This is a genomic window from Microcoleus sp. PH2017_34_RAT_O_A, from assembly GCF_020737885.1.
GTDB lineage: Bacteria > Cyanobacteriota > Cyanobacteriia > Cyanobacteriales > Microcoleaceae > Microcoleus.
Genome location: NZ_JAEQDD010000060.1, coordinates 1 through 57,671 on the forward strand (window position 1 = coordinate 1; position 57,671 = coordinate 57,671).

Annotated in this window: 37 protein-coding genes and 1 pseudogene (1 of these 38 running past the window's edge); 10 read left to right on the forward strand and 28 right to left on the reverse strand. The window is 44.4% G+C overall.

Annotated elements, in window-relative coordinates:
- Positions 1-422 precede the first annotated feature (422 nt).
- Positions 423-1,910 carry a serine/threonine-protein kinase gene (locus JGK11_RS19960; RefSeq protein WP_293179797.1) on the reverse strand — a complete coding sequence of 496 codons (1,488 nt, stop codon included), beginning with the start codon at positions 1,908-1,910 and terminating at the stop codon, positions 423-425.
- A 337-nt stretch (positions 1,911-2,247) separates the two neighbouring features.
- On the opposite strand from JGK11_RS19960, the gene JGK11_RS19965 reads away from it, so the two are divergent.
- Entirely contained in the window at positions 2,248-4,641 is a 2,394-nt protein-coding gene (locus JGK11_RS19965; protein ID WP_293193055.1) for an ATP-binding cassette domain-containing protein, read from the forward strand.
- Positions 4,642-4,752: 111 nt separating this feature from the next.
- Here JGK11_RS19965 and JGK11_RS19970 read toward each other — a convergent pair whose 3' ends face one another.
- From JGK11_RS19970 to JGK11_RS20020, 11 genes are all read right to left on the reverse strand, one after another.
- Positions 4,753-6,633 (reverse strand): SUMF1/EgtB/PvdO family nonheme iron enzyme, encoded by a 1,881-nt coding sequence (locus JGK11_RS19970; protein ID WP_293179791.1) that lies wholly within the window; start codon positions 6,631-6,633, stop codon positions 4,753-4,755.
- A 4-nt stretch (positions 6,634-6,637) separates the two neighbouring features.
- Positions 6,638-7,120, reverse strand: a complete 483-nt coding sequence (locus JGK11_RS19975; protein ID WP_293207661.1) for a hypothetical protein — start codon at positions 7,118-7,120, stop codon at positions 6,638-6,640.
- A gap of 365 nt (positions 7,121-7,485) precedes the next feature.
- Positions 7,486-9,543: a ribonucleoside-triphosphate reductase, adenosylcobalamin-dependent gene (nrdJ, locus tag JGK11_RS19980; protein WP_293212579.1), complete on the reverse strand. Its 2,058-nt coding sequence runs from the start codon at positions 9,541-9,543 to the stop codon at positions 7,486-7,488.
- Between the two features lie 244 nt (positions 9,544-9,787).
- Positions 9,788-11,032, reverse strand: a complete 1,245-nt coding sequence (gene nrdJ / locus JGK11_RS19985; RefSeq protein WP_293179785.1) for a ribonucleoside-triphosphate reductase, adenosylcobalamin-dependent — start codon at positions 11,030-11,032, stop codon at positions 9,788-9,790.
- Between the two features lie 208 nt (positions 11,033-11,240).
- Entirely contained in the window at positions 11,241-11,528 is a 288-nt protein-coding gene (locus JGK11_RS19990) for a hypothetical protein (RefSeq protein WP_293179815.1), read from the reverse strand.
- Positions 11,529-11,760: 232 nt separating this feature from the next.
- Positions 11,761-13,950: a DUF4394 domain-containing protein gene (locus JGK11_RS19995; protein ID WP_293193051.1), complete on the reverse strand. Its 2,190-nt coding sequence runs from the start codon at positions 13,948-13,950 to the stop codon at positions 11,761-11,763.
- A 451-nt stretch (positions 13,951-14,401) separates the two neighbouring features.
- Complete coding sequence (locus JGK11_RS20000) at positions 14,402-16,177, reverse strand: leucine-rich repeat domain-containing protein (protein WP_293179779.1); 1,776 nt, start codon at positions 16,175-16,177, stop codon at positions 14,402-14,404.
- A 114-nt stretch (positions 16,178-16,291) separates the two neighbouring features.
- Positions 16,292-16,864 carry a hypothetical protein gene (locus JGK11_RS20005; RefSeq protein WP_293179776.1) on the reverse strand — a complete coding sequence of 191 codons (573 nt, stop codon included), beginning with the start codon at positions 16,862-16,864 and terminating at the stop codon, positions 16,292-16,294.
- Between the two features lie 7 nt (positions 16,865-16,871).
- Positions 16,872-17,306, reverse strand: a complete 435-nt coding sequence (locus JGK11_RS20010) for a hypothetical protein (protein ID WP_293179773.1) — start codon at positions 17,304-17,306, stop codon at positions 16,872-16,874.
- Positions 17,307-17,351: 45 nt separating this feature from the next.
- Positions 17,352-18,392 carry an ABC transporter permease gene (locus JGK11_RS20015; RefSeq protein ID WP_293147311.1) on the reverse strand — a complete coding sequence of 347 codons (1,041 nt, stop codon included), beginning with the start codon at positions 18,390-18,392 and terminating at the stop codon, positions 17,352-17,354.
- A 268-nt stretch (positions 18,393-18,660) separates the two neighbouring features.
- Complete coding sequence (locus JGK11_RS20020; protein ID WP_293212581.1) at positions 18,661-19,173, reverse strand: adenine phosphoribosyltransferase; 513 nt, start codon at positions 19,171-19,173, stop codon at positions 18,661-18,663.
- Between the two features lie 196 nt (positions 19,174-19,369).
- On the opposite strand from JGK11_RS20020, the gene JGK11_RS20025 reads away from it, so the two are divergent.
- Positions 19,370-20,536, forward strand: a complete 1,167-nt coding sequence (locus tag JGK11_RS20025) for a pyridoxal phosphate-dependent aminotransferase (protein ID WP_293179767.1) — start codon at positions 19,370-19,372, stop codon at positions 20,534-20,536.
- Positions 20,537-20,707: 171 nt separating this feature from the next.
- On the opposite strand, the gene JGK11_RS20030 is transcribed toward JGK11_RS20025, so the two are convergent.
- Both JGK11_RS20030 and JGK11_RS20035 read right to left on the reverse strand, forming a co-directional pair.
- The gene (locus JGK11_RS20030; RefSeq protein ID WP_293179764.1) at positions 20,708-21,481 is read right to left on the reverse strand and encodes an RNA polymerase sigma factor SigF; all 774 of its coding nucleotides are present in this window, start codon (positions 21,479-21,481) and stop codon (positions 20,708-20,710) included.
- A gap of 725 nt (positions 21,482-22,206) precedes the next feature.
- Positions 22,207-23,052: a photosystem II manganese-stabilizing polypeptide gene (locus tag JGK11_RS20035; RefSeq protein ID WP_293179762.1), complete on the reverse strand. Its 846-nt coding sequence runs from the start codon at positions 23,050-23,052 to the stop codon at positions 22,207-22,209.
- 399 nt (positions 23,053-23,451) lie between these two features.
- On the opposite strand from JGK11_RS20035, the gene JGK11_RS20040 reads away from it, so the two are divergent.
- Positions 23,452-23,814, forward strand: coding sequence for a hypothetical protein (locus JGK11_RS20040; protein ID WP_293179759.1), 363 nt, complete (start codon positions 23,452-23,454; stop codon positions 23,812-23,814).
- A 66-nt stretch (positions 23,815-23,880) separates the two neighbouring features.
- On the opposite strand, the gene JGK11_RS20045 is transcribed toward JGK11_RS20040, so the two are convergent.
- Complete coding sequence (locus JGK11_RS20045; protein WP_293212583.1) at positions 23,881-25,455, reverse strand: calcium-binding protein; 1,575 nt, start codon at positions 25,453-25,455, stop codon at positions 23,881-23,883.
- A 92-nt stretch (positions 25,456-25,547) separates the two neighbouring features.
- Between JGK11_RS20045 and JGK11_RS20050 the strand changes: the two genes are divergently transcribed.
- Entirely contained in the window at positions 25,548-25,727 is a 180-nt protein-coding gene (locus tag JGK11_RS20050; RefSeq protein ID WP_293212585.1) for a hypothetical protein, read from the forward strand.
- 7 nt (positions 25,728-25,734) lie between these two features.
- Here the strand turns inward: JGK11_RS20050 and JGK11_RS20055 are convergent, their stop codons facing one another.
- Both JGK11_RS20055 and JGK11_RS20060 read right to left on the reverse strand, forming a co-directional pair.
- The gene (locus tag JGK11_RS20055) at positions 25,735-27,096 is read right to left on the reverse strand and encodes a response regulator (RefSeq protein WP_293179750.1); all 1,362 of its coding nucleotides are present in this window, start codon (positions 27,094-27,096) and stop codon (positions 25,735-25,737) included.
- A 12-nt stretch (positions 27,097-27,108) separates the two neighbouring features.
- Positions 27,109-29,868, reverse strand: coding sequence for a hybrid sensor histidine kinase/response regulator (locus JGK11_RS20060; RefSeq protein WP_293179747.1), 2,760 nt, complete (start codon positions 29,866-29,868; stop codon positions 27,109-27,111).
- A gap of 412 nt (positions 29,869-30,280) precedes the next feature.
- Between JGK11_RS20060 and JGK11_RS20065 the strand changes: the two genes are divergently transcribed.
- On the forward strand, positions 30,281-30,499 hold the full coding sequence (locus JGK11_RS20065) for a hypothetical protein (protein WP_293179744.1): 219 nt from the start codon (positions 30,281-30,283) through the stop codon (positions 30,497-30,499).
- Positions 30,500-30,679: 180 nt separating this feature from the next.
- Here the strand turns inward: JGK11_RS20065 and JGK11_RS20070 are convergent, their stop codons facing one another.
- Both JGK11_RS20070 and JGK11_RS20075 read right to left on the reverse strand, forming a co-directional pair.
- Positions 30,680-36,124, reverse strand: coding sequence for an ATP-binding sensor histidine kinase (locus JGK11_RS20070; protein ID WP_293179741.1), 5,445 nt, complete (start codon positions 36,122-36,124; stop codon positions 30,680-30,682).
- A 165-nt stretch (positions 36,125-36,289) separates the two neighbouring features.
- Complete coding sequence (locus JGK11_RS20075) at positions 36,290-37,276, reverse strand: AEC family transporter (protein WP_293197240.1); 987 nt, start codon at positions 37,274-37,276, stop codon at positions 36,290-36,292.
- Positions 37,277-37,525: 249 nt separating this feature from the next.
- On the opposite strand from JGK11_RS20075, the gene JGK11_RS20080 reads away from it, so the two are divergent.
- Positions 37,526-40,057, forward strand: a complete 2,532-nt coding sequence (locus tag JGK11_RS20080) for a VWA domain-containing protein (protein WP_293212587.1) — start codon at positions 37,526-37,528, stop codon at positions 40,055-40,057.
- A gap of 271 nt (positions 40,058-40,328) precedes the next feature.
- Here JGK11_RS20080 and JGK11_RS20085 read toward each other — a convergent pair whose 3' ends face one another.
- From JGK11_RS20085 to JGK11_RS20115, 7 genes and pseudogenes are all read right to left on the reverse strand, one after another.
- Entirely contained in the window at positions 40,329-41,624 is a 1,296-nt protein-coding gene (locus tag JGK11_RS20085; RefSeq protein WP_293212589.1) for a ribonuclease D, read from the reverse strand.
- Between the two features lie 185 nt (positions 41,625-41,809).
- Positions 41,810-41,980, reverse strand: a pseudogene (locus JGK11_RS20090) (WD40 repeat domain-containing protein); the annotation flags it as partial.
- Complete coding sequence (locus tag JGK11_RS20095; RefSeq protein ID WP_366053909.1) at positions 41,941-43,074, reverse strand: WD40 repeat domain-containing protein; 1,134 nt, start codon at positions 43,072-43,074, stop codon at positions 41,941-41,943. The pseudogene JGK11_RS20090 and the gene JGK11_RS20095, both read right to left, overlap by 40 nt.
- A 210-nt stretch (positions 43,075-43,284) precedes the next feature.
- Positions 43,285-43,830, reverse strand: coding sequence for a hypothetical protein (locus JGK11_RS20100; RefSeq protein ID WP_293212591.1), 546 nt, complete (start codon positions 43,828-43,830; stop codon positions 43,285-43,287).
- Positions 43,831-43,841: 11 nt separating this feature from the next.
- Entirely contained in the window at positions 43,842-44,222 is a 381-nt protein-coding gene (locus JGK11_RS20105) for a hypothetical protein (protein WP_293212593.1), read from the reverse strand.
- 2 nt (positions 44,223-44,224) lie between these two features.
- A complete protein-coding gene (locus JGK11_RS20110; RefSeq protein ID WP_293212595.1) occupies positions 44,225-47,365 on the reverse strand; it encodes a hypothetical protein in 3,141 nt (1,046 codons plus the stop codon).
- A gap of 18 nt (positions 47,366-47,383) precedes the next feature.
- Positions 47,384-49,126, reverse strand: a complete 1,743-nt coding sequence (locus tag JGK11_RS20115; RefSeq protein WP_293212597.1) for a hypothetical protein — start codon at positions 49,124-49,126, stop codon at positions 47,384-47,386.
- A 641-nt stretch (positions 49,127-49,767) separates the two neighbouring features.
- Here JGK11_RS20115 and JGK11_RS20120 point away from each other — a divergent pair.
- Positions 49,768-50,628 (forward strand): Uma2 family endonuclease, encoded by an 861-nt coding sequence (locus tag JGK11_RS20120; protein ID WP_293212599.1) that lies wholly within the window; start codon positions 49,768-49,770, stop codon positions 50,626-50,628.
- 182 nt (positions 50,629-50,810) lie between these two features.
- On the opposite strand, the gene JGK11_RS20125 is transcribed toward JGK11_RS20120, so the two are convergent.
- Both JGK11_RS20125 and gyrA read right to left on the reverse strand, forming a co-directional pair.
- The gene (locus tag JGK11_RS20125; RefSeq protein ID WP_293212601.1) at positions 50,811-51,464 is read right to left on the reverse strand and encodes a Uma2 family endonuclease; all 654 of its coding nucleotides are present in this window, start codon (positions 51,462-51,464) and stop codon (positions 50,811-50,813) included.
- A 190-nt stretch (positions 51,465-51,654) separates the two neighbouring features.
- Positions 51,655-54,366: a DNA gyrase subunit A gene (gyrA, locus tag JGK11_RS20130; RefSeq protein WP_293179729.1), complete on the reverse strand. Its 2,712-nt coding sequence runs from the start codon at positions 54,364-54,366 to the stop codon at positions 51,655-51,657.
- A 403-nt stretch (positions 54,367-54,769) separates the two neighbouring features.
- Between gyrA and JGK11_RS20135 the strand changes: the two genes are divergently transcribed.
- From JGK11_RS20135 to JGK11_RS20145, 3 genes are all read left to right on the forward strand, one after another.
- Positions 54,770-55,693, forward strand: a complete 924-nt coding sequence (locus tag JGK11_RS20135; RefSeq protein WP_293179726.1) for a histone deacetylase — start codon at positions 54,770-54,772, stop codon at positions 55,691-55,693.
- A gap of 380 nt (positions 55,694-56,073) precedes the next feature.
- Positions 56,074-56,262, forward strand: a complete 189-nt coding sequence (locus JGK11_RS20140) for a hypothetical protein (RefSeq protein WP_015175516.1) — start codon at positions 56,074-56,076, stop codon at positions 56,260-56,262.
- A gap of 815 nt (positions 56,263-57,077) precedes the next feature.
- On the forward strand, positions 57,078-57,671 hold the 5' portion of the coding sequence (locus tag JGK11_RS20145; protein ID WP_293193188.1) for an ATP-binding cassette domain-containing protein. The gene runs 429 nt beyond the window's last position; only the first 594 of its 1,023 coding nucleotides appear in the window; it begins with the start codon at positions 57,078-57,080; its stop codon lies off the right edge, out of view.

Consider the following 57,671-nt stretch of genomic DNA (forward strand, 5'->3'; position numbering starts at 1 on the left):
TCGGATTCGACCTGTTCTGTCAGCCATGACGGAATTGCGATCGTTACATCTCCAGCATTGCACAGCTATGTTGAGAAATGTTCAGCGTAAAAGAATCAGTATTTCATATTAATTCTGGTTTTACCGGAATGATTAAACCGCAGAGGCCGCAGAGGACACAGAGGGAGAGGATAGAGAGATGAATCATTCTGATGAAGAGTGGATTTGATATGAAGGAGTGCAAAAAGTATTTTTTTTAACAGTGCGATCGTCTCCGGTCGCGATTGTTATACCATTTATCTGAAGTTGTACAATACTCTTCGACCCCCCCTAGCCCCCCCCTTGTTAAAGGGGGGAACAAGAATATTGTTATTTCGTTGAAAATTGGTATTAGACTCGCGATCCTAGAATCAGGACTAAAGTCCTTACTACAAACAACTGAATTAGTTAATCTCAAAGGAATTCATCATATTTTCAGCCGTTTTCAAATAGTCCGAATACTCTGATTTCTCCGCAGTGTAAGTAATCACGTAAGCTTTATTATTCATCAACGTCCAAGTTTGCATTTTTTTGGTATTGGTTTGTCCGTCTTTATCATCAAAAACAACTGTATAACCTCGATGATTAGCAATCGTTTTAGGATTTTCTTCTAAAATTTTAACATCAGTAAAATTTGTTTTAATTTGCTTGAGAGACGATTGATTGTATTCATCGAGAGACATCGGTTTTGGCAAATCTTCTATGCTGACAGTAATTTGTTCTTGATAAGCATCAGCGGTGTTCTTTTTGGGGGCTATGAATACAACCACATCGTTAATTACTGGATTTTGTAACTCTTGTTTTTCCCACTTTTCAGGGTATTTGATTTTAAACTGATGGGTCGAACTTTGATAACTTAATAAATTTTCAACTTGAGTTTTAGAGAAATGTTGGATTGCGAAGGCGGAAATGGCGATCGCCCCAGCAACTCCGAGTCCCATTAAAGCCGGCTTCCATCCCAAAGCAAATCTACGAGTTCTGCGATCGGGAGATGGCGATGGCGGGCGATCGCTCAGTTTACCAAGTCGCTGCAAAAGAACTTGAGTATCTTTTGGCCTGTCTTTCGGAAAATAAGCCATCAAATCATCAATCAAATCTGCTAGCGGCTTCGATGTTTGAGTCGCCACATTCCGCCAAATCAATTTACCCGATCGCGGATCTTCCTGCAAATTTCTCGGTTCTTGAGCCGTCAGCAAATACACAAAATTCCGGCCCAAAGCAAAAAAATCAGAACGTGGCTCAGCCTTGCCCTTTTTTTGTTCTTCGGGAGTGTAACCCATCGAAGAAATGCGAGTTACTTCTCCAGTTGCTCTCTGAATAGTTTCTGTAACTTCCCGCACCGCCCCAAAATCAATTAATACTAATTTTCCGTTCGACCGGCACATGACATTTTGCGGCTTAATATCTCGGTGAAAATAATTTTGATTGTGAACGAGATTCAATATTTCCGTCAGTTGTGTCAACCAGTCAATAGCTAGTTCCGAAGAAATAGGTTGGTAATTATGAGCTTCCAACCACTGCTGCAAATTTTTACCTTCAATTTTCTCCATCACCAGACAGTGCAAAGATTTATCAGTACCCTTAACTCTGAAAGTAAAATAGCCTTCAGATTCAACTGTCGGGAGTCCCGGATGCTTCAGCCGCTGCAAAACGTGAGCTTCTCTCTGAAAAAGTTCCACACCTAGAGTATCGTTGTTCATCAGAACTTTCAACACTTTCTGAGTACCGTCTCTGTCTCTGACTGCAAAAGTTTTACCAAATCCTCCTTGTCCCAAAACAGCAATTACCCGATAGCGTGCGTTGATTAGCAACTCAGATCCGCAAGTTTGGCAAAAATTGATAGTGTCAAGATTTTCTGGATGGCGGCAGTTGGGATTAATGCAGTAGCTCATGGTATGGAGGAATTAGCTTGGTAGAAATAGTATCTCGTGCCAAAGCAGCTTCCTGAAAGCTATCCGAATTGGGGATAGCTTGGAATTAGTGCGGTGCTTGTCAGCATTGATTATTAAACATGATATAACATTACTCATGTTTTGAATACTGAATGAGAGAATCTCATTTTTGTAAAAAGCATTTTTTTGTTGGAGTGCGAGCTGGGACGCTCGGGAGTCTTATATCACCTGTGCGATCGGGGACGATCGCACTAAAAAAGCTGGCACGCTGGATGCTGGGTACTAAATTCTCGCACAATCTAAAATCTAAAATCTAAAATCTAAAATCTAAAATCATATGACAGGTCAAACCCATAAGAAAACAAACTTAATCGCCAGCCCCTATTTAGAAATCGACTATCAAGGCGAAGTGGTACGCTTGGAACTGACCAAGACTGAACACGTACTGGGACGAAATCCCCAACAAGCTGACTTGCTGGTTCCCAAAGATTGGGAGAAGCTGTCGAGATGTCAAGCGATTTTGCGCCAAGAAGGGGACGACTATCGCATCTATGACGGCGACGGCCTCAAACCCAGCAGTAGCGGGTTATTTGTGCTTCCGACTGAAACTCCTGTAACTCCGACTCAAGGCTGCGTTTTGCGACACGGAATCGAGTTGCGGATTGGTACGGATTTGAGAAATCCGGTGCGGGTGAGTTATTTCAATCCCGGAAGTCCGGCGCTGGCCGTTTTGGGTTCGCGGGAGTCTGTGTCTCTGCGAAATCGATCGGTCGTCTTGGGGCGCGATCGCACTTCTACGCTAGAGTTAAATTCGCCGATCGTCTCCCGCAGCCATTGTGCGATCGACGCCAACAAACGCGGAGAATACATTCTCACAGACACCAGCGCTAACGGCGTATTTATTAACGGCCAACGCATCCAAAAAACAGCCGTTTTAACCGAAGGCGCCAAAATTCGCATCGGCCCTTTTCTGCTAATTTATCAAAATGAAGAATTAACAGTTATCGATCCGGGAAACGCGATCGGCTTAGAAGCAATTAACTTAAACCGACCTTTTGTCAACGATATTTCCCTAGTAATTGAACCCGGACAGTTAGTGGCGTTAGTCGGAGGAAGCGGCGCGGGGAAATCCACATTAATGCGAACCTTGCTGGGAATTGAAACCACAAATCGTGGCGCCGTTTACGTCAACGGCGACGAATTGCGGAAAAACTTTGAATGCTACAGTTCTTTAATCGGTTACGTGCCTCAGGATGATATAGTCCACGGCGAATTAACAGTTACAGAAGCCCTAACTTACGCAATTAAATTGCGCTTGCCGCCGGATGTCGATGTCGAGCAAGTTTTGACAAAAACTCTGACCGATATTGAGATGTTGGACAAGCGAAAAACCCTTGTAAAAGACCTTAGTGGCGGACAGAGAAAGCGGGTTAGCATCGGCGTCGAATTGCTTGCAGATCCGAAGTTGTTTTTCTTGGACGAACCAACTTCTGGACTAGATCCGGGGCTGGATAAAAAGATGATGGAACTGCTGCGGAATTTGGCAGATAAAGGTCGGACGGTGGTTTTGGTGACGCACGCTACGGCAAATGTCAATTTGTGCGATCGCCTAGTTTTTCTCGGCCGCAACGGCTACCTTTGCTACTTCGGCCCGCCCGCAGATGCTGCAAATTTCTTTGGAGTTCATCAAGCAGACTTTGCCAATATTTATAACGAGTTAGAAATCGGCGAAAAGGTCATCAAAGAATGGGCGAATACCTATCGGAATTCCGCCTATTACCAGCGGTACATAACCGCGCCCTTAAGTCCAAAAGCACCGCAAAAACAAGCACCTCCAGTCAAACTTCCCCAACCCGCCAAAGTTTCCCCAATCAAACAACTGTTTATCCTCGCCGATCGCTATTTCAAGCTAACTTTACGCGACCCAGTTAACGTTGGTTTAGGACTGTTAACTGCTGCTGTTTGCCCGATTTTGCTAGCCGGAATCAAAGATATAGAACCGCTAGTTACCGGAACAGCAGACGATCCAGCGCTGGCTTTTTTAGCTTTGCGAATTTTGTTTGTATTTACATCGGCAGCTATTTGGGTAGGTTTGTCCAGTTCTCTGCAAGAAATTGTCAAAGAATCAGCCGTTTACCAGCGAGAAAGATTGGTGAATTTAGGTTTACTGCCCTATGTCGGTTCCAAGTTTCTGGTGCTGGGAGGATTGGCCTTGTTGCAAACAGTGCTAATGACCGCAGTAATTTTAATTGGTTTTAAACAGCCGTCACCGGATATAATCGCTTGGCCGCTGGGTTTGGGAATTACAGTATTTTTAACGCTGTTGGCTAGCATGAGTTTGGGATTGATGGTATCGGCATTTGTGAAGAATGGCAGTCAGGCCAACAGTGCTTTGCCTTTGCTGTTAGTGCCGCAAATTATTTTTTCGGGAGTCTTGTTCAGTCTGGGAAGTTTGTTTAAAATCGAGAAAATCGGTCAGTATATCTCGTGGTTGACGGTAAGCCGCTGGTCTGTGGGTGCTTACGGTAGCTTGGTTAACGTGAACGCGATGGTGCCAAAGCCGATCGAATTACCCGATCGAACAATCCTACCGCAGTTATTCGAGAAAAGCGCCGTCTACGAACCAACTTGGCAAAACTTAGCCTTGAATTGGGGAATTTTAGGATTGCACGCCGCCGTTTATTTGACCGTAACTTTGCTGTTGCAGAAGCGGAAAGATATTTTCAAATAACGCAGAATATGGTTATATTTTCTTAGTCCCTCTCTGCTGGGACTTTCTTTGAGGTGAAGCGATTTCTAATCGCCAAGGGCAAAAGGGCAAAAGTGTAAAAAGCTAGAAAGTCTACGCAGCCACACACGCAACTCGAAAACCGCGGGCCCAGTAGACATCGTTCGGCGCACTGTGGTCACGAGTAGCCGATTGACAGTTAAAATCACTGTAAAACGAACCACCGCGCATCAGCCGATGATTGTTTGTTCCCGTTTCCCAAGAACTTCCGTCAGTCCGTGCAGCATCATAATTATCATGCCATTTATCGCTGCACCATTCCCAAACATTCCCGTGCATATCGTACAACCCAAAAGCATTGGGGGGAAAACTTCCCACATCTGTGGAGTAGTTTGTGTCATAGTTGACTACTTCTGGAGATATACAGTGACAGGTTTCCCCAAAATGGAATGCGGTTGTTGTACCCGCACGACAGGCGTATTCCCATTCGGCTTCACTCAGTAAGCGATATGTTTTCCTAGTTGTTTGCGACAGTTTCTCACAAAATTTGACAGCATCATACCAGGATACATTTTCTACAGGACGTTTTTCACCTTTAAAGCACGATGGGTTGTTTCTCATAACTGCTTCCCACTGTTCTTGGGTGATGGCGTATTTACCTGCATAAAATGTCGGTACTGTGACTCGATACTGCGGAATTCGATCGCCACTAACTGTGTAGATGTCAGGGGGGCCCATCGTAAATGTGCCGCCGGGAATCTTTACCATTTCTAAGCTGACACCGCGCCCTAGGTTTTCACTAAAGTATTCGGCTTGTCGCTGTTCTGTTTTGACGATCCTTCCCCATTGGTAGAGTGTGATGACTTCAAATTGAAAGGTCTCTGCTGGACTTAGTTTTTCGTCAGCTATGATTTTATTTGGTGTTGGTGGTTGTGCAGCAACACACGCAACCCGAAAACCGTTGAATCTCTCGCCATAGATCGGCTGTTCGCAGCTACGAACAGCCGATCGGCAATTGCTCGGATCGTTGGCCCACGAACCACCGCGCAACATCCGACAATTGTTTCCTGATTCCCAAGAACTTCCGTCAGTCGGTGCACCATCATAATTGTCAAGCCATTTATCGCTGCACCATTCCTCAACATTCCCGTGCATATCGTACAACCCAAAAGCATTGGGGGGAAAACTCCCCACATCTGTGGGTTCGTTTGATTCGGTTATGTAGTTGACTAATTCCGGGGTAATCGTTTCGCCAAAATGAAATGGGGTTGTTGTACCCGCACGACAGGCGTATTCCCATTCCGCTTCACTCAGTAAGCGATATGTTTTCCCAGTTGTTTCCGACAGTTTCTCACAAAATTCGACAGCATCATACCAGGATACACATTCAACAGGAAGTTTTTCACCTTTCAAGTACGATGGGTTGTTTCCCATGACGGCTTCCCACTGTGCTTGAGTGATGGGGTATTTCCCTGCATAAAAAGCTGGTACTGTGACTTGATGCTGCGGGCTTTCGTCATCCTCTCGTCCTGCTTCGTCGTTGGGGGAACCCATCATAAATGTGCCACCGGGAATGTAAACCATTTCCAGTACAATACCATTACCTAAATCTTCTGGAAAAAATCGAGCAAATGACTTACGACGACTGTTTTTTTGTCCATCCGCATCGACTGTGATAACATAAAACCCAAAGAGAGGAAAATGGTTTTGTAAACATTGTTTTATATTCTCCTCATCCCGATCTTTCAGCAGTAAAAAAGCAGCAGATTTCACCTGCATTGACTCATCCTGCAATGCTCCAAGTATCAAATCTAAGCCTGCTTCCCCATATTTGGGCGCTTCGGAGAGTGCGGCGATTCTAACTTCGATCGCGGACGAGGCTAAGCGGCGTTTAACGCCGGCGATGCCTCCGAGTACAGCAGCATTGACCGGAATTGAATTTTGACCGCCCTTGACGGCATCGTATTCTCTAGGTTTATTTTGATTGTCAGACATAATTTCAACCAGGTACTTTTGCGAGTTTGTCGGGTTGCAAGGTCGGCATCGCGAGCAATTCCTCAACGGAGAAAGGTTGGGGTTGAGGAATTGCAGCTTCAGCATCCATGAGTTCTTTGATTTTCTCAAAAATCAAAACAGTTTCTGTTTCTCCGTCAGTTAGTTGATCGTAAAAATTAGGTATGGAGAACCAATGTTCAAAAGCAATCTCTAACAAACCGTTAGTTGCTAATTGCACTTGCCAGTACCGAGAATATCTGGCATCAACTATCTCAAATAATGGGGCCGGATTCTCTAGAGGATAATAAGTATAGCGCTCATCGCAAATATAGTACGATAAATTTCCTTGCCATTGGGAGATAGCATAGACAGTATACTCTTTACCGACTATCAATTTAAATTCAGTTTCTTTGGTAATGTCTAGCGGTGGATTTAGATAATTTTCCGGCAGGTCAGCTCCTTTGTTGGCAATACAGCGAATTTTCATATTCTAAAAAACAGGCTAGTTTTAATTGTACGATCGGGCTGTTATATCATTTCCGTTTAATTCAGAATTGTAAATGAGTTCTTTCTTTTCTAGTGATATCATGTCCGATCGATTGACCACGATCTTGTAGGGGCGGGTTCACCAACAATATTTGCCAAAAACCGACAATTTCAAAAACCCGCCCCGGCTTATATATTATGCGCGATTTATCGGACACGATCTGACAATTATTCGTTGGGTGGGGGCGGGTTTACGAGATTGTTACTTTTAGGCAATTATGGTTGGTGAACCCGCCCCTACGATTTTGTCAACCTGAAATTAAACATAAAAAATCCCCCATTTTTGGGGGATTTAATAAAAGGCGATTACATAGTCTTAGTCTCAGGCATCAAACACTTATCGGAATCGCAGCCCGCAGGCCCTGAATCCATCATTTCACCCAAGTCATAACGACTCAGTGCCACCTGAAAAACATCAATTTGACGACGCACTAAAACGTCTTTCAACATCGTCTCGTAAGTTACCTTTTCAATCGGTTCAAAGGGCAAACGTGGGAAAGTTTCAAGGGCATCAAACCGGGACAAAAGTGCGGCGGAAATGTAGCCTTCGTCATCGCGAATCGCTTCGTAAATCCGCGTACCCAAACTTTCAACTTCATTTTCCCGCAACTCAATCGTCGCGCTGGTGTTGTGCCGCACGTAGAACTTTTGCACTTGCATATAAAAGTCCATTTGTGCCGCTGCTGAGAATTTGTTGATCTCAATTTCATCAGCACCGGGCAAATCTGCCCAACTGACAGCAACGGGTATTTCTACCAGCCATTCCGTACAGCGTTCGTCGAAGGGATTGTTCAGCAAATTGCCGTTTTCGTCTTTGTCAGATTGAGACGGAATTACGTTGTATCCGTAGTCGATGCAGGCGAGGGCTACAGGGTCGTTTTTGCCGAAAGTGATTCGGCGAATGAAACGCTGGGATTTGGGGGGATGCCAGCCGGGAGAAGCACCTGTCAGTAGAGATTTTGTACCCGATGGTTGGACGGTTGTGCAGCGATTGGGGCGTTTCAATGAATGCCGATCGCAATAATCCCATACTACGCGATCGACAATTTCCCGCCAACCAGTCAAATACTCTTCTTCCCGCTGTTTAAACGCAATTCCCTGTGCAGTTTGCGGGCGACCTTCCACCCACCAGCGCAGCCACTCAACGCCAAAAGCATGAACGAAGAAATCGAATAATCCCGTGAAAGATACGCCGACAATCGGGTCTAATTCGCGGCTATATTGATAGCGAGGTTCGCTAAATTTGTGATTGAGAAGTACCGCGACAGATAAACCTGCGGCGGTGAAAGCTTCTTCTTGTTCTTTGAAGTTGTAAGGGTCGATTTGATTGAGGTGAACCTCAGAAAGATTACAGTTTCCAGTTAGGGTATTGCCGAAAACTCCCTTATGAAACTCTGGTTCATTGAAACAGTAAGTATCATGCAATCCTGGTAATTCTTCGACACTTCTGACAACTTGCCATTTACCTTTACCTTTAGCCTTCGTCCCTTTGCTCACATCTAACCGCTGACAAGGAATTTCACCACAGTCAGTAATTTGCAAGTAGTACAAATCCCGGCTTCGGACACCGTAATTAGTGACTGATCCTTGATGAGCACAAAGATTTAGCGATGAGCTAATGCCACACTTGGTCAAAAGTAACTGAACTCTGAAAGCCCGATCGCGATCGGAAAGATAAATTCTGATACCATTACTATTGGTATTCGATCCATCCGTATCAGCTAATCCAGCAATAAAATGTAAAATTGCTTGCCGATTCCAGCTCGCAATTACATTTAGTGCTTCCGGGTTAACTTTCAAACTTTTCAGAAATTCTCCAGAAAAGCTCAAGTTAGTTACATCTGTAAAAGCAGGTAAATAGTCATAGTTTCTTTCAGGCGACTTATTTCCTGCTACTGACAATGCCATTTTGCCTTCGTAAAGTCGAACTTTTGCATTGTCATTTTGGTCTGTAGTTCCATCTCCTACAGCCATACCCAAAGTGTAAGCATAACCTGAATCGATATTCATGCCATCTTCGTACTGAATTGTAAAAGGTTCAGTATGAATGCTATATCGACTTGTATCCATCAAGTCTTTGGTTTGAACTTCTTGGTAAACTTTACCAAAGCGATCCTTGACAAAGAAACGATGATATTCTGTGGCATCTAGATAACTACCATCAGCAAACTTTACACGGTAAAGTTTGCGTCGTCCAACCTTGGTATTACTCGCTGTCTGAAATGGTGTGACGGAGCTCCATCTTTGACCATTCCAAATTTCGATTTCACTTCCAACAACATCCTTTATTTGATGTAGTCCGTCTTTAGTAATTAGCAAAGTGTCGCCACTGACACAGTGGAAGTTAGAGCCAATAATTTCCATTTTTGTTATCCTAAAGGCTTTTTATCCTCTAGTTCTACAGATTCCATTTTATCTGTAGCTCGGCGTACTTTTTCATTTACTTTAGTTATAAATGCCCCGCACTCTTGCCAGGATTATGTTCTTCAATTAAGAAGGTTCACCTGGTACGCTCTACGGTGGTAAAGGATTTTTAATTCCCTTACTTACCTCGGAATTAACATCTCAGTCTTCTCCGAATTTGCGAGGTTTTTAACGTGAGGCAAAATTACTTACCACACGGGTTTAAGCCCAAACGGACTGACCGATGCTCTAATTCTTCCGCAGTCATGTCAGGATAGCGTTCCTGCAACCACTGTTTAGCTTTTCCTTCGTCGTAAGCTTTCAAGAACTCAATTTTAAGACTAGGTGTTGAAAGTAAATCAACGTTAGCTCTAGCTACAGCTTCACCAGCCCATTGTATTGCGCCTTCACCAGAATAATACTGTTTGCGAACAGCATCAATACATTCTTCTAATGTCGGTTTGGAATGAAAAACACGGGTATGGTTGGCCATGCGAAGAGCATCGCGTTCTGGATCTATTTTCCAGTTGCCTTGATCGTCTTGTTGCCACAAGTTGTTTTTAGCATTTGCTCCCAGTTCGTCATCAAAAGTAAACTGACGAATTCCGGCGGATCTCCGAATATTACCAGCCACAATTGTGACCGCAGCTTCATCTATCAATACGCAGCATTCAACTGAATTCAACTGCCGTCCGAAAGCTTTATTCAAAATTGCTGAGCAACGTTGATAAAGGTCAGGCAATTTGACTGGATTTGCGACTCCACCAAAACCTTTTAAAGGCTCTCCCACGGGGCGGACATCGCTCAAATCGATGTAAACTTGAACTTCTCCGGCAAATCTTTCATCTGTGGACAATTCCAACAAAGCTTGATAGGATTTCACCCAACCTTGACGGGAATCTCCGACATAAATAGTTGCGGTTTTTTCAGCTATTTTTACTTCGGTTTCTTGACGGCGCAATTCAGCGGGTGTAGAGCCGATTTCACCTTGCATTGTCACGGTTAAGCGGTTGCTAATCGGTGGCAATTGGTTGATGTATTTGGGTTCCAAAACTGCACCGGTGCCGCAGCCCATCATTGCCAAATCCATCAACAAGCCAAAGGCCCGCCAGTCGATAATATTGGTTGAGGAGCAATTATAGGCGCCGGAAAAGTTCTCTGGTTGCTCAATCCAGTTGCTACCGCCCACCCACAGCCAGCGGCCGGAAGCGAGGGTTTTGAGCTCGTTTTGCATCCGGTGTAGGAGCTGTGTTTCTTCGGAGGTGAGGTTTCCGAGCGATGCCAAGCCCTTGACGGTTCGATCGCACACATCGGCCCAAGTCTCCCTTCCCGTGTCGGTACGACGGCTGTACGTCCTGAAAAATACTGGATTGGCTGCGGGTGCTGTTTCGGGGAAATCGGACAGGTGACGTTTCTCGCGGGCACTCGATCGCTCTAATTCTCGAACCATAGGTTGTGTACTGACGTGTCGGAATATATCAACAGACTATGAATATACAACAGGATTCAGATTTAGGGTAAAACCTTGACAAATTTGACAATTTGCACTAAATATGGGGCTTCGGACTCGGGAAGGTCGATCGGGCGATCGCCTCAAAACTTCAGCAAAAAACCCGATTTCTGCTAGAAAACGGGTGAAGCGCAAATCTTGTCAATTGTCAATTCTTTGTCAATAAAAACTCAATATTCGGTAACAGCGGGTCTTGAACAACCCCCACACCGTTGAATCCCCAACGCTGAAGCAGCGTTTTCACCTGAGAACCGGAAATCGATTCTACCCCAAATCGATCGGCAACATCAGCAGCGTGAGCGTTGAGATAGCTCAAAGCATCATAGTCTTCGCGAAACATCAGCAGGTAACTCACCGCCGAATCAGGGTTGGGACAAGCGCTGATATATTTGCCGTCAGCACGAGAACGCAGTAAGTAAAAAACTTGAGATAACATTTTATCTTTATTGTCAAAATAATATGTTACATCAAATTGGGAATTGGGAATTGGGAATTGGGAATTGCCCAAACGATTAGACTTGCATTGCATAAATCTTTGAACGATCGCGAAACTGGAGATTCCAGGTAGATCGACGCAGATGTTTTCCAGATATGAGAGCGGATAAATGCAATACAAGTCGATTTTAGATTGCCCTAAAGTCAATCTAAAATCGCTTTTAATCTAGCATTTAAATTAAGGTCAGTGCCAAACCTTTAATCGATCGCCCGTCGCCAATTTGACCGACAATGGAAGCTTGACCGGTTGTCAGATTAATATTGTACAAACTCGAAACTCCGCCAACATCGATTGCAGCCAAAGCTGTCTCGTTACCGCCGACACTCCTGAGATCAAAGCCGAGAACGCTAGAAGCATCAATCCCTAAAGATCCGATCGTATTTAATACTCCATTATTCGGCGGATCTTGTCTCACCAAAACATCCAAATTGCTGTCAATTACAAACAGAGTTGTCGAAGTCGCCCCGGCAAAGTTATTCACATAGGCAGCCCCGGCGCCTACGGGAGGATTGTTAAAATTACGATCGCCCGTCGCATAAGTCAAATTGCGATCGAGTTGAATTCCTCCGGTTAACGTGTCAAAATCGACAATTGCCCCCGTATCTGGGTTAATCCGACCGTTTTCTCCCGCTTGATTGACAAACCGAATTCGATCGACTGTGGGATTGAAATCTAAACCGGCAGCCCCCGGAGTCAGCGGTACGGCGAATTGTCCGCTACCGAGTTGACTTGCAGCCCCAGTCACCGGATCGATCGCGTACAATCGATTGCTACTACCTAAACCGTAAAGCAAACCGTTAGCAGGACGAAAATCAATTCCCAGCAAACTTTCTCCCGGCTGCAATCCCGTTACTGCTGTGTCGCTGAGTAAAGTGCGCGGTGCCGCTTCGTTAAAACCGACGATTCTTTCGGCGCCATTTCTGACAGTTAAGGCGTAAGCTGTAGGCAAAGGCAATGCCAAACCGTTAATCTGTCTTCCGTCGGCAATTCTACCAGTAAAAGAAGCTTGACCGGTACTTAAATTAATGTTGTACAAGCCCGAAATTCCCCCGACTTCTAGCGCGGCCACTGCGACATCGCGGCCGCCAATACTTCTGATATCAAAGCCGAGAATGCTAGTTGCATCAACTCCCAAAGATCCGATCGTATTTAACACTCCATTATTCGGCGGATCTTGTCTCACCAAAACATCTGAATTGCTGTCAATTACGAATAGCGTCGTTGAAGTTGCACCCGCAAAGTTATTCACATAGGCAGCCGCAGCCGCCCCCGGAGTTGTGCCAAAATTGCGATCGCCCGTGGCATACACTAAATTGCGATCGAGTTGAATTCCCCCAGTTAATGTGTCAGAATCTACTATTGCCCCGGTATCTGGATTGAGGCGACCGTTTTGACCCGCTTGATTGACAAACCGAATGCGATCGACTGTCGGATTGAAATCAAAACCCACAGCGCCTTGAGTTAGGGGAACCGCAAACTGCCCGCTACCGACTGAATTTGCTTCCCCCGTTTTCGGATTGACAGTATACAAGCGATTGCTAGAACCCACACCGTAAAGCACGCCATTAGCGGGCCGGTAATCAATTCCCAGCAAACTTTCTCCCGCTTGCAATCCAGTCACAGGCAAATCTGAGATGACACTTCCCGGATTAGCAAGGCTAAAACCGACAATCCGATTATCGGGAGTTAAAGCATAAGCCGTTGTCAGCGCTGGAGGCGGGGGATTGGGAAGAATGCTGCTAATATTAGTAGTGAAATCTGTTTGGTCGATCGCACTTCGATTCACACCTCTGAGAGTAGCGAGAAATTCTCCTGTTACCCGGTCTTGAATCACAGTATCATTTCCGGCTTCCAGAATATTCAAGTCGCCAAAAGAGAGTCCGCCCGCCAAACCGATTAAATCTGTACCGTTTGCAAAATCGGCGATCGCATCAGCATTTCCTAAATTAACACCACCGCTGGTAAGGAAAGGATCGGCAGCAGCATAGCGACTCAAAACAAATACATCACCACCATCTCCGCCGATCAGGATATCAGTATCTCTATCTCCCGACAAAACATCATTGCCAGAGTTGCCAAAAATCAAATCATTATTCTTGCCACCAAATACAAAATCGTTATCTTCACCGCCGTTAACACTGTCGCTGCCTAAATCTCCAAACAGAGAATCTCTTCCAGAACTCCCATCAATCGAATCGCCATCTTTTCCACCAAAAATGCTATCATTTCCAGAATTGCCAGCAATTACGTCATTGCCCGTAAAACCAAAAATAACATCATCTTCAGCAGTGCCTGGGAGCGAGTCTGCTTGTATAGTACCTCTAATGTCTGCCATGATATATTGCACATCTAAATTTGACATTCCCAGTGCCTAAAAGCAGCGGGATTTTCAGTACAAAAAATCGCTAATTCGCAGTACGCGCTAATATTACCGAATTTTTTTAGGCTATAAAAGCGCGTTATTTGATAGTTTGCAGTATAGTCATGACAAGTACAACGCAACTGTAAGCTGCCAAGCTTAAGTTTTTAGCGCTGTGAACTTATGAAATCTTGTACTGCGTTCATTAGTGATATACGCTGAATCTCTAATTTTGGATCTGTACAGTCAGAAATTATTTTTCAATTTTAATCTTAAAGCCTCTGAAGGTGAATTTTATTTGTGTAGCAGCGACAACTATCGATCGGTATAAAGTGGATTATATATGGGGATTTGGCATAATAAAAGGCAGGGGCAATCCCCCAGTTGTCCAGTTGGGGTAGGCACGGGGCACTACCCCTACAAATCTGCATGAATGATTTAGACTTGTTATAGATTAAGTCTGCACGGAAAATTCCTCTGGATCGATACCCCCATTTACCCAGCGAATTGCCTCCCTAGCAGATGTCACATTTGGCGGTACTCTCAAAGCATGAATGAATTCCGTGCTCGGACAAGTCATTTTTAACAAATAAATCGGCTCGACATCCGCATTATCTATTTTTAATAGTGCATATTCCTGCCAACTATCTATTTGTTCTGCTGCCAACTCTTGACAAATGCGATCGTAACCAATTGCTTCAATTAACACTCGCCGAACTTCGGCATTGTCTTCAGATAAAAGCCATTCTGCTTTCCACAAATTGGGATGCACTTGACCGTATTGTTCCGGCAATCTGACACCGTGATAATAGTAAAAATTCCATCCATCCGCAAACTCGATCGCAGGTTCTGCTTCAGCGTGCAAGCGGTTTTCACTGTCAAAGCGCAGGTGGCGGGGGCGATCGCACACCGCGCAAATCTTTTCAAAGGGAAATATAAAACCGCAATGCTCGAAAAGCAGCTTTTGGCAGCGAAGTATTTCTTGTGCCTTTTGGGAAATATTGACGCCTGAAGATATATACAATTCAGTCAAATAGATTTCTTTAAACAAAGTCGTGGGGGTTTCAGGGCAATTAAAACCGAACAAATTATTGGAAAAAACATTCCATATCGTTTGTTTCGATCGCACATAGCTGTCAACCAATTTGTACATTACCGAACTCAGTGTGCTGTCGGCTTCGGGCTCGATTACCATGTGATCGAGCTCATACTCCCATAGATCCGAACTTGCAAATTCTCCCACAGCGGGTATCCATTTCAGGTCTAGATTTTTCCCCAATCTATTGCTGTATTCGTCTGAGCATTTTTGTGAATGGTCGGGTTTGAGCCTGTTGAAGATTTGGGGACAAACGTCGCGGAGACTGCTGCAAATAATAACTTCGGGTTCTTCTAGACCAATAGCGGCATAAGCAACTTTGATGGCTGCTGTGGCTTTTTGAGCATCAATTGGCGTAGTTGAGAGAGTAAGACGTTTCTGTGCGAGTTCGCCTAGCACGCACAGAACGGTAATTTCATTGTTGTCCAGATTAAGTGTTGTCTGATTGGTGAGCGATCGCAAGGCGCTGATGTCGGTAATTTGATTGTTTTCAAGATTCAGTGCTGTCAGATTGGTAAGCGAGCCGAGTAAGCTGATGTCGGTAATTCGATTGCTGTCGAGATCGAGTGTTGTCAGATTGGTGAGCGAGCCGAGGAAGCTGATGTCGCTAATTTTATTGTCGCCGAGATCGAGTGTTGTCAGATTGGTGAGCGAGCCGAGGAAGCTGATGTCGCGAATTTTATTGCCCTTGAGATCGAGTGCTGTCAGATTGGTGAGCGAGCCGAGGAAGCTGATGTCGGTAATTTGATTGCTGTCGAGATCGAGTGTTGTCAGATTGGTGAGCGAGCCGAGGAAGCTGATGTCGGTAATTTGATTGTTGTCGAGATACAGTGTTGTCAGATTGGTGAGCGAGCCGAGGAAGCTGATGTCGGTAATTTGATTGTCGCCGAGATACAGTGTTGTCAGATTGGTGAGCGAGCCGAGGAAGCTGATGTCGGTAATTCTATTGCTGCTGAGATTCAGTGTTGTCATGCTTGAAAGTATCTGCTCCGCTGCTTCAGCGTCATCAGTGCCAGCCTTTTCTAACAACACTTCAACTGTGTGCTTTGCTCCTTCTGAAAGACTGTCAATATGCCTGCACCAGTCGGCAAAGCGACTAAAACTAATTGGCTCGTTTGGTTGTTTTTCTGACATAAAAAACTCCGATATGGGGAATGGGGCATCGGGAATGGGGCATGGAATACCATTAACTGTTCGTATTATGGCTGGTGCAATGAGAAGTTGTTCGGTGATGGTGCGATCGCACTTTTATGGTAATTTATCGCGCAGGAAAAGCCAAGTGTTGAGTTTTTCATCTAAAACATATTTATCACTCTCAGAAAGTGCTGCAATAACTTTCAATCGATTTTTAAGTTTTCTTAACTCGCGAATTTCTGCAATAGGTAGCGTTTTCCAATTAGCAACCTTTTTTTCGACATCTTCCTGCGACTCTTTGATGTTATCCCAAAACCATTCTAAAATTAAGTTAACATCGAGAACAGAATCATCGGAAATTACTTCCTGTTTTTCGATCGCCGCAGCCCGCAACATCATTGAGGAAATCGTAAAAGACTCGCCACTACCTGGTTTTTTGCGATCGGCATCATCGGCTAGAAGATCGTAAATTGCGATCGCGACTTCTGCCCATTTGCGATCGCACAAACCAGAACCATTTTCACCTTTTCGAGCCTTAGCGGAGGAAACATCGGCTAATAATAGCCAGTTAAACCCTTGTGGTTGGGTGGTTTGACCTGAAAATATGTTTTTCACCCAAATCAGTACAGATTCGGCATTTTGTTCGAGAATGCGATCGAGGGATATTGTCGTAGGAGATTGAGTCATAATTTATCTACTCCAAATATTCGATATCAGCATTACTTATATCAACTCCTTGCTGCCTAAAGGCTGTAATTCCTACTTCTAAGCTCTCTGAATTGGGTCTAAAATGCCCGCTGTGATTGCTGATTGTTAGCAAAATATATAAACCGTTGCTGCCGACTATCTCGGCTTCTCCCGCAGCCAAAACAGGCTGACCGCGAGTTATAACCGTATGGTAAATTTCATTGTTAACATCTAAAAATTTCGGAATTACAAGGAGTTCTGGGTTTGTTGTCACTGCCCATTTGACAGTCCCTTCATTAATTATATCGTCAAATCCTGCTTCCCCCACTTTAATGGGTCTGATGCCTAACTCATCTGCCGATCGAAGTTCATCATTTAGCGTCGCGGGGGACTGATTGGAAAAGCGAGGGCTAGGAACATTATTTGAAAATGATTGTGTCACAACAGAATTTAACGAGAATCAAATTTATAGTCAAATATGATTCTATCACTTCAAATCTTCCAATTTAATCCTCGGATCGACAGCCTTCAGCAACAAATCTGCGAACAAATTACCAACAATCAACATCGTAGCGCCCATCATCAAACTCGCCATTACCAAATACAAGTCTTGATTGTTCACCGCTTCCAAAGTCAGCTTACCCAAACCAGGCCAATTAAAGAAAAATTCAGCGATAAACGCACCGCTCAACAAACTAGCAAACTCAAAACCCAACAGCGTAACTAAAGGATTAATCGCATTCCGCAGAGCGTGAATGTAAATTACTCGATTGTCCGGCAAACCTTTAGCTCGTGCTGTGCGGATATAATCTTGACGCAGCACGTCTAACAATTGTCCGCGCATCAATCTTTGTAAACCAGCAAAACCTGTGACGCTGAGGGCGACTGTTGGCAAAATTAAGTGCCAGCAATAATCGAGGATTTGTCCCCACCAAGGTAAGTCTGCATGATCGATGCTCGTCATTCCTCCGACTGGGAAAAGAGGTGAAGTATTCTGAGCAAAAAATAGCAGCAGCAAAGCTGTGATAAAGCTGGGAAAACCCTGGCCTGTGTAGCTGACTACTTGCAAAATGCGATCGACAGTTTTATTCTGATTAACGGCCGCGACAATTCCCAAAGGCAGTGCGATCGCCCAAGTTACAATCAAAGATGCGATCGCCATCAACAACGTCGCCGGTACTCTTTCCCACAGCAGCGACGCTACGGATCGCTGATACACAAAGCTCGTGCCAAAATTCCCCTGTGTCAGAATTTGTTTCAGCCACAGCCCATACTGCACAATCGCTGGTTTATCTAAGCCGAATTGCTGTTCGAGTTGCTTGAGTGTTTCCGGCGAAATCTTCGGATTTTGACTCAAAGTATCTAAGTAATTTCCTGGTGCGAGCTCAATAATTGCAAAACACAGAGCCGATGCTAAGAATAGGGTTAAAAGTGCCTGCAACAGTCGTTTGACAACATAAGTAAATGTCTCGCTGCCAAATAAAGAATTCAACATTCGCCAGTTTCGATTAGATTTAATAGAAGTCATACCATTTTAGATTTTAGATTTTAGATTTTAGATTTTAGATTGAGAATTTGGGATTTTTGATTGATTAATTGTTTGTGAAGCATCGATCGCAGCTCATACGATCCCTATATGTTTGCAGTAATGACAGAAGTCGTGGCTTGCGGGTTTAAGAATGCGGACTAAAGTCCTCACTACAAACCTCTTTTATTACGGTCAATTGATCGGACAATTGACAATTGACAACTGACAACTGACAACTGTCAACTGTCAACTGTCAACTGACTACTGACTAATATTCGACTAGCGAGACGATCGGCACATCCGGCAATTTCTGCCTCCCGCCCAAAGCCAGCAATTCAATCACAAAAGCAAAACCGACAAGCTCGCAGCCCGCTTGCTGCAACAAATTAGCCGTCGCGGCCGCTGTTCCGCCAGTGGCGATCAAATCGTCCACAACCAGCACCCGGCTGCCGGATTTCATCGCATCTCGGTGCATTTCCAGTCGATCGACACCGTACTCCAACTCGTACTCAGCAAAAAGAACTTCTCCAGGCAGTTTTCCCGGTTTGCGGACAGGAATAAAGCCCACTCCCATTTTATAAGCCAAAGGCGTGCCAAAGATAAAGCCCCGCGATTCCATGCCCACCACATAGTCAGCAGACATTTCAGAGCATTTTTCAGCTAAACTGTCAATAGTGTAGCTCAGTCCTTGCGGGTTGCAGAGCAAAGTTGTAATGTCTCGAAACATAATTCCCGGCTTGGGGAAATCAGGAATGTCGCGAATCAGAGATTTGAGATCCATAAGCTTGCAGATCGGCGTTGAGGGTAACGAGGCATCAAAAATGCTACAATCATAACGTCAATCGATTTTAAATTTTAGATTTTAGATTTTAGATTCACTATATGTAAACAAATGTCATAATTTCCTAACGACAGGGTTGAATATCAAGATTTGTCAACCTATGATCTAAAGTCAAAAATATAATATCTAAAATCCAATGATCAAGTTGGCAGCACGAGTGGGTGAGGTTCCTCCTTCCATAACCTTGGCGATCGCAGCTAAGGCAAAAGCTATGAGGGCCGAAGGGATTGATGTATGTAGTTTGAGCACCGGAGAACCCGACTTTGATACCCCCGAACACATTAAAGCGGCGGCAAAGCAAGCTTTGGATGCGGGGAAGACTAAGTACGGCCCGGTGGCTGGGGAAGCGCAGTTGAAAGCTGCGATCGCCCGCAAACTCCGCAACGACAACAATCTCCACTATCAACCGGAAAATATCATTGTCACCAACGGCGGCAAGCACTCCCTCTACAATCTGATGATGGCTCTGATCGAGCCTGGAGATGAAGTAATTATTCCGGCTCCCTACTGGCTCAGCTATCCAGAAATGGTCAAACTCGCCAGCGGTAAGCCCGTAATTGTACGGACAGATGCTTCTACAGGATATAAAATTACACCGGAACAACTGAGTGCAGCGATTACTCCCAAAACCAAGTTATTCGTGCTGAATACGCCTTCTAACCCGACGGGAATGGTGTACACTCCAGCGGAAATTAAAGCGCTGGCCCAGGTGATAGTCGATCGAGATATTTTAGTCGTTTCTGACGAGATTTACGAAAAAATTATATATGACGGCGCCAAACACGTCAGCATCGGTTCCCTGGGCAAAGAAATCTTCGATCGCACCATCATTAGCAGCGGTTTTGCAAAAGGTTACTCAATGACAGGCTGGCGGATTGGCTATTTGGCCGGGCCGATCGAATTAATTAAAGCCACCAGCACCATTCAAGGACACAGTACCTCAAACGTGTGTACTTTTGCACAGTACGGCGCGATCGCAGCTTTGGAAAGCAGCCAAGAGTCTGTGGAAAAAATGCGTCTCGCTTTTGCCGATCGGCGTGAAGTAATATTTGAATTGCTTGAGGCGATCCCTGGAATTAGCTGCATCAAACCAGACGGCGCTTTCTATATGTTTGTCAATATCAGCAAAACTGGAATGACTTCTCTGCAATTTTGTGATGCTTTCTTAGAACAGCATCAAGTAGCAGTTATTCCAGGGATTGCGTTTGGTGCAGACGACCACATTCGCTTGTCTTATGCCACCGATTTAGGCACAATTAAAAAAGCTGTAGAAAGGCTCGATAAATTTGTCCGAAGCATCTAAAAATTAGTCAGTTGTCATTTGTTAGTTGGCAGTAGTCAGTTGGCTGTTGGCGGTTGTCAGCAGTCATTAGTGCGAGCGTCCCCGCTCGCGAACCTTATCATTAGTCAGTAGTCATTAGTAGTAACTGCTTTCCTCTCAACTGTCAACTGTCAACTGTCAACTGTCAACTGTCTAAAGCTGTTTGGTCATAATTTCCTTTAGCAAATCCAGTCCCTTCTTGACTCGCCGAGAAACAGTCACCGCGCTGATACCCAAGCGTTCGGCCGTTTCCTTCTGCGTCAAATCGTACAGAAAAACAAACTCCAATATCTCCCGAGTCCGTTGTTCCAACATCGCCAAAGCTTGCTGTACGCGAATTTGATCCTCTTGCGCCAACTGAAAACTCCGATATTTGCTATCGGGTACCAATTCTCCCAGACAAGTCGCGCCCTCATCTTCATCTTGCACTGGTGCGTCTAAACTTAAAGGCGATCGGTTGAGATGCGCTAACTTAATTTCTTGCCATTCTGCCACAGAAACCTCAAGCACTGCTGCTACTTCAGCATCCGTAGGTTTGCGGTTGAACTGTACCTGCAAATCCTTGATCGCTGCGACAGACTTGCGTTCCAGGGCCAACCAGTGGCGGGGAACTCGCACAGAAGGGCTTTTGTCCCGCAAGTAGTGTTGAATTTCGCCGCGAATGTAGGGAATTGCAAAGGAACTAAAAGCGTGTCCCTTCGAGATATCAAATCGCTCGATCGCCCTAATCAACCCAATACACCCAACTTGCTGCAAATCATCGTAGCTTTCACCGCACTGATTGATCCAGTGGTAAACTTCTTTTCGCACCAGTCCAATATTCAGTTGAACTAACTGATTGCGGACTTCATTCGAGCCAGAATGTTGGTACTCGCGCAACAATTGCAAATTTTCGCTTTTTAGCTCGTTGGGGATTGTGGTAGACATGGTTGCATAAAGGTTGGTAGAGCAGGGGACTGATGTTGCTTTAGACCTAGTTTTTAATCTAGTCTAAAAAAATTAATCTTGCTGTGGTGTAATCCTAGCACTTATATATCTGTGACAGCAGACACACCAGTCAAAATTTGGGACTGTGCATGGATTTGAGGGAATTAGTCAATTTTAAATTTTAGATTTTAAATTTACTCCACAGATTAATTTAGGAGCTTCTATTTGGGTCTAAAATTTGGCGATCGACTTTAAGCGATCGTCAGGGCTTCCGTTTTTGGTCGGGGTCATCCCAGAAGTGTTCAGCAAAATCCGTATTTTACCAGAAAGAATTGGTTGAAAGCCCGCCCGCCTAATCGGGAGAAATTAAAATCAGACTATTCATTACTCCAATCCTCTTACTTCTAGGTAGAGGTCGCTCTTAAACTGTCAACTGTCAACTGTCAACTGTCAACTGTCAACTGTCAATTGAATGATGTTTATTTTTCACACCATATTGTAGTGGCAAATTTGTTTAAACGCAATACTTCAATTAATCAAAAATCCTAATTTAATAACTGGCAACTCAATAACACTTTAAGCATAGATTTAGTCATTAGTCAACAGTCTTCAGTTATCTTTCTAAAGACTGTTGACTAATGAAAGGCGAGCAGTAGCTTTAGGACAAAAAACTGCTCAAGTTCGTTGGCGAAGCCCTCGCAGAGGATCGATCCAGAAAGACAATTTTACGAAACAGAAGGCTCAATCCGAGCGTAAAACAAACCACGAATTTTCACGTCCAGAGCAGGTCTAGCTCCCAAATCAGTATCAGAAGGCTGCACGCTTTCAAAAATCCCCCCAATTTCGCCAGTAGCGCTGTTGACCTTAGCAATTTGGAGAGAAATTTTGCCAGCCTTGGTACGGGTGTCAGCTAACTTAACATTAGAGCGTTTCAGCTTGGAATTGTCAGTAGCCGGCAACGCGACAGCATTGTCGTAGCCCGTCGATACACCGCGACCTTTAGGATCTAAAAAGCCTGCGCTGCGGTAAGAAGGAACGTTAAATTCCCCTTGAAAATCGGTAGAAGTATTGAGCGCAACGACTCCCGGATCGGAAGTAGCCACTAACTCTTTAATGGTGAACAAGAAAGGTACTTGCTCTCCACCCGGTAACTGAACTGTAATTGCTTGAAAGTCCAAGCCGTCCTCTTCTGTAAAAGTCAGAGTACCGTCATTACCAACCTTGAGCGTACCTTGAACTTGGTCAATGCTCGACGTGAACCGTGTCAACAATTTACCAGGCACAAATTCTGCCTCTTGGCGTTTGTTGGCTGCTTCTTCCTTCACAAAGTAAGTTGTGGGCTGCAAACACATACCAGCCAGTTTATAGGTGCCACCCGCTTCAATGGGGATCGATCCCCGAGAAGTTTCTGCCAAGCTAGGGCAGTTATTGGCCAATCCTGTACCTCTAATCTCGTCGTAGGTGAGCAACTCGGTAGTCGCCACCGTCGTATCAGTAGGAGCAGAAGAACAAGCAACCAGCGCACTCATGCAAAATGCTAAAAGTGCAACAATTAAAGCACGATATTTCATTTCCAACCTCAATATCCAACATCGGATTATATTAAGAAAAAGCCCTAGTTCGAGCAAAATATAATTGCCCGCCGGCAGGCTAGGCCAGCGCCATAGCAGCATTTAGATCCAGATCGCTTGCTTCACCGACACTGGCTTTCACTCAAAAAATCGAGCTAGTGCGGTGAAAATAAGCAAGAACTTATGATTTCTCAATCATGTTCGGATCGCAGCCCAATACACATGGTACGACGGGTTGTGCTCTTTTCCTGACTTGGATTGGAAATAAATCTTGCGATCGTCAACCCACTTAAGTTACGTTGCTTATTGGCCCCGAATGGCGATCGCCACTAGCTCGATTAGTCGGCTCACCAAAAGGCTGGGGACAAACGCCTTGTAGATTTCAAAGGAAGCAGCGGTATGGACAACGGCAAAAATTTAGAGTCAGAAAAGTTGCAGTCTCAACTGCAATCGCTGACAGAGGCGATTCGGACTTTAGCCGAAAGTTGTCAGGGAGACAGTGTGCTGCTTTTGACCCTGCTGCGGGCCCTGGAAGCTTCGCACCAGGAAATTCGGGACGGTTTGTTCCAAGCATCTTTTCCCGACAACCGCCAAGCAGTTTACAAACTGCTCAGGAATATTGAAGCCAATGGCGGCTGGCCTTACATCCAGCGTATGAAACTTCGATCGATCTTGGGGTACGCCCAACAATTATCTCCACTAGAAGATGATCCGGCCAAGTCTGAAAATGACTCGGCCGGGACTGAGGAAGACCTTAAATAGTGATGAGTTTTGAGTTTGTGACGTTGACATTAACTCAAAACTCATCACAGAAGGGCGCTGTTGCACCTAGAACCCGAAAGGTGTAGGAGGTACGGGTATCGGACTCGGCAGCATCGCAGGAAATACCGGCATCTGGCCGGGCATCGGCAAAAGTCCTGGAGTAGGCGTCGGGGCGATCGACTTAATAGACACCATTGAATCAGGTACGGTAACAGTCGGCGCAGTCGGAATCCTCGAAACCGTCGGAGTTGGAGTCGTAGTCGTCGGAGTTGGAGTCGTAGTCGTCGGAGTTGGAGTCGTAGTCGTCGGAGTTGGAGTCGTAGTCGTCGGAGTTGGAGTCGTCGGAGTTGGAGTCGTAGTCGTCGGAGTTGGAGTCGTAATCGTCGGAGTTGGAGTCGTAATCGTCGGAGTTGGAGTCGTAATCGTCGGCGTTGGAGTCGTTTCCGTTCCCGTAGTAGTCGTAGTAGTCGTAGTCGTAGTCGTCGTAGTCGTCGGCCTGGGGGAAAACGTCCCACTCACACTGATAAAATCAGTGGCATCGATCAGCGCCGACGGAGTGTTGACCAAAATTGCTAACAGCTTCCCGTCGATCGTAATTACCGTATCTCTGAGATTGGCACCATTACCTTGGCGAACTTGCAATTGACTGAAAGATAAACTGCTCGGCAGCCCAAAGAAATCCTCAGCCTCATTGTAATCAGTAATTAAAACCAAACTTCCCGGGCCGGCTCCCAATCCAAAAATATCACTGCCGCTACCGCCAGTTAGAGTATCGGAACCCTCACCTCCAACCAGAGAATCATTACCCTCTGCCCCAAATAAATTGTCATTGCCAAAACTACCCAAAATTGTATCGTCGCCCAGACCTCCGGCCAAAGAATCATCGCCAAAACCGCCGTCGAGAACATCATTACCTTTGCCACCAAATAGGAAATCATTACCTTCATCTCCCATGAGGCAGTCGTCACCTTGATCGCCGCGAATGGTATCCAAACCGCTGCCACCAGAAAGTGTATCGTCAGCCTTGCCGCCGAATAGTTGGTCGTTGCCGGATTCTCCCAAGAGCGAATCTCTGCCAGCATTGCCATACAAAGTATCGTCACCGTCACTGCCGGCCAAATAGTCGTTGCCATCAAGGCCAAACAGTTGATCTCGCCCGCTACCGCCGTTGAGAGAATCGTTCCCAAAATCCCCGTAGAGATAGTCATCATCACTATTTCCGAACACGGAATCGTCGCCGTCATTCCCTCTGAGGGTATCGTTGCCAGTACCCCCGGCAATCACATCATTGCCTCCGTTACCACGAACCAAGTCGTCCCCTGCATCTCCCAACAAGCTGTCTAACCCGTCGTTGCCATCGAGAGTATCGTTACCCAAACCGCCGCGAACCGAGTCGTCCCCATTGCCACCGGAAAGAAAATCGCGGCCTTGGTTGCCAATGAGCTCGTCATTTCCTTCACCCCCAAGCAGCGAATCTGCTCCATCGCCTCCGAGAAGCTGATCCTTGCCTGCGTCGCCCTCTACGGTATCATCTCCATTCGCGCCCAGCAGTGTGTCATCGCCATCTAAGCCGCGAATTCGATCGCCCTGCGGAGTACCTAGAATAAAGTCGTTGCTGTCCATGCCGATCAGGTTTGCCATAGGGGATACACCGCTCCTCAATAAAATAAATTGTTTAAAGTATGTCAATCGCCTTCGTGACAAGGGATTGCTGCTCGCCTACGTTAGCATAGTTGAGATTTTGGCAATCTGGCGCAGGAGTGCCGGAAATTTTGCCAGTGTCTGGAGTGGTGGCAAATAGGTTCGATCGTTCGCACTTAAAGTCCAATCGCAAAGCAGAAGAGCTTAAAATCGCGATCGTCAAGAATGACGAATGTTCGCTCGGGGGGGACGATCGCACTTCTGACCAATGACCAATGACTAATGACTTTCTTGGCTAACAGGTAACACGATCGCAAATTCAGTCCCCTTTCCCAGATAGGAATTCACCTCAATTGTACCGCCGTGGGTCTCGACCACGATTTGACGGGCGATCGCCAATCCCAACCCCGTCCCTTTACCCACTCCCTTAGTGGTAAACAGGTGGTCGAAGATGCGATTTTTTACCTCGGACGACATTCCCTTGCCGTTATCGGCGATCGTAATTTTGACGCTCTTATCTTCTAAAGAGGTAGTAATGACAATTCGATTGGGAGCCAGTTGAATATCGGCATAACTGCGTCCGAAATTTGATTCATCCAGAGCCTCGATCGCATTTGCCAAAATATTCATAAATACCTGGTTTAACTGTCCGGCATAGCATTCTACCATAGGAATTTTACCGTATTTTTTAACAACTGCTATTTCCGGGCGATTTTCCGACGCTTTGAGGCGATGTTTTAAAATTAAAATAGTGCTATCAATACCTTCATGAAGGTTGAAAGGAATGGGGAGCTCGCTATCGGCACGAGAAAATGTCCGCAAGCTCGTGCTAATGTCTTTAATCCGGTGCGCTCCTTCTCGCATTGAATCAATTAACTTCGGTAAATCTTCGCGGATGTATTCAAGATCGATCGCTGCTATTTCTTCTTGAATTGCCTCGCTGAAACTACCAGATTCTTGCTTGACTAAATCGAGCAAGCCAAACAAATCTTTGATGTAGTCTAAAGCGTGTTGAATGTTGCCGCTAATAAAGCCAACCGGATTGTTAATTTCGTGGGCAACCCCAGCCACCAAGTTACCCAAAGCTGACATTTTTTCGCTTTGTACCAATTGTAATTGAGCAGAGTGAAGTCGATCGTATTGTTGTTTCAATTCTTGATTAGCTTGCTCTAATGCCTGATTCATCGACTGGAGTTGGCGATTCTGTTCGGCTAGTTGTTGAGCTTGTAGAGAATTTTCCTGTTTCAATAGTTTTTGTAAGCGACTGAGTTCTAAATGAGTAGAAATCCGAGCTAAAACTTCCTCTGCTTGAAATGGTTTCGTGATGTAGTCCACTCCACCTACACTAAAAGCTTTCACCTTATCCATCATTTCATCCAAAGCACTGATGAAAATCACCGGAATATCGGCAGTTGATTCGTTAGCTTTGAGATGTTGACAAACTTCGTAGCCATCCATTTGTGGCATTTGAATATCCAGCAAAATCAAACTAGGAGATGATTGTTCAATAACTGCTAAAGCTAACTTGCCGCTGGGAAATGCTCGCGTCAGGTAGCCCTTTTCCTTGAGAAGATTGACAAGCAGATGTAAATTGGCGGGTGTATCATCAATAATAAAAATTTGACCTTTACTCTCGTTCATATTTTACTCCTTTTAGGATATAGCAGCCGCAATTAAGTTCAAAATCTTCTCATATTCAAAGTTATGCAAACTCTTCCCGAGTTCCTCAGCTAAAAACCGATCGCGATTAGCTATTTGTTGCACCAACTCAGCCATCAACTCCTCATCTGAAAACATCACTGCCTCTTGTAGTTGAGCTAATATATCCCTGGGAATTTCTGCCAGCGTCTCTACATTTAAAATTACTTTGGGAGTTTTTATTTTCTCATTTTCATGACTTAAATCTTCATAAACATATTTCACTCCTATCTGCTTATTCATGGCAATAAATATTTCTTGCTCTCGAAACGGTTTTCTCAAGAAATCATCGCAACCCGCCGCTAGTACCACGGCTCTCTCTTCTTCTAATACGCTAGCAGTTAAAGCAATAATTGCCGTTGCTTGACCTTTAGTGTAAGATTTAATTGTTTTAGTCGCCGTGTAACCATCGATCACAGGCATCCGCATATCCATCCAAATTAAATGTGGCTCCCACTCCTGCCAAATAGCCACTGCTTCTTGTCCGTTACAGGCTTCCTGAAGTTCAAATCCCAAGGGAGATAGCAGTTTAATTAATAACTGACGGTTTGTCGGTTTGTCGTCCACAATCAGAATCCGATATCGCGGTTGATTTGGCTCTAGAGCTATGATGCGCCGAGTCGGTTGCTGGGCGACAATATCGCTGGCTTCTACCTCAGTAAGTTGAATATCAAACAGGAAATTCGTGCCTTGTTCTACTACACTTTTTACTGTAATATCTCCCCCCATGAGACGCACGAATTGGCTGCTGATAGGCAAGCCCAAACCCGTACCTTCTTGAGCTTGTTTTCCGGTTTCTGTTTGCGTGAAAGCTTCAAACAAATTCCCAATTTCTTCAGGCCCAATCCCGGCTCCTGAATCTTCGATTTCAAAATGTATGGTGTGGGTTTTGTCGGCAGTTTCTTTAACGGTTACTCTGACGGAAATACCTCCTTCTTGAGTAAATTTGATGGCGTTGTTAATGATGTTAATCAGCACTTGACGCAATTTCACGTCATCGGTACGGACGTAGCGAGGTAGATGGGGTGCTGATTCCATGAGTAACTGCAAACCTTTCTCTTCTGCCTTCATTTCAAACATATCGTGTATGTCCTCAAGTAGCCGATGCAAGTCGAAGTTTTTTTGGTTGAGAGTGGTTTTGCCTGCTTCGATTTTAGACAGATCGAGGACGTTGTTAATTAGGGTGAGCAGGTGTTCGCCACTGCGAGAGATGATGCCGACACTTTCTTGATGTTCGGGAGGCAGAGTTTGAGAGCGAGTCATGATTTGAGAAAAGCCTAGAATGGCGTTGAGGGGAGAGCGCAATTCGTGGCTCATGTTGGCAATAAATGTGCTTTTTGCCTGATTGGCTACGTCGGCTTTTTCTTTAGCTATTACTAATTCTGCTGTTCTTTCTTCTACTCGGTGTTCGAGTTCATTGAAAGAGGTTTTGAGTTGTCCTGCCATCTGATTGAATGAGATAGCTAATTCTCCTAATTCATCAGCGCGATCTAAATCTACAGCCTGACTTAAATCTCCTCGGGCAATAGCTTTAGATGCTTGATTGAGGCGGCGAATTGGTTGTGTCACCCATCGAGCAGTGACAAAACAGACCCCAGTTGCTACTATTAATGCTGCCATGCACAACAGTATAGTTGTCTGAGTATTGGAGTTAATTTGCTCCATGAAATCTGCTTCTGGAACTACTACAATTACTAACCAATCAAGTCCAAAATCATCTTGGAAGGGCATAACTTGAATAAATTGTAGCTGACCAGAGATGGTGAATTCTAGTTGTTGTTCCTGTTTTATATTACTCAAATTGTCAAATTTTTTGGTTAAACTTTGAGCAGTTGCGCTAATTAACTTATCCTTACTGTCTAATGCTTTAAGGCGTTGGGGTTTTGCATCCTTTTGATTTTCTAATGTAAATAGCTGCTGTTTGGTTGAACTTGCTACTAAAAATCCAGATTTTTCGATAATAAAAACCTGCCCTGACCGACCGATTTTGAGATTATTTAGAAATTGACTAATAGCTTTTAACGAAAAAGTAGTACCAATAAAATATTGAATTTTTCTGCTATCATTATAAACAGGCGATATAGCAGTTATCTGCGGTTGGAGGCTAATAAATTCAGGATAAATTTCACTCCAAGCCTGCTTTCTTTTCCGTTCGTCATTAATGAACCAAGGTCGGATATAAGGATTAAATTTTGTGGTACTTTTTTCTAGATTTTCCGTGCGATTTCCCCGAGCATCTATTTTGGAAAAATAAGGGTAAAAGCCTGTATTACTGTTACTCATATAAAATTGCAGTGAATTATCTTTAGCCCTCCGCTCAATTCCAAATAAATCTCCTTGCGCCGAACACAAAGAAATCCAGCTTACATAATCAAAAAACTGCATTTGTTGCCAAAGTAATCGATCGGCTTTTGGATTCTGTTTCTTCAAATCGAAACTCAATTCCCTGCGAGCAATCGCATCTGCATTCAGCCTGTTAATCAGAAAAGGTTTCTCTAGATAATTGTCCAGATACATTTTGACTCGATCGCTAACTTCGCTTCGCAGTTGAGCCGCTACATCATTAACAGCTTTCTGCCCGTTACGCAAGGACAGATAGCTAACCAATCCTACAGCAGCAAATATTTGCAGTACAAAAGGCACAATTAAGACTGTTCGCAGGGAAACTTGCCTGGAAGTTTGAGAAAAAATGTAATTTAACTTTTTGAGTGTCACGATCGCTTACAAGTTGCTAGGATTACTAATTTGATTTTTTTAAAGGATACTCTAAAATTTGGTATTTCGTTCTTGATAGCCAGCAGTTTTCAAAGCACCAGAAAACACAGACAAGTTAGTAGCGTTGTCATCCACGATCGAGATAAACGGTTGGGTTTGGCATGGCATGGGTTTCGGCTTCTATTAAGCGAGGTAGTTTTGGATAAATGTTCGCAGTTGTGGCTCTTCATTACCTTTTATGCTAATTTATTAATTAAACATCATAAATTGCCTGTAAAATCAACGATTCTAGTGGATGGTCGCGAAAGTCAGCACCTCAAATGATAGCCATAACGAATAGACTTATTGACCAGAAAGGGTTTCAGCCAACTTCACGGACACTTTTAGCATAACAAGTAATGAAGAGCCGCAGTTGTTTGAGTTCGCAAGCTTCAGCAAGGCGGATAACTTCTCGGCTAAAAGCCGTCGCATTTGCATCCTGAAGTTCCCCGGCGACTTCGATATCTTCGATCGCCTCGCCCGAACAATTTATATAGATCCCAACTCGATCGATATTTTAACTTGCGGTTGCTGGTATTGTAAACGATCGGGAATTACGCAGACGCGATGGAAAACTGGGTTTTTGACTTGACATTTCAGGACGCATTTCGATCCGCGATCTGCAGTAGATTGCTGGTTTCTGAAGTACATTCAATAGCCTGTAGGGACACGGCATTGCCGTGTCCCTACCTCTGGTATGTCCCGAACATACCTGAAAAATGCTGTAATTTACTTGATGTTTAACATTCTAGGCATCAACTTGTCAAAAATATTATCCCGCATAAATGGGAAGGGTAATGATAAATTCTGTACTTTGTCCTGGAGTAGAATTAACTGTGATATTACCGCCATGTTTTTCGACAATAATTTGACGGGCGATCGCCAATCCCAATCCCGTGCCTTGCCCCACAGCTTTTGTGGTAAATAAATGGTCGAAAATCCGCTCTTTTACCTCGGACGACATTCCCTTGCCGTTATCGGCGATCGCAATTTTCACAGATTCACCTTCTACCATTGTGCGAATAGTAATCCGATTTGGATTGTTTTCAATTGCCGCAAAACTTCGTCCATAATTTGATTCATCTAGGGCATCGATCGCATTGCTGAGCAAATTCATAAAAACTTGGTTCAGTTGACCGGGAAAACATTCGATTTGAGGCAGATTTCCGTAATCGGTGACAACTTCGATCGCCGGACGGTGTTCGTTAGCTTTCAGCCGGTGTTTGAGAATTAAGAGCGTACTGTCAATGCCATCATGAATATTAAAGGGAACTTTGTAGTCTTTGTCAGCCCTGGAGAAGGTGCGGAGGCTGGTGCTGATGCCGCGAATGCGATCGCACCCTACTTTCATTGATGACAGCATCTTGGGCAAATCTGATAAGGCATACTCCAAATCAATATCCTCAGCATCTTGTTCGATTTCTTTGCCGGGATTTGGCAGCTTTTCTTGATATAATCTCAAGTGGTTAATCACATCTTTGATGGTAGTCGTTGCTTCGTCAATATTGCCGTTAATAAAGCCGACAGGATTGTTGATTTCGTGGGCGACTCCGGCGACGAGATTGCCCAAGGCGGACATTTTTTCGCTCTGTACGAGCTGTAACTGGGCTTGTTGCAAGTCAAAGAGCGATCGTTCTAATTTTTGGGCATAAGCTTGAGATTGTTGGTACAAGCGGGCATTTTCGAGCGAAATCGCTGCTTGGGCGCACAACATTTGGATGACTTGAGTGCGATCGCCAGTAAATGCCCCAATAGTCAAGTTATTTTCTAGATACAGCAACCCAATTAATTTACCTTGATGCAAAATCGGCCCGCAAAGAAGACTTTTGGGTTTTTGCTCCATCAAATACGGCTCTGCCATAAAATCGTTTTGTGCTGCTGCATTATCCAAAACAACAGTTTTCAAAGTGCGCTTGACGTAGTTAACCGCAGCAGCAGGAACCTCTGCACTAGCTGACAGCGGCACAGACATTGAGATGACATTTTCCTTGATAGAGGCGACAGCTTCGACTGCGAGATTCCCCTGCTTAACCAACAGCAGAACTGCTTTTGTAGCCCCGGCATTTTCGAGCAACACAGACATTAGTGCCGCCTGCAATTTTTCTAATTCAATTTCACTCGATAGAGCTTGGGAGGCTTTAAAAATAGTGTCTAAATCTAGGGCTTCGGAAATACTACTGCTGCTAGATTGAGTTGTTTGGAAGGTTTGATGTAAAACTGAGGATTGATTGATGGTTTGTAGCCGAATTTCGCTGATTGCAGAACGGTTTTGTTTGGTCTGAAATATGGGAGCAAGAAGTTCGGGATAGCGTTGTTCTAAGTCATCAATTTTGGCTTTTGCACCCCAGCGTGCATAACCGTAGTAGGCATTTGCCAAATAATCCTGGGCAATTTTTTCTTTACCCCAGTCTAGATAAAACTTGGCAGCAAGTTCGTTGGCGAGGGCTGCTTCATAGCCATACTCGTGAGTCTGAGCTTGGGCAATAGATTGGTCATACAAATCGATTGCTTCTGATTTTTGCCCGTTGAGCCGGGCTTTTTCTGCTTGGATCAAAAGGCACTTATGCTCAATATTTTCTGGACAATCTTGCTGCCAACGGGTTAACCGTTCTTCCAGAGGTAAGATGGCTTGCCAATGGGACTGACGCTCAGCAGCATCGTCAGCAATCTCAATCAGTGCCAAGTGCATGAGTATGACATAAAAGACACTGGACGGCACTTTGGCATGGCTGGGAACAGTTTCCTCAATGATGTGGAGTTGAGGAATTAATTTTGGATAGGTAGCTTGTTGATTGAACAGGAAAGCATGACGAATTTTGACCGAATAAAACCATGCCAAATGATAGGGCGCGTCGTGATATTTTTGCAAATACTCTGCTTCACTGAACCCTTCATCATCAAAGCTCAAGGGGGTGGTTGTTAACCCCAGAAGATGACGAATGGGTTGCAGCACACCAACGGTGAGGGCATCGAGATTCTCTAAACTTTTAATCTGACGAAGAAACTCTGTATGGGTTTGGGCGATCGCATACAGGTCATTCAAGTTTTTGCCATAGGTCAACCGATCGGAGCCACTTTGGATGATCGTGAAGCCTACGGTCAGCCAGTTCCCAGCATCCATCCCACACTTAAAAGCATTGTCATAGTAGGTATCGGCTGCTTGCAGGGGACGACTCCAACTATGCACATCGGCAGCAAACAGGAAATTGGTCATCCCCCGCACATCAGTATTATCAAATTGTTCACAAAGTCGTATCACTACATTACCAAATTGATAAGCTTGGGCAGCATCTTTGAGTAAGGCATTAGCGATTAGACCGTAACCCACATAGCCAAAGGGAGACATATCGCTGTTGCCGTGCTGTAACGACAAAGTTGTCATCTTAGCTAGTGCAAGTAGCGCCAACGTAGATTGACCATCCAGCCATGCTGCATAGAACAGAATTTGTAATATCCTCAACATTTCTGCAATGGTGTCATTCGTCATCTTTGGCAAACCAAGAATCGATTCAATTGCTTGCTGTTCTAAGAATTGATTGACCGCAGCAATTTGTTCATCGAGGCTGGCTTGGATGCTTTCTGGTTCTATGGGCATTCCCCAGCCCAGCAGTTGGAGGCTTTGGCGTTGAATGGCGATCGCTTCTTTATTGCGACCCTGAAGTTGGTATTGAGTCATCTGCACCCGATAAATCACCGCTTTGTCTAGGGGTGTTTGGGCTTGGGTCAGGGTGACCGCATAGAGTGTTTCTGCTTGGTCGAAATTACCACAGAGATAAGCGGCTTCTGAGGCATCTCGATGTAGGGCGTAGGCTAATTCATAGTCTACCTGCCAAGACTCAGCGGCTAATAAATCAATGCCAATTTCACAATAATTCTGAGCCGCTTGATAGGCGGCTGAAACTTTTGCCTTTTGTCCAGCTTGCAGATTTAACTTAGCCAGTTGGTATTTCTGGACTGGATTGGAGATCGTCGTTCTCCCTAAATTCAGTTGATTAACGATCTCAAAAATCTGTTCAACTTGTTCCTGCGGAGACAGATTCTTTAACAGTAAGTGACCAATTTTCCAGTGTGTCTGTTGTTTTTGGTCATCGGGAATCAGAGAATAGGCGGCTTGTTGGATGCGATCGTGCAAAAATCGATACGTTGGATTGACAGACTCCGGATAAGCTGACTGTTCTGTACCTTGAAAGAACTTATAGACTTGGCTCGTCGGTAGAATTAAGCCCTCTTGCAATGCTTTCCACAATGCAGTTGCGGCATCGGTTTGAGACTGCTCAGAGACGATCGCCAACGTCCCCAAATCAAACTGATTACCCACACAAGCCGCTAATTTGAGTACCTGTTGTGTCTCCAAGGGCAATTTCTGCAATTGCACTGCCATAAACTCAACAACATCATCAGTAAGCGCCAGCGCATTCACTTGGGCAATATCACATTCCCAATAACGGTGATCGCGATCGAACATGATGCAGCCCTCTTCATACAGAGCTTTAAGAAACTGTGTCGCAAAAAAGGGATTACCTTTCGTTTTGCGATCGATTAACTCCGTCAGCGGTTGAGCCAGTTCCCTCGAACAATTCAATGTATCGGCAACCAGATGATTGGTGTCATTAAACGCCAACGGTGCCAGAGTAATTGTGTTAACGATCGCGTTCGCTTTTCTGATTTCTTCTACGGTCAATATAAATGGGTGGATGGGTGAAACTTCATTGTCTCGATAGGCTCCCAACATCAGTAAATAGCTATTGTCACTCATCAATAGTTTGATCAACTGAAGTGAAGCCGAATCTGACCACTGCAAATCATCCAAAAACACCACCAGCGGATGCTCTGCGGTGGTAAAAACTCCAATAAATTTTTGGAATAATAAGTTAAATCGATTTTGTGCTGCACTGCCTGATAGTTCTGTTGCTGCGGGTTGCTCACCAATAATCAGTTCCAGTTCGGGAATTACCTCAATTAAAACTTGTCCGTTGTCTCCAACTTCTGAGAGAATTTTAGCTGTCCACGTTTGCAATTGAGCGTCTGATTCTGATAGCAATTGTCCCATTAAATCTCGCAAGGCTTGGACAAATGCTGAAAATGGAATATTGCGGTTAAATTGGTCGAATTTCCCTTTGATGAAATAACCCCGCTGCCGCACAATTGGTTTGTGGACTTCGTTAACTACAACTGTTTTCCCAATCCCGGAAAAACCAGCTACTAACATCATTTCGACCCCCCTCTGTCCCCCCGAGGTTCGGGGGGATGCAACGCGATCAAAGGCTTCGAGTAGGGTTTTTACTTCGGTTTCTCTCCCGTAGAGCTTCTCTGGTATGATAAAGCGATCGCACAAATCCCTCTGGGCTATGGCAAAACTTCCAATTTGACCACTTTCTTCTAGTTGACTCAAGCACAATTCTAAATCAAATTTTAGTCCTAAGGCGCTCTGATAGCGGTTTTCAGCATTTTTGGCCATCAATTTGCTGACAATCTCCGAGAGTACCTGCGGGATTTCCGGCTTAATTTCATGCAGCGATGGCGGTTGCTTGGCAATATGACAGTGCACCAATTCCATCACATCGTGGGATTGAAACGGCAATTCTCCCGCCAGCAATTCATAGAAAGTCACGCCCAAAGAGTAAAAATCAGTGCGGTAGTCAATGCCGCGATTCATCCTTCCAGTTTGTTCGGGAGACAAATAGCCGAGTGTCCCTTCCAGCACGTTAGGATTCATCAGGGTTTGAGTTTCCCTGGGCAGCAAAGATGCGATGCTAAAGTCAATTAGTTTGAGTTGTTTTGTTTCTGGATTAATTAAAATATTGGCGGGTTTAATGTCTTTGTGAATGATGCGGTGGCGGCAGAGTATATCTAATGTACTGCTGATGTCGATCGCCATTTGCAGAAAATCCCTCAAATTCGGCGCAGTTTCCGCTTGTTCCCTCCATTCCTTCAGAGAGATTCCCCCGAAGTCTTCCATTACCAGCGCATAGCTGTTTTGGTAAGCTTTTAAGCTGTAGGTTTCGATGATTCCGGGTAAATTGAGGTTTTTGGCGATCGTATACTGATTGCGAAATTGCACGAGTTCGCTAAAGCTGGGATACTTGCTGCACAAGACTTTGATGGCGACTGGCTGTTTGTCGCTAGTACGGAAACCTCGATAAACTAGGGTGCGAGTGCCTGAGTAAATGCGATCGACAATTTCATAACCTGTGAATGTAAAATTTTCAGTTGTCATACTTTGATTATCTGCCTCATCCGTAGGCTATTTGTAGCTTAACAGAAGGGAATAGAGTTCCAACTTCCATGATTGTTAAGTAAAATGAACATGACATAGATCGCTCAATTGTTGTGATTCATATCACTAAAACAACGCGCTGCTTAAACTAATCAGATTCTATTTTCATGAAAAACTAAATAGCAGCATCCAGATTGGAATAGTGAATAATAACGTAACGCAGCCAATGCCGATCGCAGTTACGGTCAATTCGCGATCGAGATTAAAAACTTCAGCCAGCAAAGTAGTACCAAAAGCCGGAGGCATTGCCATTTGCAGCACCAGCGAAAGCCGCGGCGCGCCCGTAATGCCAACAAACGTTAAACCCGCGCCAAATACCAAGGGAATTAACAGCATTTTAATTGACAGACAACTCAAAACTTGTTTGAGATTGTGCAAAGAATTCAACTTGCTCAACTGCATCCCGATCGTAATCAAAGATAAACTAATTACAGCCCAAGCACCTGTTGTTAACAAATCTTCGATTGGTGCCGGCAGTGGCCAATTGCGCGAGACAAATCCCATACCCAGAGCCCACAGTGCCGGATTCTGCAAAATTGCCCGCAGGGGACTTAACCAATGCTGGTGTAGATGGCTGTTACCGCAGCCAGAGGCGATCGCAATTCCGAGTAAATTGATTGCCGTACCAGTGCCCAGCAAGTCGTAAAACAACCCCCAAGCAAAGTGTTCCGGGCCCAACAAAGACAAGGTGATCGGAATGCCTAAAAAACCCGTATTACCAAACATCGCCGCTAATAAAAAACTGCCTTGAGTCGGCAAACTCCAAGCAGTTTTGGCTTCCGAGGTATTTTTGCCTGGATTAATAGTCTTGAGACGTTCCTCGCCCCAGCCGAAATTTATCGCAATCCAAGCAAGTCCGCCACCCGCTAGAATTGCCCCGCAAGCTATCAGCGGTGCAATCAAAATAGGACCAGACAAATTGGCGCGCCGGATAAAAGCAACAATGCTCAGCGGTGTGCCAAAAAAGAACAGAAACTTGGCTAAATAAGTAGAATAACTTCTCGGTAGCAGGCGGCCGAGAATGAATCCAAACGCTACCCATCCGATTAGATTTAGATAGAGTTTGAGCAGCGGATTTGCTAAATTAAGCATTATTGATTAAATATTTTAGGACTGGCGCGGGTGGTCAGAAACCGGGTTTTTACGAAAATATTTCGTTTTTACCCGCAGATTCGGTAAAAAACCCGGTTTCTGTGGCCTTGATGCACACTACTTTTGGCAACTGTTGCTAAGCATTAATGCTTATTTAGCCTAGCAGATAATTTTCCTCAACAGGCCTTGACACCGACAAAAGGGCGTGTCAAGATAGTGTTGAGGAATAAATCAACACGAGTGAAAAGTATGGCACGGCAAGCAAAACAATCATCTCAGGTCAAAAGTTCCAGCAGCCAAGCAGCCTCGAATAATCGCACCAAATTTACCCTCTACAATTTTGCCGGAAATGAAAAGGCATTCTATTTAGTCGATCGCCTCAATCTCGAAAGAACACCAGGCGATATCCCCGAAAAATCCGTCGCCCACAGCATCATCATTATCGATCGCTCCGGCTCGATGTATTCTGACTTAAAACCGCTGAAAGAAACCCTAGTCAAGCTTTTGACTTTAGACGAATATAACAATTACCAACTAATTGTCAGCCTCATTTCCTACGCTGACAATGGAGACGTAATTTGTCACTTCCAGCGAATTCCCATTCAAGAAGTGACGAAGATTGATTCTCAATACATCAAACAAATTAAAAATATCCAAACCGCTGGCTGTACCTGCATATCGCAGTCGATGCAGCTTGCTAAATCTCTCGTAAAAGCAGGAGAAGTGACAGCAATTAACTTGCACACAGACGGTTATGCAAATGACCCGAGTCCTAATGCCGAAGCGGCAAAACTAGCGGAAATCTGCAACGAACTTAAGGACATGGATGTGTTTGCCAACACGATATCCTATGCTTCTGCTGACTTCAAACTGCTCTCAAAAATCGCCAACACTTTATCGGGAAATTGCATCCGCGCTGGCGAAGTTAAAATGGTTTATGATGCTCTGTACGACAGCACAAAACTGTTAGGTGATTCGGTGGCGCCACCGCTGGAAGAACCGTTAATCAAGGAATACGATTATCAAGTTTTTGTTTCCAAAACTGGCAAAAAAATCAGCGGTTCATCGAGTACGCTGAAAATCTGCGGGCTGAAAGCAGACGATGCGGGACTGTTTTACAAGTATCAGCAAGTCACCAAAGATGAGTATGACAAATTAGAAGTTCCGGTTGCTCAAACTGATGAGTCGGTGTTTGCTTTTGCGAAAGCTAACCTCGCTGACGGCAATTTGAATACGGCGAAGTATGCGCTGGCGAGTACCTTCGATGCTACTTTGACGGAAAAACACGCGAAAGCTTTGACAAATGCTCAACTAGCCGAGTTTACGGAGGATTTGGAACGGGCTGTGTTTGCGCCTGATGTGTTGCAAAATCATGAAATTGGCGATCGGGTAAAAGTCAGCGATAAAATTTCCCTGCTGGAGTTGATCGAGATATTGGAGGAAAACAGCAACAGCATCATCATCAACTTGAAACACTTGCAAGAAAACTATCAGCGCAAAGGTTTGAAGCGAGTTGAAGGAAAGCGAGATGAAAACGGCAACCTTGTCAAGCCTTGGCTGAAAACAGAATTCTTAGATGGCGGCGAATACGTGCGGATGGGTTCATTTGCGATCAATCAAAATACCGCTACCATCAATATGCTGATTACCAGGAAAGTTAAACTGGTAAAAGTTGAGGATGGAAGTGCGATCGCAGAAGTGGCAGGAATTCTGGTGACAGACCTGAATACTTTCAACAACTATACCATTGTCAGCGACGGCGAAGTTAATATCAAGTCGCTGCGAACCAAAATCAGCAGCAAAGCAGTGTTTGATTTGCTCAAAAAATGCGGTGTCCTCCAACAAGACGGCTCGCCTGCGGGAGATTTTGACTTCCATTCGGAGTACGATATTAACTTAGACAGTTTGCCGCTAGTGCCGTTTGACGGACGTTACGGCAGCCTTGACGGAGTGTTTGAGGAACTCGCAAACATTAAAATTCTCTCCAGCATTCTCTCGGCTCATTTGAAGGAAGCATCCGAGAGTTATACGGCTCAACAGTTGGAAGAGTTGAAACAGCACTATCTGTCGAAAAGCCTTTATCTCAACTTTCCAACGACGACGGAGTACACAGAGTTGAAAAGTGCGATCGCGAATGGTACAGTAGATTCGCGAGTCAGCTACAAAATCGACATCGGCAGCAAAAACATCCTCAACTTCGCCAAACTGCACTCAGCCAACAAATTTCTCGATCGCCTGTACGAAGTTTACCACAAAAACACGGGCGAAAAGCTGGCAAAACCGACATTTCACATCACCTTAGATGAGCCTGTCGTCTTCGCACACAAAACAGTTTCATCCCGCACCAAAATCACCAAAGTTGACGACTTAATGAAACAAATTTTCGATGACTTTTTGGGATTGGAGAATAACGGAATTGTTAGCGCTACCTTAGCCAAAGTTGGTGCAGACAGCTTGCTCAGACTTTTGCAAGCAAAATGGCAAGAAGAAGATGTCAAGCGAGACGAATTTGTCGCTGCTTTAACCCGTGCAAACGAGCAACTGGAAACCTACGCCGAAAAAGTGTATGCTGAGAAAGTTTCGCCGCTAGTTTTCTACATCGGTTCAACCGGACTTATTCCCGATGAAATGGAAGCGAAGGCGGCGACTGCTGAGGAAATCAATGCTAAATACGGCAACTTGCAATTTTCTAAAGATGAGCAAGAGGGGATGTTTTTTGAAGTCGGCGACTGCATAATTAGCGTGTACGCTAAAAATGAGTATTTCACGGTAGGAAAGTAGGAACAAAGGTTCGCAGTCAGGTACGTAGTTGCGCTTCAGCGCTCTTTCATACATAAGATAAAGAGCGCTGAAGCGCCACAACATACCTTTGCGGGATTATTTTTAGGTACGTAGTTGCGCTTCAGCGCTCTTTCATACATAAGATAAAGAGCGCTGAAGCGCAACAACATACCTTTGCGGGATTATTTTTTAGGTACGTAGTTGTGCTTCAGCGCTCTTTCATACATAAGATAAAGAGCGCTGAAGCGCAACAACATACCCAAGATATTGCTTAAAACGGGATTTCCTCATCTTCATCTTCCACAGTATTAGCCGTCATCCGCCAACTGGTAATATACTCAATTTGCACATCAATTGTGTTAATTGCATCCCCCAACTGCTTTTGGATGTATTGAGTCAGCGTCACCATAAAATCCAACTCAACTCCCGCAGATTGCACAAGTTTAGCCAAGCTAGCAAAATCTACCTTCAAAATCGAAGAACTGGATAACTTAAAATCAGGAGTATTGCTCTTATTTTGCACCAACATTGCTTTTTTAATCCGTTCTTTCAGATGCTCAACTTCCGAATCCAGCAACTTCCATTCAGGCAAAATTTCTTGATACCTTTTCCCCAACGCTGTTAAATCTTCACTCTCCGGTTCCGGGACAATTTTCTTAGTAGTAGATTTTCGCCGCTGCTGTACATTAGAATTCAACCGCCAACTAGCAATATCCTCAACTTGCAAAGATGGATGAGAGATGACTTCCCCTAATTGTTTTTGAATTTCTTTCGTCAGCGTCACCGGAAAATTTAACTCAATTTGCTGAGTTTGTGTCAGTTTCGCCAGCGTCATAAAATCAACTTTCATAGTTATCGAACTGGAAAGCTGAAAACAAGAACTATCTTTGAGCTTTTGTGCCATCATTCCTGCTTTAAATCGTTCTTTGACTTCAGCTATTTCTGAATCAAGCGGCTTCCACTGAGATTCTATTTGCTGATATTTTTTCCCCAAGGATATCAAGTTTTCCGTTGCGGGTTCGGGGTAAGATTCGGCAAGGATTTCTAGCAAGCGGCTGTGCACTTTAGCTAAATAAACCGCGTCCATCTTGGCATATTCTAGCTGCTTCTGGGTCAGGGGACGCTTTCCCCAATCGCCACTTTGTTCTGTTTTATCTACATAAGTAATGCCGCAAAGTGTTTCGATTAATGTTTTGAGTTGTCGGTTGGGTAAGGGCAGGATATAAGCTGGAATTTTTCTCGCCATTTGCAATGTACAAGTGACATTTTTGGCGTCGTCATTACCCAGAAATCTGATGTCATAGCTGGCGCTGTGGAAGACTTTTTCAATATCTGGATTGACCATGATTTGGTTGATGAAGTCTTTTGCCAATTCAGGTTGATCTAAGACATCTAGTAGAAACGTGGCATCTCCTGTCGCATCGGTGGAGTCAGCTAACACTTGAATTAGAGATAATCTGGGGTTCGATTTATAGTCTGCTATTTCTGTGTCAACCCACAGGATTTTAGCTTGCGAAAATTTAGCGATGAGTGCTTTGATGTCGTTTGCTGCTGTTAAATAAGGCATTTTTACAGACTTTTGCTATTAACTTTAGGCTTATATTATGCTATAGCAATTATCGGATCGATTGTCAAGTATTTTTCTGCTCTTATCTTCTTTAAATCAGAGGTAAAAATTGATTAATTCTGACTTCGTGCTAGTGTCGGCGTTATCATCCCGTTGTTCATCGCATTTTCCCAAGTTCATTAAAATTAATCTTGTCGCCAAATCTTGATAGTTTCATCTGAACCACCACTAAAAAGCGTCTGTCCATCCGGGCTGATGGCGACAGAATAAAGTGGTTCAGAATGCCCAGTGAGTGTGTGAAGTTCCTTCCCTGTACTTACCTGCCAAATCTTGATAGTTTTATCAACACTACCACTAAAAAGCGTCTGTCCATCGTCTGTCCATCCGGGCTAATGCCTAAGAAGCTAACTTTTTGAGAATGTCCAATGAGACTGCGAAGTTCCTTCCCTGTACTTACCTGCCACATCTTGATAGTTGCATCCCAACAACCACTAAAAAGCGTCTGTCCATCCGGGCTAATGGCTAGAGAGCAAACTCGTTCAGAATGTCCAATGAGACTGCGAAGTTCCTTTCCTGTACTTACCTGGCAAATATTGATAGTTTCACGATCAAAAAAAACACTAAAAAGGGTCTGTCCATCCGGGCTGATGGGGAGGCTATTAACAAATGGAGAACGATCAATGAGAAGAGTGCGAAGTTCCTTCCCTGTACTTACCTGCCACATCTTGATAGTTTGATCAAAACTACCACTAAAAAGCGTCTGTCCATCCGGGCTGATGGCAAGGGAGCAAACTAGTTCAGAATGTCCAGTGAGAGTGCGAAGTTCCTCGCGTGTACTTACCTGCCACATCTTGATAGTTTTATCAAAACCACCACTAAAAAGCGTCTGTCCATCCGGGCTGATGGCAAGAGAGCAAACTCGTTCAGAATGTCCAGTGAGGGTATGTACACACCTCCATTTCTGAGCTTCTTTTTTCGGTTTTTCTAACGGCCCATAACTCCAAAAGCGATTTATTTCATTAGAGTCACTACTGCTAGAAATGCTGTTTGATTTTACTATCCTCTCAATTATATTCTTAGGGTCTTGAGAGAGATACTGTGCTACCATTAAAAAATCAAATCCTATGTCCTCGATCGCACTAGCAGCAGACCATTGAATTAAATCACTCGATCCCGATTCAGCTTTCTGACTCAGTAACTCCAATAATTCCTGACTTTCCTGGATTCTGGCTTTCGTCTCAGGATGAGTAATTTTGCCAAAAGCTTGAATAGTCAACGCTAAAAGTGTTTCTAATTTAATCGCTCTTAGGATATCAATAAAAGCGTCGAGCGGTGGTTCGGGACGAGTTGCCAATCTTTCAAATAATTCTATCTCATTTTCCGGGTTATTATTGCAAGCGCGGAAAGCATTAAGAATTTCAGCAGCCGTGTTGATGTTGTTGTAATCCATAAAATCCTGTTATTCGTAGAAATAAACAAAACGTTCGGATTCAAGAATATACCAATCCGAAATAATTGGTGAAATTGATGTAGGGGAAAACCCCCCGTGGTTGCCCTCTGTATTGGGGTAGGCACGCACCATCCACTACCCCTACCAATTTTTAACCAATCATTTCGGGGTAGGCACGGGGTACTACCCCTACCAATTGTTCACGAATCATTAACGAATAATTCCGATTTGCTTGAGCTTTTCGACCACTCCGATCACTTCATTTGCTGCGATCGCACTAGCCGATATCAGCTTAGCAGCCATTATACCAATCTCTCGCAGTTTTTTGCCAAGCTTTTTACGATGTTTTATATCATCTTTGTTTTGATCGATGGCATCATCTAAACCTTTAAGCGGATTCTTTAACGAATTTTTTGTTTGTTCCATCTCTCGATCGGCTTTTTCTCCCTCTTCGAGAGATTTTTCTAAATTGTGCTGTGTAGCCTCCATCTTCTGCTTAACTGCACCAATGTTTTCTTTACAAGCCCCGATATTAGTTTCGCGGGTAGCGATCGCATTTTCCAAATGCTTGATCACCTTACTATCAGCCACCCGATCGAAACCTTTACTTCTGGTAAAGGAAAGCAGAGTTTTTTGTACCTTAATCAAGTCTTCTTGATGGTCTTTTTGTTCCTCTCCGAGGGTTTCAACCTGCTTAGCATAGTCTTTAATTTCAGTTTCTAAAGCTTGACGGTCTTGATATTCTGCAACAGACATAGTATCTTCTCCTATGAAAGACTGATTTCAGTGAACATTTGCTGCAACTGATTTAAGGCAATACCCTTGACAAAATTCCGCATTACTAGGCAATCGTGAGCAGTTTCACTCAACTTTTTAGCTTCTAGACCGCTGACAAAATGCTTCTGGGCATTGCTAATTAACCCGATTAAATCTGTAAATTTATCCACGATAATTAGTTGATCGCGGTTCATTGACTCCACAACCTTGAGAGGCGAACAGCCGGCCTGATCCAGGTCAGCTAACAGACTAATATCAAAATTGAGTTCATCATAAACTTTGAGCAAACTTAAGTAGGACTGATTCAGCTTAACGCTTTGGTTTGCCAAGGTTTCGTAACTTAAAACTAAATTCTTAACCGTTAAATCCAAATTTATTGTCCTCCCGCTTGAAAATCTTGCTTTACTTTATCAAATTGCGCTGTCGATATCGCTCGATTTAAAACTTCAATCAGTTTAGAGCGCAATTTCTGGTAACTTTGTCCTAGCTTGGTGAGAGTGTCTTTGAGTGCTGGTTCCTCCTGTTTTTCGAGTAGGTCTTGTTCATAAACAATATTATCCCACTTCTCTTGCAGTTTTGCCGCTGCCTGTGGCTGACCCAAAGAATTCGCTAAGGCTGTCAATTGCCACTGGATAGTTTGCAGTTGGCGAGTGAGTTGCAGCCATTGCTGCTGGTACTTGTAGCGCGGAATCCGGCTGTTAGTCTCGTTGACAGCTTGGCGGCGTTGCTCGAATAAATCTAGTTTAGCATTGAGGTGCGATCGCAAATCTAACAACTCTCCCAAATTTAAATTAGCAACAGGCAGTAAATCATCTAAACTCAGAAGACTGCTAGGTTTAAACTCCCTCATCAGCGAAAGTTCACTCTCTGGGATAGAATCGATGTCAAGGCGCAATGTCCCCGATAGGGTATAAAAAACTTCAGCAGTTAACTCTTTCAGCAGTTGTTCTAACTCCTCACACTCTTGCTGAACAGGCTGCAATTTATGGCGAATTTCAGCAAAAGTTTTGTGGTATTCTGTAGAAAGGCGATCGCCTTCCTTAATTGCAGTATTCAAAACCGTCATTTGCCCCTGGCGATACCAACTTTTTTTCTGAATCAAAGCTGCAATCTTTTGGCTATCAATCGAAGTTTCCACCCCTAACTTTACCTTAGCACTATTTTCAAAAGGAATCTTTACAGGACGCGGACGATACCAACCTTCCATGTACAAGAAAGACTCACCAGGACTGATACGAGCAATTTCTTCAATTTGCGAGGAATCTAATAGCATAGCCTGTCCGATATCTTTGCGGTCATCAGCAGATACCAGACGGTGAGCAATTTTCACATTAGTATTTTTCACCACTTCCGCCGCTACCCCCGTCGGCAATTGATCGGCGATAATAATTCCTTCTCGCAGCGCCCGCATTTCTGCTAACATCCGAGTGATGTAATTAGCAGCTTCCTGTTTACTATTACCATCTTCGGAGGATGTCGCGCCCTGATTTCGCCCCACAATATTATGAGCTTCTTCCAACAAAATAATGTGTTCTGGAATGCCATTGCCTTCTGTCCGCTGCCGTTTCACATACTCCCTAATTTTTGTTAGCAGAAAGAACGTCATCAAATTAGCCTGATCTTGGTTGAGATAATCCAATTCTAAGATAGTTGGATATTTCAACAAATCATCAATACTCGGGCTGCTGCGCTGCGTATTTAACATCGCCCCCACCCCTCGACGCAATAAACTACCAATGCGGACTTCCAAGGCTGTTTTTAAATTAGATTTAACCTCACCCGCATAGTCTTTGGTTTCAAATAAAGCCGTAATTTTATCATACAAATCCCGCATGGTAGGGATTTCTAAATTATCCGGTGTTCCTGCTTCACTGCCCGTCCATCCTCTGTCATAATAAATTTCTTCTAAAGCTTCGGAAAGCAAAGCCGGCAAGGGCCCAGACAGCGGCAAAGCACCGCGAAAGCTGGCTTCTAAGTTGCTAATATGTTCGTAGAAAGGCACACCAGTTGAAACTTCAAAGGGATTAAACCGAAACGGCGAAATTAGGTCATTTCCTAGGGTATAAACTCGCAATTCTTGGGTGAGAGTGCGGAGTTTTTGCAGTTGTTCTGGGGGAAAGCAGTTGCTGTTAGGTTGGATGGCTAATAGGGAACGATATTCAGTTTTGGCGGGTTCAAAGACTAGAAATGGTATATCGTAACACCACAATTGCGTCAGTAAATTAAATGCTGTAGTTGTCTTGCCACTACCGGGAACACCGCAGATGAAAGCGTGTTTGTTGAGTTGTTTTAGGGCAATTTGAATGATGTTTTCTGGGCGCGTGGTTTCGTAGCCACCAAAGTCAATGCATGGTTCGTCACCTAAACTTGTGAGATCATTTTCTTGGCTAATTCCCTTAACTGGGGCATCGCTGGGAACGACAATGCGAAATAAGCCGCTAATTTCATTCAGCGTAGCGTAGCGGTGTAAGGGTTTTAAATCAGTGATTTTCACATTACCGGTGCCAGCCACTAAATCATTACCAAAATAGGCGTCTCCTAGTTCTTTATCCCATTTTTTCCAATAGGTAAAAGTTGAAATTCTCCCCTGTTGCGTAGCTGCAAGACTAGCGGGAAAAGCGGAAGAGTTTTGAGTGAGTACAAGAGTGCGATAACGACTTTTTTTAGTACCACTCAGCAGCAGTGTTCCTAGGATACTGCGGACAGCTAGTTCATCGGTTCCCAGAACTTTTATGCTGTAGCGATAGAGGCTTTCTGTTAAGTAAGTCGATTGATATTTATCGTAGATACGAGAAACTAATTGAGCATTTCTGTCTTCATTTTTGGACAAACCGAAGGTGGAACCGCTGTTAGATTTCCTTAATGTGGATAGCATTTGGTCAAGGGCGTTAATCCAGCTAGATTTTTCTTGCAGAGATGTGGTGTCAGGTTCCAGGGTAATTTCTAGCAGGAGAGGGCTATTGAAACTGGCAATAGTCTCACAAACAACCAACATATCATTAGTTTCATCTGCTTCAAATTGCAGCGGGACATAGTAAGCATCTTTGAAAACCTTTTTTTTGTTGCTTCCACTACCAGCTTCGGTGGTGTAATTAGTATTTGTACAAACTATTTCTTCATATTTGATTGTTTCACCGATGAATTTTACCCAGTTCAAATTTTGAATTTTATCCACTTCCGCTTTTGGCGCTAACTGTATTTGATAAAATTCCTTAAGAAATCCCTGGGTGACAATCTTTTCAATATCTGTGGCGACGCGGGTATCGGATGAATTTGTTCCCGGTTGACTGACTGCCAAATATATGCGTAAACGCTTGTCAAAAGGCAAACCGGGTGCATAGCGATAGCGCAGGGAAAAGGTGAGGTTATAAACTATACTCAAGTCGCTGAGTAATAGCAGAAAGTCTTTCTGTCTACTCAGGACTTTTTGTCTGGTTCCTTGACCGTAAAGGGAGAGGTATTTTTGAGATTTTAGGTCTGGGAGGTGAGGGATTTTGAAGATTAATGGGAACATATTGTGCCACTAAAAGGACTATTTAATCAAGGGGCGTAACAGTTGACTAACTTCATCTTGTTTTTCGTATAAATGCCTAATTTCTGAGTCTATCGTTTCACATTTAACACGAGCAGTTATCACAGTCTTCTCTAAAAGTCTAGTTGGAATAGAGAACAAATATCCGGTCAACATAATAGAAACAATGAACCCTACGAACGCAAAAATTGCAAAAATCCATCCTGCTCCTGCTGCTGCTATGGCATGAACTATTGAATAAATCCATCCTGCTCCTGCTGCTGCTATGACGACATGAACTATAGAATAATATATAAAGTACCAAACAATACATTTTAATATCCATTTTAAGACGGAACTATTCTCTTGTTCATACCGTGAATTTTGTAAATCTTTGGACAACTTAGATTCTTCTGATTTAGCAGACGAGCGTTGAGTTTCCAGAGGGCTAATTTGCGATCGCCAGTAAGAATTCCATTCCTTGTCCATTTTCCGTAATTGATCTATCAAACACTGATCGTACTGCGAAAATAATTGATGATAATCAGTCTCGTTGCTTTCAAAAGTCAAGTTTGGTAAAGAGGTCAAGCTGGGATTCGCAAAAAATCTATTATACCATTCGGTATTGAATGAACTAATTTGGTTGAAGACAGCTTCTATTGAATTTTTTAGTGCGATGGATTTCTGCTTGCGTTCTTCAAATCTTTGTTTCCTTTCTGCCAATTTCTGCTGGTTTTGCTGTTCGCTCTTTTGTCGCTTGTCTAAATCATTTAAAGCTTGCTTCCACCATTCTCGACAATCTTGCTTGACTTTTTTTCGAGTCAAATTTTTTGCTAAGAAATCAAATTTTTGTGCTATCAAATCTAGTTGAGTGTAAGACAAAGAATCGAATTCATAACATTGGATTAATTCCTGAAGACCTGAACTATTCTTTTTTCCTGATGTAACCCATTGCAATTTATACCAGTCTTGAGAAAATATAAATACAGCAATTGCTAGGGTAGGTTGGGATTGTTTTAGTTGTTCAATAAAAGTAGTCCCAAATAGGGAGATGATTTGGGCTGCTGATTTTCTAGTTGACAAATTGTTACTCTGAAGACAATGTAATTGGTTCTCAATTAAAATCTTTAATTCATCAGGATTTACTTTACTCTCTAACTTTTGCTTTGCCATGTTTTGAGCGCTGCCCTCAAATACTTCATTTTCGTCAATAGCAGAAGCTTTATCTCCCATAGACTCGGCTCGTTGCAGTGCAGCGTTAACATTTTTGATGGCTCTTAAACCAAGAAAACTCATAACTACCTGACAGGTTCGATCTATTGGTGAGCCTTCTGCATATTTACAATTTGAAGAAATTGATTTGAGTCGCTCTAATCCTCCATAAATCCAAAAAATTACAAACTCATCATAATAATCATCGCTATTCACAAGATTCGAGTCGGAAAACCTTCTGATTTTAGACTGAACTATCTTCTCAGCAATCTTCCGAGGTTCCTCACTCAGATGTTGCGAAACTGTAATAAAATCAAACCCCACAGTTTCAATAGTCGTCGCCGCCGCCCATCGAATCAAATCTGTTGCGCCCGACTGAGCCTGCTGACTCAGTACGCTCAGTAACTCACTACTTTCTTTCAGCCGTGCTTTAATGTTAGCATCCGTAATCTTGCCAAATGCTAGAATCGTCAGCGCCACAATCTCTTCTAACTTAACCCCTTCTAATATCTGGAGAAAAGCATCAATAGGTGGATCTGAGCGAGTTGCCAAACATTCAAATAACTCAATCTTCTCCCCCGGATTGTTGCAAGCACGGAAGGCTTCGATGATTTCAGCGGGGGTGTTTAGGTTTATGCAGTTCATAACTAATTTAACTCAGAGCTAAAATTTACTGAATCTGACTGAGAAAGCGGGTTTATTCACGCAATCTAGGCGGGAGCATCTCAGTTTTACACATACAGGTTGGAGTACACCTCAGAAACCCCGAAGGGCGGGCACGGGGGTACTGCCCCCTGACAGGTGTAGGTTTTTTCACAGTAAAATCCAGCAAACCCTTACAGTGCAACGGTTTTAAGCCTTTGACTCGTGAAATCTCAAACCCTTATGGAATAAGGCTTGTACCAAGAAACCTACACCTGTCAGGGTACTGCCCTTAGGCAAAAAGTGCGATCGCCCAAAATTAAATATTGACTAAAAATTTAGCATATTCCTCAGTCGAGCGCCATTAAATTATGATTTAATTTTCAGTACATACTTGTAGGGACACGGCCGTGACATATCCCTACAGTTATATGGTAGAATCACAACCCCTACAAATTGTTAACAGCTCACACAAGATTGCCAGATTGAGATAAGATTGTCATAGGAAAATCGCACAATCATAACCCGATTAAATCCTAGCAAAATCAGCCATGTCTGAGCAGATAATTCTTGACCCCAGTCAATACCCCGATACGACACAACTCGTACAAGAAGACGATACTCCCTTGGATAGTTTCATTAACGAAAAACAACAGCGATTGCTTACGGAAGTTCTCTCTGGATATGAATTAAATGGCGGTATTCCGTTCATTGTCGCAGCCAATGTGGGTATCTTCCGTACTGTTCGGCATCCGGCGATAGTTCCTGATATATTCCTCAGTTTAAATGTGACTGTTGCGGATAGTTGGGATCGGCGAGATGTTCGTTCCTATTTGCTCTGGGAATTTGGGAAACCTCCAGAAATTGCGATCGAAATTGTTTCTCCGACTCCGGGGAATGAACTGGGTAGCAAATTTACTGATTATGCCCTGATGGGTGTAATGTATTATGTAGTTTACGATCCTCTGCGTGAATTGAGCGATCGCCCTTTACAGATTTTTCAATTACAAGGGGGGCGCTATGTGCCGAAAACCGATACTTGGTTTCCCTTAGTTGATTTAGGTTTAACCCTCTGGCCTGGTGTCTTTGAAAGCGTCAATGATACTTGGTTAAGATGGTGCGATGCTGAGGGTAATGTTATTCCTAATGTCGAGGAATTAGCCGCCCGACTCTCTCAAACTCAGTCACAGTTAACTGAATCTCAATTACAGTTAACTGCATCTCAAAATCAGACCAAACAAGCTTTATTGCAAGGCATTCAGTTAGGTTTACAGCTTAAGTTTGGAAGTTCCGGGTTAGAGATTTTGGACGAAATTTCTGCCATTGACGATCTAAATTTGCTGCAAACTATAACTTCTAGCTTGTTAACAGTTGAGGGTTTACAAGACTTACGACAAATTTATTTGTCATAACTTACTCAAAACATCTCGTGAAAGATCCTGATTCACGACTTATGCAGTAAACCTTAAGAAACTGGGTTTTTATACCGGAAACGATCGCAATAACGATACTTTTTCCTAGAAAAACTCAGTTTCTGCGTGATTGGGTTGAAAACTCCAAAAGCTCGATTCACCGGATAGCTACGCCGCGCATACTATTGAGGATTCCCGCCAACTTCCTCTAAAAACCAGTTACCTACTTCTGTATTGTCCGTCTGGCGACTGCGATGCAAACCTTCCTCTAACAAAGTAACTTTTAACCCTGGGAAAATTTGAGATTCTGTCAGACGTTCGCTTCCCCGGTTAGCAATTATCTTAAAAGCAATAACTTGGGCTTTTTGTACGTCTACTACCCAATATTCAGACACTCCTAATTCTTCATAAATCATTCTTTTTGTACCCAAATCGTCAACGAGAGAAGTGTCGGCAATTTCGATCGCCAAATCAGGGGCCGCTGCGCTCTCCAAATTCACTACAGAACTACCGCGAGGCGCCGTTTGCACCCTCTCTCCGATGTAGTAACAAGCATCAGGTTGAGCACCTCTGACACCCGTTTTGGCATAGCTACAATTGACCAGCAGTCTCATTTTGATACCTTTGGCAAGGCCAAATAAATTGATTAAGATGACAATAATTCCGTTGTCATCAGCACGATCTGGCCCGACTGCTGCCATTTCAATCCTCAACTGTCCGTTATAGTAATAGCATTTTGCGCGATCGTACTCCGGCTGTTTAATGATTTCTATATATTCATCCCAAGTCGCTGTCACCCAGGTATCCGTTAGCAGTTGGGTTTGGAGTTGACTCATAATTACATCACCGAAAAAAATCTTTGACTTTTGAGGAAAGATTTCTGAGTAGGGGCGATCGCATTTTAGCTTGATTCTTTAGTCCGCGGAGGCGGACATCGTTTGTATAGACGCGGTTTCAACCGCCGATCGCACTTTAATCATTCAACAGCAGTAAGGTGCACCGCAGCACACCCTACAAACCATTAACCTAGGACTCTTCTGCTGCTTCCTCAGATAGCGCTTCTTCGATCGACTCTTCACCCGAAGCCGGCACCAAAGCCACAGCTACGATCGAATCATCCTCATCCAAGCGCTGCACCCGCACGCCCGTTGCAGTCCGGGATTGCGTGGAAATTGCACTCACAGCTTGACGGATAATAATACCTCGGTTGGTAATAATCATCAATTCGTCATCTTCGTTGACAATTCGCAGCGCAGCTACCTGATCCTTGCCCTTTTTCGACTTGAATTTGGTAGCAGTTAATCCCTTGCCTGCCCGTCTTTGTAGGCGGAATTGAGAAACAGGAACTCGCTTACCGTAGCCGTTAGTTGTGATTACCAACACCGAAGGAACTTCGCTATTAACTGTGGGAATTTCTTCGGCATCTTCGCCTTCAATTTCCTCAGCTTCCAGTTCTAATTCTTCGTCTTCCAATTCCACATCGCCCGTTTCCAATTCAGCAATTTCTACTCCTTCAAATTCCGAGTCGCCCGTTTCTAACGGAGCAATATCTGTTCCTTCCAATTCTGAATCTTCTGTGTCAGCAATTTCGGCAACAATGGAACTTGGCAAGATGTCCATGCTGATCAACTCATCGCCCGATCGCAATTTCATTGATTTCACACCCCGAGTCGCGCGGCCAACCGGGCGCAACTGCTCGTGATTGGTGCGGAAGTGAATCGCCATACCTTGGCGCGTACCGATGATAATGCTGTCACCAACTTTTGCTCTCCGCACCCACCGCAATTGGTCGCCTTCTTCTAGAGAAATCGCGATTAACCCATTAGTGCGGATGTTCGCAAAAGCTGAAAGTGCAGTTTTCTTGATGTAGCCGCCGCGAGTTAGCATCACCAAGTATTCTTCGCTGGTGAATTCTGTAACTGACACCATAGAAGTGATTTTTTCTTCTATAGGAATCGGCAACAGTTGCACCACGGGAGTGCCGCGCGCCGTCCGTGAACAGACGGGAATTTGATAAGCTTTGAGAGAGTAAACTACGCCTCTGTCGCTAAAGAACAAAACGCTGTCGTGATCGCAACAGGAAAGGAAATGTTCTACTCCGTCATCTTCCTTCATTTTCGCGCCTGCTTTGCCACGAGTAGCGCGACTTTGGGCCTCGAAAGTGCTGACAGGCATCCGCTTGATGTAGCCTTGCTCTGTGATCAGAATAATTGCTTGTTCGTTGGCAATTAAATCTCTTTCATCGATTTCTCCTTCGGCGTGTTCGATGACGCTGCGTCTGGGAGTGGCGATTTTAGTTTGAATTTCGACTGCTTCAACTTCAGCGATTTCTAAGATCCGTTCCCGGCGCGCCAAGATATCTTCCAAATCGGTGATTTTTATTCGCAGTTCTTCGTGTTCTTGCTGAATCTTTTGCGCTTCCAATGCTGTCAAACGCCGAAGCTGCATTTGCAGAATTGCGTCGGATTGCTGTTCGGAAAGACCGTAATTCTCGATCAATTCTTGTTTGGCAGCGGCGGAGTCGGCAGCGGCGCGAATTAGGTGAATAATGGCATCTAAATTGTCTAGGGCAATTAATAAGCCTTGCAGGAGATGGTCGCGTTCTTCTGCTTTGCGGAGTTCGTATTGAGTCCGGCGAGTAATTGTCTCAATGCGGAAGTCTAGGAAGACATTGAGGAATTGTGAGAGCGTCAGTAGTTGGGGTTCCCCGTTTACTAGCGCTAACATATTGGCTCCAAAATTTGATTGGAGCGGTGTTTGTTTGTAGAGGTTGTTGAGGACGACGCGGGGATAGGCGTCGCGTTTGAGTTCGATCACGATCCGCATTCCGTCTCTATCGCTTTCGTCGCGAATGTCGGAAATCCCATCTAATCTTTTGTCGTTTACCAGTTCGGCAATTTTCTCAATTAACGCTGCCTTGTTTGTTTGGTAAGGCAATTCGGTGATAATAATTGCTTCTTTGTCGGGGCGGCCGGCGTGTTCGATGGTTTCAATGCCGGCGACTCCGCGCATTGTAATCGAGCCGCGCCCGGTGGTGTAAGCATCGCGAATGCCGCCTCTGCCGAGAATTTGCCCGCCGGTGGGAAAGTCCGGGCCGGGAATGTACTGCATCAATTCCAGGTCAGTAAGGCCTGGATTGTGGATTAGCGCTACCAAACCGTCAATTATTTCGCCCAAGTTGTGCGGCGGAATGTTGGTGGCCATCCCTACGGCGATCCCGGAGGAACCGTTGAGCAAAATTTGGGGGATGCGTGCGGGGAGTACGAGGGGTTCTTGTTGGGAACCGTCGAAGTTGTCGCCGAAATCAACTGTTTCGCAGTCGATGTCGCGCAGCATGGAGTCGCTCGTCAGGGCTGTGAGGCGACATTCGGTGTACCGCATGGCAGCGGGCGGGTCGTTGTCAACGGAGCCGAAGTTGCCGTGGCCGTTGATCAGGCGTTCGCGCATGGAGAAATCTTGAGCCATCCGCACCAGGGCGTCGTAAACTGCTGTATCTCCGTGCGGGTGATACTTGCCCAGCACCTCCCCGACGACGCGGGCGCATTTGCGGAATGGTCGATCGGGAGTCAAGCCCAATTCGTTCATGGCGTAGAGAATGCGTCGGTGAACGGGCTTGAGACCGTCCCTAGCATCTGGTAGCGCCCGACCGACTATTACGCTCATGGCGTATTCCAAGTACGATCGGGACATCTCACCCCCCAGATCCGTCGGGATTATCCGCGACTCAGAGATACTCATAGGTTGAAAAACTCCGCTAAAACTTTAAATTTGACCGCTATAAATCCCCAAAATGCGATAAAATCGATTTGGATTCAGTTGAGCTGCCAAATATTGCAAATTACTCCTAAAATTATATCACAATTTGCCCTTAACTTTATGGGAAAGTTGCCAGAAAAATTAAGGGACGAAACAAGGGAAATTTGTAAATTGACAGTTGGTGATTTAGTCATCAATTGGCAAAATCTAAAAAGGTTTTTTTAGGCGGTCTGGTTTCATGCTTTGGTGAGTTTTTTTGAGGGCTATATAAAAAATTAAAATGGTGGCCCGATCGCAATTTTAATTTCACAAAACCGAAGGCCTTCTTAAAGCAAACTAAAAATCTAAAATCTAAAATCTAAAATCTAAAATCTAAAATCTGCTGATGCTACCCGTCATCTATTCCGAAGATTTTTTGCTGCACAAGACTGGAATGCTTCACCCAGAGCGACCAGAACGTTTGACGGCGATCGTCAATGCTCTGAAAGCTGCTCCCTGGGCCGATCGCATTGAGTGGCAACTCCCCACCCCAGTGGCGCAGCGCGAACCAGAACTGCTCTCGGCGATCAAAAAAGTTCACGCGCCAAGATACATCAAAGAAGTCGAACATTTGGCTCATCGTGGAGGTGGCTACCTCGACGGTGACACGCCGATTTCTGCTGAAAGTTACGACGTAGCGCTGCTGGCGGCGAGTGCTTGGCTCGATGGGGTCGATCGAGTTTTAGCAACCAACGAACCGGCTTTTACGATCGCCAGACCGCCGGGACACCACGCCGAAAACAGCCGTGCGATGGGATTTTGCTTGTTTTCCAACGCTGCGATCGCAGCTCGCTATGCCTTGGAACAGCCGGGAATCAACCGCGTCGCCATCCTAGACTGGGACGTGCACCACGGCAACGGCACTCAATCTTTGGTGGAAAACAGCAGGCAAATCGCCTACTGTTCCCTGCACCAATCTCCCTGCTATCCAGGAACCGGAGATGCTGACGAGCAAGGTGCTTACAACAATGTGCTGAATATTCCCCTGTATCCGGGTGGCGGCATAGCTGAATACCTGAGCGCCTTTGAATCTCTTGTCGTACCGTTTTTGTCAAATTTTGAACCAGATTTGTTGATTGTCAGCGCCGGTTACGACGCAATAGCCTCGGATCCGCTGGCCAGCATGAATCTGGCGCCGTCAGATTTCGGTACTTTCACGGGATATTGCCTACAAATCACTCGCCGCATAGCCTTCGGTTTGGAGGGCGGTTACGCGCTGCAAGAGTTGGCCGAGTCGGTTGTAGCGACTATTGACCGGTGCCTCAATTAGCTGCAAAATTGGCAGACGGGATTAGGAGGTTGAGAAGGGATTAGGAGGGGATTGACAGCAATGGCGGGCGATCGTCCAAGCTCAGATTTGTCGATCGCCCGATCGGCCTTCTCTCCTCGAACCTCTCCCCTCTGCCTTCTGCCCTCGATCAACTGTCAACTGTCAACTGTCAACTGTCAACTGTCAACATCTGTGACAAGCATCACGAATTTAAAAGATCCGAGTCACTGAGCGTCTAAGTCTCAGTCACAAATTTTTAGCCTAAAAATCACACCGTGTCAATGTTTTCGATCGCAGGAATCGGCGATCGGACAGAGCATAATAGGACTACGATCAGCCTGTAATATTTTAATATCTCTCAATCAACTAGGAGGTTTATCATGTCCGTTTCCCAAATGACACTCGAAGAATTATTTGGTCAGGTCATGTTCTCTAGTGTCGTGACTCGCCACGACCGGAGACAGCTAAGATCCGCACTCTTAGAAAGAACCCTGAATGAAGATGAGTATGCCATCATCAACCGACTGCTGTACAATGTGCGTCGCGGTTGGGTGAAAATTGTCGATTAAAGACCCAGCACCCAACCCCCGAGCGAGAAAGAAGTTCATAGCCTTTTCAATTTTCGCTTAAAGAATTGGTAATGACTGATGATTATCGGGGTATAGAACATGGGCCTACAGTTACATTCTTTTGCAAACTGGATAAAATTAGAACTTGCCACTTAGGGAAGTTTTCCGTGTTTTTAAGCGACAGTTTAATGTTTGGAGAGCGGTGTTAATGATTCTAATTGCGATCGACATCCGCCTAGAAGTAGAGATATTTATAAAATAACAGGTTTCGGGTGCATCTCTACTTGTTTAAAAAATGTGAGTTTTGAGTTGCTAACTTCCAAGTTAGAATTAACTCAAAACTCATACTTGTTTGGAGGTAACAGAAGAAGGAAGAAGGAAGAAGGAAGAAGGAAGAAGGAAGAAAGAAGAGGGTAGAAGGTAGAAGGAAGAAGGAAGAAGGAAGAAGGAAGAAGGAAGAAAGAAGAGGGTAGAAGGTAGAAGGAAGAAGGAAGAAGGAAGAAAGAAGAGGGTAGAAGGTAGAAGCAATCGAACGTAAGGTTTTCAGTCATTAAGAATATCTGAACCGTCGAGCGCGGTTGCTAGAAAATTTTATATTTGAGATTAGGAAAGAGTGAGGGCGATCGGGATTAGGAAGTGCCATCAAGTGCAAAAATTTTAAACCGTTATCAAAAATCAAAACAATCAGCAGTTTCGGGTTGAGTCGGAATGTGCGATCGCCACAAGCACAGGAAGTCGGAACGTGCGATCGCCCATTCCGGCAAATTAAGCCCAGAAGTGTCAAAATATTAACAACCAGTTCATCCTTAAAATATATGGCTCCCGCCGTTTTAATTGAAAATCTTCAGAAACGCTACGGCACTGTAGAAGCCGTTAAAGATGTTTCCTTCAAGGTAGAACCGGGGGAAATATTTGGTTTGCTAGGCCCCAACGGTGCAGGCAAAACCACAACCCTGCGGGTACTATGTACCTTGAGTGCCCCTGATAGCGGACGTATTGAAGTGTCAGGCATTTCAGCAGTCAGCCAGCCGAGAATGGCCAGACAGAAACTCGGCTACGTCGCCCAAGAAGTCGCTCTCGATAAGGTGTTGACAGGGCGCGAACTCCTGCAATTGCAAGCGGCGCTTTACCATTTGCCGCGCAAGACTATTAAAGGGCGGATTGACGAAATGGTGAAACTCCTCGGTTTGGAGGAATGGGAAAATAAAAAAACGGGTACCTATTCCGGCGGTATTCGCAAGCGCCTCGACTTAGCTGCTGGATTGCTTCACCAGCCGGATGTTTTGGTGTTAGACGAACCGACTGTCGGGCTAGATATTGAGAGTCGGGTGGTAGTGTGGGATTTCCTGCGCCGCTTGCGGGAGGAAGGTACGACGGTGTTGATTACCAGCCATTATCTCGAAGAAGTC

Bases quoted from the DNA above. Each gene is read 5' to 3' on its own strand.
- JGK11_RS19965 (WP_293193055.1), top strand. From the start codon at position 2,248: ATGACAGGTCAAACCCATAAGAAAACAAACTTAATCGCCAGCCCCTAT.
- nrdJ (WP_293179785.1), bottom strand. From the start codon at position 11,032: ATGGTTCGAGAATTAGAGCGATCGAGTGCCCGCGAGAAACGTCACCTG.
- JGK11_RS19960 (WP_293179797.1), bottom strand. From the start codon at position 1,910: ATGAGCTACTGCATTAATCCCAACTGCCGCCATCCAGAAAATCTTGAC.
- JGK11_RS20125 (WP_293212601.1), bottom strand. From the start codon at position 51,464: ATGAGTCAACTCCAAACCCAACTGCTAACGGATACCTGGGTGACAGCG.
- JGK11_RS20040 (WP_293179759.1), top strand. From the start codon at position 23,452: ATGGACAACGGCAAAAATTTAGAGTCAGAAAAGTTGCAGTCTCAACTG.
- JGK11_RS20085 (WP_293212589.1), bottom strand. From the start codon at position 41,624: ATGCCTTATTTAACAGCAGCAAACGACATCAAAGCACTCATCGCTAAA.
- JGK11_RS20030 (WP_293179764.1), bottom strand. From the start codon at position 21,481: ATGTCTACCACAATCCCCAACGAGCTAAAAAGCGAAAATTTGCAATTG.
- JGK11_RS20055 (WP_293179750.1), bottom strand. From the start codon at position 27,096: ATGAACGAGAGTAAAGGTCAAATTTTTATTATTGATGATACACCCGCC.
- JGK11_RS20120 (WP_293212599.1), top strand. From the start codon at position 49,768: ATGTCTGAGCAGATAATTCTTGACCCCAGTCAATACCCCGATACGACA.
- nrdJ (WP_293212579.1), bottom strand. From the start codon at position 9,543: ATGGAAATTATTGGCTCTAACTTCCACTGTGTCAGTGGCGACACTTTG.
- gyrA (WP_293179729.1), bottom strand. From the start codon at position 54,366: ATGAGTATCTCTGAGTCGCGGATAATCCCGACGGATCTGGGGGGTGAG.
- JGK11_RS20020 (WP_293212581.1), bottom strand. From the start codon at position 19,173: ATGGATCTCAAATCTCTGATTCGCGACATTCCTGATTTCCCCAAGCCG.
- JGK11_RS20025 (WP_293179767.1), top strand. From the start codon at position 19,370: ATGATCAAGTTGGCAGCACGAGTGGGTGAGGTTCCTCCTTCCATAACC.
- JGK11_RS20095 (WP_366053909.1), bottom strand. From the start codon at position 43,074: ATGGATTACAACAACATCAACACGGCTGCTGAAATTCTTAATGCTTTC.
- JGK11_RS20100 (WP_293212591.1), bottom strand. From the start codon at position 43,830: ATGTCTGTTGCAGAATATCAAGACCGTCAAGCTTTAGAAACTGAAATT.
- JGK11_RS20000 (WP_293179779.1), bottom strand. From the start codon at position 16,177: ATGTCAGAAAAACAACCAAACGAGCCAATTAGTTTTAGTCGCTTTGCC.
- JGK11_RS19990 (WP_293179815.1), bottom strand. From the start codon at position 11,528: ATGTTATCTCAAGTTTTTTACTTACTGCGTTCTCGTGCTGACGGCAAA.
- JGK11_RS20075 (WP_293197240.1), bottom strand. From the start codon at position 37,276: ATGCTTAATTTAGCAAATCCGCTGCTCAAACTCTATCTAAATCTAATC.
- JGK11_RS20140 (WP_015175516.1), top strand. From the start codon at position 56,074: ATGTCCGTTTCCCAAATGACACTCGAAGAATTATTTGGTCAGGTCATG.
- JGK11_RS20070 (WP_293179741.1), bottom strand. From the start codon at position 36,124: ATGACAACTGAAAATTTTACATTCACAGGTTATGAAATTGTCGATCGC.
- JGK11_RS20110 (WP_293212595.1), bottom strand. From the start codon at position 47,365: ATGTTCCCATTAATCTTCAAAATCCCTCACCTCCCAGACCTAAAATCT.
- JGK11_RS19970 (WP_293179791.1), bottom strand. From the start codon at position 6,633: ATGTCTGACAATCAAAATAAACCTAGAGAATACGATGCCGTCAAGGGC.
- JGK11_RS20035 (WP_293179762.1), bottom strand. From the start codon at position 23,052: ATGAAATATCGTGCTTTAATTGTTGCACTTTTAGCATTTTGCATGAGT.
- JGK11_RS19995 (WP_293193051.1), bottom strand. From the start codon at position 13,950: ATGTCAAATTTAGATGTGCAATATATCATGGCAGACATTAGAGGTACT.
- JGK11_RS20005 (WP_293179776.1), bottom strand. From the start codon at position 16,864: ATGACTCAATCTCCTACGACAATATCCCTCGATCGCATTCTCGAACAA.
- JGK11_RS20080 (WP_293212587.1), top strand. From the start codon at position 37,526: ATGGCACGGCAAGCAAAACAATCATCTCAGGTCAAAAGTTCCAGCAGC.
- JGK11_RS20045 (WP_293212583.1), bottom strand. From the start codon at position 25,455: ATGGCAAACCTGATCGGCATGGACAGCAACGACTTTATTCTAGGTACT.
- JGK11_RS20015 (WP_293147311.1), bottom strand. From the start codon at position 18,392: ATGACTTCTATTAAATCTAATCGAAACTGGCGAATGTTGAATTCTTTA.
- JGK11_RS19975 (WP_293207661.1), bottom strand. From the start codon at position 7,120: ATGAAAATTCGCTGTATTGCCAACAAAGGAGCTGACCTGCCGGAAAAT.
- JGK11_RS20135 (WP_293179726.1), top strand. From the start codon at position 54,770: ATGCTACCCGTCATCTATTCCGAAGATTTTTTGCTGCACAAGACTGGA.